This is a genomic window from Actinomadura sp. 6K520, assembly GCF_004349245.1.
Lineage (GTDB): Bacteria > Actinomycetota > Actinomycetes > Streptosporangiales > Streptosporangiaceae > Spirillospora.
This window is the reverse complement of record NZ_SMLC01000012.1, coordinates 1-56293: the sequence shown is the minus strand read 5'-3', so window position 1 is coordinate 56293 and position 56293 is coordinate 1. Positions and strand designations below refer to the sequence as shown.

56 protein-coding genes and 1 pseudogene (1 of these 57 cut by a window edge) are annotated in these 56293 nt (G+C 72.1%); 31 read left to right on the top strand and 26 right to left on the bottom strand.

Features of this window, described 5'->3' with window-relative positions; translation table 11 throughout:
* Positions 1-346: the 3' end of an ABC transporter permease gene (locus E1289_RS05790; RefSeq protein ID WP_131976051.1), read on the top strand. Its footprint begins 1307 nt before the window's first position; 346 of the gene's 1653 nt are visible here — the last part of the coding sequence; the start codon falls outside the window, past its left edge; its stop codon occupies positions 344-346.
* An 88-nt stretch (positions 347-434) separates the two neighbouring features.
* Positions 435-1457, top strand: a complete 1023-nt coding sequence (locus E1289_RS05785) for an LLM class flavin-dependent oxidoreductase (protein WP_131976049.1) — start codon at positions 435-437, stop codon at positions 1455-1457.
* A gap of 71 nt (positions 1458-1528) precedes the next feature.
* Here E1289_RS05785 and E1289_RS05780 read toward each other — a convergent pair whose 3' ends face one another.
* Together E1289_RS05780 and E1289_RS05775 are read right to left on the bottom strand one after the other, a co-directional pair.
* Positions 1529-2104: a hypothetical protein gene (locus E1289_RS05780; RefSeq protein ID WP_131976047.1), complete on the bottom strand. Its 576-nt coding sequence runs from the start codon at positions 2102-2104 to the stop codon at positions 1529-1531.
* On the bottom strand, positions 2101-2559 hold the full coding sequence (locus E1289_RS05775) for a hypothetical protein (RefSeq protein WP_131976045.1): 459 nt from the start codon (positions 2557-2559) through the stop codon (positions 2101-2103). The genes E1289_RS05780 and E1289_RS05775 overlap by 4 nt, the downstream gene beginning before the upstream one ends.
* Before the next feature lie 167 nt (positions 2560-2726).
* On the opposite strand from E1289_RS05775, the gene E1289_RS05770 reads away from it, so the two are divergent.
* From E1289_RS05770 to E1289_RS05750, 5 genes are all read left to right on the top strand, one after another.
* Positions 2727-3971: a histidine kinase gene (locus E1289_RS05770; RefSeq protein ID WP_131976043.1), complete on the top strand. Its 1245-nt coding sequence runs from the start codon at positions 2727-2729 to the stop codon at positions 3969-3971.
* Complete coding sequence (locus tag E1289_RS05765) at positions 3968-4570, top strand: response regulator transcription factor (protein ID WP_131976041.1); 603 nt, start codon at positions 3968-3970, stop codon at positions 4568-4570. Before E1289_RS05770 ends, E1289_RS05765 begins: the two co-directional genes overlap by 4 nt.
* A gap of 127 nt (positions 4571-4697) precedes the next feature.
* Complete coding sequence (locus tag E1289_RS05760; RefSeq protein WP_131976039.1) at positions 4698-5159, top strand: SRPBCC family protein; 462 nt, start codon at positions 4698-4700, stop codon at positions 5157-5159.
* Complete coding sequence (locus E1289_RS05755; protein ID WP_131976037.1) at positions 5156-5524, top strand: metalloregulator ArsR/SmtB family transcription factor; 369 nt, start codon at positions 5156-5158, stop codon at positions 5522-5524. The genes E1289_RS05760 and E1289_RS05755 overlap by 4 nt, the downstream gene beginning before the upstream one ends.
* A gap of 12 nt (positions 5525-5536) precedes the next feature.
* Positions 5537-5983: an SRPBCC domain-containing protein gene (locus tag E1289_RS05750; RefSeq protein WP_131976036.1), complete on the top strand. Its 447-nt coding sequence runs from the start codon at positions 5537-5539 to the stop codon at positions 5981-5983.
* A 68-nt stretch (positions 5984-6051) separates the two neighbouring features.
* Here the strand turns inward: E1289_RS05750 and E1289_RS05745 are convergent, their stop codons facing one another.
* A complete protein-coding gene (locus E1289_RS05745) occupies positions 6052-7050 on the bottom strand; it encodes a helix-turn-helix domain-containing protein (RefSeq protein WP_165970359.1) in 999 nt (332 codons plus the stop codon).
* A gap of 151 nt (positions 7051-7201) precedes the next feature.
* On the opposite strand from E1289_RS05745, the gene E1289_RS05740 reads away from it, so the two are divergent.
* On the top strand, positions 7202-8761 hold the full coding sequence (locus tag E1289_RS05740; RefSeq protein ID WP_131976032.1) for a class I adenylate-forming enzyme family protein: 1560 nt from the start codon (positions 7202-7204) through the stop codon (positions 8759-8761).
* Positions 8758-10137, top strand: a complete 1380-nt coding sequence (locus E1289_RS05735) for an AMP-binding protein (RefSeq protein WP_165970358.1) — start codon at positions 8758-8760, stop codon at positions 10135-10137. The genes E1289_RS05740 and E1289_RS05735 overlap by 4 nt, the downstream gene beginning before the upstream one ends.
* Positions 10138-10158: 21 nt before the next feature.
* Here the strand turns inward: E1289_RS05735 and E1289_RS05730 are convergent, their stop codons facing one another.
* Complete coding sequence (locus E1289_RS05730) at positions 10159-13848, bottom strand: WD40 repeat domain-containing serine/threonine-protein kinase (protein ID WP_131976028.1); 3690 nt, start codon at positions 13846-13848, stop codon at positions 10159-10161.
* Between the two features lie 458 nt (positions 13849-14306).
* On the opposite strand from E1289_RS05730, the gene E1289_RS05725 reads away from it, so the two are divergent.
* The 4 genes from E1289_RS05725 to E1289_RS05710 are packed head-to-tail and all read left to right on the top strand — an operon-like array spanning position 14307 to position 20478.
* A complete protein-coding gene (locus E1289_RS05725) occupies positions 14307-14903 on the top strand; it encodes a hypothetical protein (protein WP_165970353.1) in 597 nt (198 codons plus the stop codon).
* Between the two features lie 55 nt (positions 14904-14958).
* Complete coding sequence (locus E1289_RS05720) at positions 14959-16473, top strand: DUF3375 domain-containing protein (protein ID WP_131976024.1); 1515 nt, start codon at positions 14959-14961, stop codon at positions 16471-16473.
* Positions 16466-17137: a DUF4194 domain-containing protein gene (locus tag E1289_RS05715; RefSeq protein ID WP_131976022.1), complete on the top strand. Its 672-nt coding sequence runs from the start codon at positions 16466-16468 to the stop codon at positions 17135-17137. The genes E1289_RS05720 and E1289_RS05715 overlap by 8 nt, the downstream gene beginning before the upstream one ends.
* Entirely contained in the window at positions 17134-20478 is a 3345-nt protein-coding gene (locus tag E1289_RS05710) for an SbcC/MukB-like Walker B domain-containing protein (protein WP_131976020.1), read from the top strand. The genes E1289_RS05715 and E1289_RS05710 overlap by 4 nt, the downstream gene beginning before the upstream one ends.
* A gap of 93 nt (positions 20479-20571) precedes the next feature.
* Here the strand turns inward: E1289_RS05710 and E1289_RS05705 are convergent, their stop codons facing one another.
* On the bottom strand, positions 20572-21675 hold the full coding sequence (locus E1289_RS05705; protein ID WP_279486847.1) for a HAMP domain-containing sensor histidine kinase: 1104 nt from the start codon (positions 21673-21675) through the stop codon (positions 20572-20574).
* Between the two features lie 58 nt (positions 21676-21733).
* A complete protein-coding gene (locus E1289_RS05700) occupies positions 21734-22429 on the bottom strand; it encodes a response regulator transcription factor (protein ID WP_131976016.1) in 696 nt (231 codons plus the stop codon).
* 309 nt (positions 22430-22738) lie between these two features.
* On the opposite strand from E1289_RS05700, the gene E1289_RS39430 reads away from it, so the two are divergent.
* The 3 genes from E1289_RS39430 to E1289_RS05685 all read left to right on the top strand — a co-directional run bounded on the left by E1289_RS39430 (position 22739) and on the right by E1289_RS05685 (position 25485).
* On the top strand, positions 22739-23194 hold the full coding sequence (locus E1289_RS39430) for a M15 family metallopeptidase (protein ID WP_243712632.1): 456 nt from the start codon (positions 22739-22741) through the stop codon (positions 23192-23194).
* Positions 23191-24195 carry an endonuclease/exonuclease/phosphatase family protein gene (locus tag E1289_RS05690; protein WP_243712631.1) on the top strand — a complete coding sequence of 335 codons (1005 nt, stop codon included), beginning with the start codon at positions 23191-23193 and terminating at the stop codon, positions 24193-24195. Before E1289_RS39430 ends, E1289_RS05690 begins: the two co-directional genes overlap by 4 nt.
* 114 nt (positions 24196-24309) lie before the next feature.
* Positions 24310-25485, top strand: a complete 1176-nt coding sequence (locus E1289_RS05685; RefSeq protein WP_243712630.1) for a hypothetical protein — start codon at positions 24310-24312, stop codon at positions 25483-25485.
* Here the strand turns inward: E1289_RS05685 and rox are convergent.
* The gene (gene rox / locus E1289_RS05680) at positions 25473-26906 is read right to left on the bottom strand and encodes a rifampin monooxygenase (protein ID WP_207928813.1); all 1434 of its coding nucleotides are present in this window, start codon (positions 26904-26906) and stop codon (positions 25473-25475) included. The two genes, E1289_RS05685 and rox, sit on opposite strands and share 13 nt — an antisense overlap.
* Positions 26907-27378: 472 nt before the next feature.
* On the opposite strand from rox, the gene E1289_RS05675 reads away from it, so the two are divergent.
* A complete protein-coding gene (locus E1289_RS05675; RefSeq protein ID WP_131976008.1) occupies positions 27379-28596 on the top strand; it encodes a cytochrome P450 in 1218 nt (405 codons plus the stop codon).
* On the opposite strand, the gene E1289_RS05670 is transcribed toward E1289_RS05675, so the two are convergent.
* The 6 genes from E1289_RS05670 to E1289_RS05645 all read right to left on the bottom strand — a co-directional run bounded on the left by E1289_RS05670 (position 28580) and on the right by E1289_RS05645 (position 34731).
* On the bottom strand, positions 28580-29860 hold the full coding sequence (locus E1289_RS05670) for a cytochrome P450 (RefSeq protein WP_131976006.1): 1281 nt from the start codon (positions 29858-29860) through the stop codon (positions 28580-28582). The genes E1289_RS05675 and E1289_RS05670 overlap by 17 nt on opposite strands.
* Complete coding sequence (locus tag E1289_RS05665) at positions 29857-30435, bottom strand: ATP/GTP-binding protein (protein ID WP_243712635.1); 579 nt, start codon at positions 30433-30435, stop codon at positions 29857-29859. The genes E1289_RS05670 and E1289_RS05665 overlap by 4 nt, the downstream gene beginning before the upstream one ends.
* A gap of 46 nt (positions 30436-30481) precedes the next feature.
* Positions 30482-30847, bottom strand: coding sequence for a DUF742 domain-containing protein (locus E1289_RS05660; RefSeq protein ID WP_131976002.1), 366 nt, complete (start codon positions 30845-30847; stop codon positions 30482-30484).
* Positions 30844-31257: a roadblock/LC7 domain-containing protein gene (locus E1289_RS05655; protein ID WP_131976000.1), complete on the bottom strand. Its 414-nt coding sequence runs from the start codon at positions 31255-31257 to the stop codon at positions 30844-30846. The genes E1289_RS05660 and E1289_RS05655 overlap by 4 nt, the downstream gene beginning before the upstream one ends.
* Before the next feature lie 92 nt (positions 31258-31349).
* On the bottom strand, positions 31350-33002 hold the full coding sequence (locus E1289_RS05650; protein WP_207928810.1) for an ATP-binding protein: 1653 nt from the start codon (positions 33000-33002) through the stop codon (positions 31350-31352).
* 337 nt (positions 33003-33339) lie between these two features.
* Positions 33340-34731: a glycoside hydrolase family 16 protein gene (locus tag E1289_RS05645; RefSeq protein WP_131975998.1), complete on the bottom strand. Its 1392-nt coding sequence runs from the start codon at positions 34729-34731 to the stop codon at positions 33340-33342.
* Between the two features lie 282 nt (positions 34732-35013).
* Between E1289_RS05645 and E1289_RS05640 the strand changes: the two genes are divergently transcribed.
* The 5 genes from E1289_RS05640 to E1289_RS05620 are packed head-to-tail and all read left to right on the top strand — an operon-like array spanning position 35014 to position 40589.
* Positions 35014-36315, top strand: coding sequence for an extracellular solute-binding protein (locus E1289_RS05640; RefSeq protein ID WP_131975996.1), 1302 nt, complete (start codon positions 35014-35016; stop codon positions 36313-36315).
* Positions 36312-37283, top strand: coding sequence for a sugar ABC transporter permease (locus E1289_RS05635; RefSeq protein ID WP_131975994.1), 972 nt, complete (start codon positions 36312-36314; stop codon positions 37281-37283). Before E1289_RS05640 ends, E1289_RS05635 begins: the two co-directional genes overlap by 4 nt.
* Positions 37280-38161, top strand: a complete 882-nt coding sequence (locus E1289_RS05630) for a carbohydrate ABC transporter permease (RefSeq protein ID WP_243712629.1) — start codon at positions 37280-37282, stop codon at positions 38159-38161. The genes E1289_RS05635 and E1289_RS05630 overlap by 4 nt, the downstream gene beginning before the upstream one ends.
* Before the next feature lie 38 nt (positions 38162-38199).
* Positions 38200-39600, top strand: coding sequence for a GH1 family beta-glucosidase (locus E1289_RS05625; RefSeq protein ID WP_131975992.1), 1401 nt, complete (start codon positions 38200-38202; stop codon positions 39598-39600).
* A complete protein-coding gene (locus tag E1289_RS05620; protein ID WP_131975990.1) occupies positions 39597-40589 on the top strand; it encodes a LacI family DNA-binding transcriptional regulator in 993 nt (330 codons plus the stop codon). The genes E1289_RS05625 and E1289_RS05620 overlap by 4 nt, the downstream gene beginning before the upstream one ends.
* 33 nt (positions 40590-40622) lie before the next feature.
* Here the strand turns inward: E1289_RS05620 and E1289_RS05615 are convergent, their stop codons facing one another.
* The 5 genes and pseudogenes from E1289_RS05615 to E1289_RS05600 all read right to left on the bottom strand — a co-directional run bounded on the left by E1289_RS05615 (position 40623) and on the right by E1289_RS05600 (position 43293).
* Positions 40623-41273, bottom strand: coding sequence for a class F sortase (locus E1289_RS05615; RefSeq protein ID WP_131975988.1), 651 nt, complete (start codon positions 41271-41273; stop codon positions 40623-40625).
* Between the two features lie 17 nt (positions 41274-41290).
* Positions 41291-42163 (bottom strand): DUF4397 domain-containing protein, encoded by an 873-nt coding sequence (locus E1289_RS05610; RefSeq protein WP_131975986.1) that lies wholly within the window; start codon positions 42161-42163, stop codon positions 41291-41293.
* Between the two features lie 164 nt (positions 42164-42327).
* Positions 42328-42486, bottom strand: a pseudogene (locus E1289_RS40305) (cation transporting ATPase C-terminal domain-containing protein); the annotation flags it as partial.
* 76 nt (positions 42487-42562) lie between these two features.
* The gene (locus E1289_RS05605) at positions 42563-42985 is read right to left on the bottom strand and encodes an SRPBCC family protein (RefSeq protein WP_165970357.1); all 423 of its coding nucleotides are present in this window, start codon (positions 42983-42985) and stop codon (positions 42563-42565) included.
* Entirely contained in the window at positions 42982-43293 is a 312-nt protein-coding gene (locus E1289_RS05600; protein WP_207928809.1) for a metalloregulator ArsR/SmtB family transcription factor, read from the bottom strand. The genes E1289_RS05605 and E1289_RS05600 overlap by 4 nt, the downstream gene beginning before the upstream one ends.
* Before the next feature lie 84 nt (positions 43294-43377).
* Here E1289_RS05600 and E1289_RS05595 point away from each other — a divergent pair, with 84 nt between their 5' ends.
* Both E1289_RS05595 and E1289_RS05590 read left to right on the top strand, forming a co-directional pair.
* A complete protein-coding gene (locus E1289_RS05595; protein WP_131975980.1) occupies positions 43378-43818 on the top strand; it encodes a DUF1579 family protein in 441 nt (146 codons plus the stop codon).
* On the top strand, positions 43815-44066 hold the full coding sequence (locus E1289_RS05590; protein WP_131975978.1) for a hypothetical protein: 252 nt from the start codon (positions 43815-43817) through the stop codon (positions 44064-44066). The genes E1289_RS05595 and E1289_RS05590 overlap by 4 nt, the downstream gene beginning before the upstream one ends.
* 61 nt (positions 44067-44127) lie before the next feature.
* Here E1289_RS05590 and E1289_RS05585 read toward each other — a convergent pair whose 3' ends face one another.
* Positions 44128-44802 carry a class I SAM-dependent methyltransferase gene (locus tag E1289_RS05585; protein WP_131975976.1) on the bottom strand — a complete coding sequence of 225 codons (675 nt, stop codon included), beginning with the start codon at positions 44800-44802 and terminating at the stop codon, positions 44128-44130.
* Positions 44803-44865: 63 nt separating this feature from the next.
* On the opposite strand from E1289_RS05585, the gene E1289_RS05580 reads away from it, so the two are divergent.
* The 5 genes from E1289_RS05580 to E1289_RS05560 all read left to right on the top strand — a co-directional run bounded on the left by E1289_RS05580 (position 44866) and on the right by E1289_RS05560 (position 49676).
* Complete coding sequence (locus E1289_RS05580) at positions 44866-45336, top strand: MarR family transcriptional regulator (protein ID WP_207928808.1); 471 nt, start codon at positions 44866-44868, stop codon at positions 45334-45336.
* Between the two features lie 171 nt (positions 45337-45507).
* Complete coding sequence (locus tag E1289_RS05575) at positions 45508-46887, top strand: MBL fold metallo-hydrolase (RefSeq protein WP_207928807.1); 1380 nt, start codon at positions 45508-45510, stop codon at positions 46885-46887.
* Positions 46884-48188, top strand: coding sequence for an MFS transporter (locus tag E1289_RS05570; protein ID WP_131975972.1), 1305 nt, complete (start codon positions 46884-46886; stop codon positions 48186-48188). The genes E1289_RS05575 and E1289_RS05570 overlap by 4 nt, the downstream gene beginning before the upstream one ends.
* 115 nt (positions 48189-48303) lie before the next feature.
* On the top strand, positions 48304-48801 hold the full coding sequence (locus E1289_RS38880) for a hypothetical protein (RefSeq protein WP_207928806.1): 498 nt from the start codon (positions 48304-48306) through the stop codon (positions 48799-48801).
* Positions 48714-49676, top strand: coding sequence for a YihY/virulence factor BrkB family protein (locus tag E1289_RS05560; RefSeq protein WP_165970356.1), 963 nt, complete (start codon positions 48714-48716; stop codon positions 49674-49676). Before E1289_RS38880 ends, E1289_RS05560 begins: the two co-directional genes overlap by 88 nt.
* Positions 49677-49781: 105 nt before the next feature.
* Here E1289_RS05560 and E1289_RS05550 read toward each other — a convergent pair whose 3' ends face one another.
* From E1289_RS05550 to E1289_RS05535, 5 genes are all read right to left on the bottom strand, one after another.
* Positions 49782-50459, bottom strand: a complete 678-nt coding sequence (locus E1289_RS05550) for a hypothetical protein (protein ID WP_131975968.1) — start codon at positions 50457-50459, stop codon at positions 49782-49784.
* A gap of 320 nt (positions 50460-50779) precedes the next feature.
* Positions 50780-51058: a UBP-type zinc finger domain-containing protein gene (locus E1289_RS05545; protein WP_165970361.1), complete on the bottom strand. Its 279-nt coding sequence runs from the start codon at positions 51056-51058 to the stop codon at positions 50780-50782.
* A gap of 81 nt (positions 51059-51139) precedes the next feature.
* The gene (locus E1289_RS38000) at positions 51140-51280 is read right to left on the bottom strand and encodes a hypothetical protein (protein WP_165970355.1); all 141 of its coding nucleotides are present in this window, start codon (positions 51278-51280) and stop codon (positions 51140-51142) included.
* Between the two features lie 199 nt (positions 51281-51479).
* A complete protein-coding gene (locus tag E1289_RS05540) occupies positions 51480-52313 on the bottom strand; it encodes a serine/threonine-protein kinase (RefSeq protein WP_131975966.1) in 834 nt (277 codons plus the stop codon).
* Between the two features lie 161 nt (positions 52314-52474).
* Entirely contained in the window at positions 52475-52804 is a 330-nt protein-coding gene (locus tag E1289_RS05535; protein ID WP_131975964.1) for a GlsB/YeaQ/YmgE family stress response membrane protein, read from the bottom strand.
* Between the two features lie 294 nt (positions 52805-53098).
* On the opposite strand from E1289_RS05535, the gene E1289_RS05530 reads away from it, so the two are divergent.
* A complete protein-coding gene (locus tag E1289_RS05530) occupies positions 53099-53440 on the top strand; it encodes a hypothetical protein (protein ID WP_131975962.1) in 342 nt (113 codons plus the stop codon).
* Between the two features lie 132 nt (positions 53441-53572).
* The gene (locus E1289_RS05525) at positions 53573-54571 is read left to right on the top strand and encodes an NBR1-Ig-like domain-containing protein (RefSeq protein ID WP_243712634.1); all 999 of its coding nucleotides are present in this window, start codon (positions 53573-53575) and stop codon (positions 54569-54571) included.
* Positions 54572-54616: 45 nt separating this feature from the next.
* Here E1289_RS05525 and E1289_RS37995 read toward each other — a convergent pair whose 3' ends face one another.
* On the bottom strand, positions 54617-55558 hold the full coding sequence (locus E1289_RS37995) for a SpoIID/LytB domain-containing protein (RefSeq protein WP_165970354.1): 942 nt from the start codon (positions 55556-55558) through the stop codon (positions 54617-54619).
* A 34-nt stretch (positions 55559-55592) separates the two neighbouring features.
* Positions 55593-56293: peptidoglycan DD-metalloendopeptidase family protein (locus tag E1289_RS05515; protein WP_131975958.1), on the bottom strand; the 701-nt coding region annotated here is incomplete at its 5' end.

Here is a 56293-nt window from a genome sequence, read left to right as displayed (position 1 = left end):
CACCGGCGACGCCGCACTGCTGTGGAAGACCGCGCTCGGCCACGTCGCCCACACCCCGGCCGTGTGGCTGCTCCTCGCCGCCGCCGGCCTGCTGTACGGGGCGCTGCCGCGCCTGCTGCCGATCCTGTGGGCCGTCCTCGGCTACGGCGTCGTCGCCGGGCTCTTCGCCCCCGTCCTCGACCTCCCGGACGGCGCGGTCCGCGTCTCCCCGTTCGCGCACGTCGGCGACTATCCGGGCGAGGAGATCGCCACCACCGCCGTCGGCGTCCTGACCCTCCTGGCCGCCGCCCTGACCGCCCTGGCCCTGCGAACCTTCGCCCGCCGCGACCTCAACACCGGGGCCTGACACCGGAGCCGAGGCGGTCGGTGCTCGGAGGGTGGTCGGACCGAGTGGGCGCTGGAATGTCGCGGGTGCAGGGGTGGTTGGCACGGGTGTGAAGAGGATCGGGTTTCTGTCGTTCGGGCACTGGAGTGACGGCGCGGGGTCGCGGACGCGGTCGGCGGCGGACGCGCTGCTGCAGTCGATCGACCTCGCCGTGGCCGCGGAGGAGCTCGGGGCCGACGGCGCCTACTTCCGGGTGCACCACTTCGCCAGGCAGCTCGCGTCGCCGTTCGCGCTGCTGTCCGCGATCGGCGCGAAGACCTCGCGCATCGAGATCGGCACCGGTGTGATCGACATGCGGTACGAGAACCCGATGTACTTCGCCGAGGACGCGGGGGCCGCCGACCTGATCTCCGGTGGGCGGCTGCAGCTCGGCATCAGCCGGGGGTCACCGGAGCAGGTCATCGACGGGTGGCGGTACTTCGGGTACGAGCCGGCCGAGGGCGAGACCGACGCCGACATGGCGCGCAGGCACACCGAGGTGCTGCTCACGGTGCTGCAGGGCAAGGGCTTCGCCAAGCCCAACCCGCGGCCGATGTTCCCCAATCCGCCCGGGCTGCTGCGCGTCGAGCCGCATTCCGCGGGGCTGCGCGACCGCATCTGGTGGGGCTCGGGTTCCAACGCGACCGGCGTGTGGGCGGCCACGCTGGGGATGAACCTGCAGAGCTCCACGCTCAAGGACGACGAGACCGGCGAGCCGCTGCACGTCCAGCAGCGCAAGCAGATCGAGGCGTACCGGCGGGCGTGGCGGGAGGCCGGGCACGAGCGCGAGCCGCGCGTGTCGGTCAGCCGCAGCATCTTCGCGTTGACCAGCGACCTGGACCGCGTCTACTTCGGCCGGAACGGCGACGACGGCGACCACATCGGCATGATCGACGCGAAGACCAGGGCGATCTTCGGTCGCTCGTACGCGGCCGAACCGGACGTGCTGGTCAAGCAGCTCGCCGAGGACGAGGCCATCCAGGCGGCGGACACGCTGCTGCTCACCGTCCCCAACCAGCTGGGGGTGGACTACAACGCGCACGTCCTGGAGAGCATCCTGACCCACGTGGCCCCCGAACTGGGCTGGCGCTAGCGCTCTCGAATGAACCGTCGCCGGTGAACCGGGTCGCCACGGTGCTCCGCTCCGTGTGCGGCCCGGCGGGCTCACAGGAGGAAGAGGAGCATGGCGGCGACGGCCACATCTATGACGCCGCAGGCTTCGGCGTAGGTGCGGGACACCACCCTGCCGAGCTTCAGGTGCACGAAGTCCCAGATCCCGTGGAGGAGCCAGCCCGCCGCCACCAGGTAGCGGCCCAGGTCGGGGTCCACCGCCATGCCCACCAGTGCTAGCGCCGCGAAACCGAGCATTCCCGCGGCCTGGACCCCGAAAGCGCGCCGTCCGTTCGGCGTCCCCCTGACGGCGCCCCACACCAGCAGGACGAGCGCGACGGCGACGACGACGGTGGTCAGGTCGACGACGTCCAGCAGCTCGATCACGAAGACGGCCGCGACGATGCCGCCGATCACGGGCCACGACGCCGCGCGCCGGCCGATCTGGTTGAGGATCAGGTACTCCAGGGCCAGCAGGAGTATCACGGGCCCGAGCCCGGACACCGCGCCGGCCACGTCGCCGAGGCCGCCGCCCCAGATGAGCGCCGCGGCGGCCAGCGCCACCGCCGTCGGCCAGCGGCGCGCCGCCTTCCAGAGCGTTCCCCGGTGCTCCTGCGCTACTTCGGTCATCGCGAACCCTTCGGGGACCGGTGGGCGAACTCGTCGCGGCGGCGGAGCATGACCAGGAGCATGAGCGGGAGCATCAGCGCGTGTTCGAGCATCATCAGGGAGTCGGTGGTGATGACGTCCACCCACAGGAGGGGGAGCAGGACGGCGAGGGGCGCGAACATCGCCGCGCACATCTCCAGGGAGCCGGCCCAGGCGTGGCCGCGGACGCGCATCCAGATGAGCATCCCGGCCGACATGTCGAACGCCATCTCCAGGGACGCCAGTTCGGGGTGCCGCCCCATGGACAGCTCCCCTCCCGTGAGCGCCAGGACGCCCCGGACGGCCGCGCCGAAGACCAGCATTCCGGCGGCCATCGCCAGGAGCATCTCCACGTAGTGCTGCGCGAAATGCCCCCAGCCACCGTGCCGGCGGGTGCCCGCCCCGTGGGTGAGCGTGCTGTCGGGTTGAGGTCGCATGGCGGTCCTTCCTCGTTACGCGGTCGGTCCTTCCGACGTCCTCAGCCTGCGAGAACGTGCAGGCCCCCAGTAGTGACGGACCGATACCGATGCGAATGACATCTGTCATGCGCATTCATCACAAACGACATACGACGCGTATGGTGCGCTGCTGAAACAATGGCGGCGTGCGTGACCAGGCGAGAGAGGGCGGGACGGGCCTCGCGGGTTTCCGCCGCTACACCTGGTGGGCGGTCCCGGGGACCAACGTGGCCCTCCTGATCCTGTTCACCGGCGAGTGGATCCTGGACGGCGACGTGCCGATCCGGCCGCGGGTCCTCGGCGCCGCCGCGCTGGTCGTCGAGGTGGCCGCGATCGTGGCGCTCCTCAACCGGCGCCTGTCGGCCGGCGGGCACCCGTCCCGTCCCCGCCCGCCGGCGGGCTGGCCGGCCGCCGGGGCACTGGCCGCGCTCGTGCTCGCCGCCGGCCCGCTCGCGCTGCGCGACTACGGGCTGTGGCCCATCGCGCCCGCCATCATGACGGCGGTCGCGGCGACCTATCTCGCCGGGCGGCCCCGGCGGTGGCTGGTCGTCGGCGCGCTGCTCCTCGCGGCGCTGCCGGGCGGCGCCGTCAGCCTGGCGGCCGGGGACGGCCGGTTGGTGTACGCGGCGCTGTTCCCGCCCGGGATCACGGCCTTCATCGTCTGGGCGATGCTCGGCCCCCTGTGGGCCTGGGACATCACCGGACGGCTGGACGAGGCGCGGCGGCTGTCGGCGGAGCTGGCCGTCAAGGACGAGCGGCTGCGCTTCGCCGCCGACCTGCACGACATCCAGGGCCACCACCTGCAGGTCATCGCCCTGAAAAGCGAGCTGGCCGCCCGGCTCGCGGAAGCCGACCCGGAACGCGCCACGGCCGAGATGAGGGAGGTGCAGCGGCTGGCCACGGACGCACTCCGCGACACGCGCGCCGTGGTGCGGGGCTACCGCCGCACCAGCCTGGACGAGGAGATCGCCAACGCCACGCGCATCCTGGCCTCGGCGGGCATCGACGCCCGCACGACCGCGGACCCGGCCGCCGTCACCGCCGCCATCACCGAGGCCGCCCGCCATCTGCTGGGACTGGTGATGAGGGAGGCCACCACCAATCTCCTCCGGCACAGCCGGGCACGCCACGCGTCGATCGACTACCGCGTCACCGACGGCGTCGCGCGCCTCCGGGTGAGCAACGACGGCGTCCTCGACGCCACCGGCGGCGGCGCGTCCGGCACCGGTCTGCGCTCCCTCGCCGAACGGCTGGTCTCCGCGGGCGGCGACCTCGCCTGGACCCGCGACGGCGGCCGGTTCGAGGTCACGGCGTCGCTGCCCGCCGTCCCGCCGGGGGAACCGCGCGCCGACCGGGTGAGGGCGGCCGCCCCCGGGGAGGAGCGCCGATGATCCGGCTGCTGATCGCCGATGACGAGGAGATGCTCCGGAGCGCCCTGGCGGCCCTGCTCGCGCTCGAAGCGGACCTCGTCGTCGTCGCGGAGGCGGCCACGTCCACCGACGCGGTCCGCCTGGCCCGCGAGCACCGCCCGGACATCGCGGTCCTGGACCTGGAGATGCCGCCCGCCGACGGGCTGCGCGCCGCCGAGGAGATCCTGGCCGCGACGCCGGCGCAGATCGTCCTGGTCACCCGGCACGCGCGTCCCGCGGTGCTGCGCCGGGCCCTCGCCGCAGGGGTGCGCGGCTTCGTGCCCAAGACGACCCCCGCCGCCCGCCTCGCCGAGATCATCCGCGACATCGCCGCGGGCCGCCGCTACGTCGACCCCGACATCGCCGCGTCCGCCCTCACCGAGGACGAGTGCCCCCTCACCGACCGCGAGCTGGAGGTCCTTCGCGCGGCCCGCACCGGCGCGTCCGTCAACGAGATCGCCGCCCAGGTCCACCTGGCCCCGGGCACGGTCCGCAACTACCTCTCCGCCGCCATGACCAAGCTCCACGTCTCCACCCGCCACGCCGCCGCCCACCACGCCTGGCAGCAGGGCTGGATCTGACCTCGGCCAGGGTGACGCGGGCGACCGTGCCGCCGTCGGCGCCGGGATGAAATGCAACCGATGGTTGCGAGTTGGTGGCGCATGCGGCTAGGCTGACGTGCAATCAAAGGTTGCAGAAGGAGAGTTCATGGAGTTCGGGACGATTCAGCGGGAGATCTATGTCGAGGCGGCGCCCGAGGTCGTGTTCGAGGTGGTCAGCAGCCCCGAGCACGTCACGGAGTGGTGGCCGGACGAAGCCCGGTACGAGGCGGTCCCCGGGAGCACGGGAGAGATCGTCTTCGGCGAACGTGACGCCGGCGGAACGGTCATGGGGTTCACCGTCGTCGACGCACGGCCGCCGCGGACGTTCTCGTTCCGCTGGACGCACCCGGCCGGCGACACCGCGGTGGAGGGCAACTCGCTGCTGGTCACCTTCGACCTGGCCCCGTCCGGCGGCGGCACGCTGCTGAAGATGACCGAGACCGGTTTCCGCGAGATGGGCTGGGAGGCCGCGGTCCTCGAACAGCAGTACAAGGAGCACATCAGCGGGTGGGACCTCCACCTCCCGCAGCTGGCGCCCTACGCCGAGACGCTGGCGGCCGGGTCGTGAGCGTTCCGGCGGCCGAGCAGGTCGACGACGACCTGTGGTCGGCGATCGGTGATCCGACCCGGCGCCGGATGCTCGACCTCCTGCTCAGCGAGGGCGAGGGCACCGCGACCACGCTGAGCCGGCGGCTGCCGGTCACGCGCCAGGCGGTGGCCAAGCACCTCGTCGTCCTGGACCGCGCCGGTCTGGTGCGGGGCAGGCCGGAGGGACGCGAGAAGAGGTACCAGGTGGACGACGCCCAGCTCGCCCGCGCGGTGGCACAGCTCTCCTCGGTCGGGGCGGCCTGGGACGCCCGCCTGCAGCGGATCAAGCGGATCGCCGAGATGGTCCAGCGCACTCGGCACGACTCACAGCACGTACAGGATTAAGGAGACGGGCACATGGTGGACATCCTGCACAGGATCGGTATCGAGGACGCCTCGCCGGACGAGGTGTACCAGGCGCTGACGACCGTCGAGGGCCTCGCGGGCTGGTGGACGGACGACACCAAGGGAAGCGGCGACGCGGGCGGCGTCCTGGAGTTCCGGTTCCCCCCGATCGGCGGCTTCGACATGGAGGTCGTCGAAGTGAAGCCGTCCGAGCGGGTGGTGTGGCGCGTCGCCGAGGGCCCCGAGGAATGGCTGGGGACGACGGTCGACTGGGAGCTGCGCAAGAGCGGCGACTACACGATCGTGCTGTTCAAGCACCAGGGGTGGAAGGAGCCCGTGGAGTTCATGCACCACTGCAGCACCAAGTGGGCCACCTACCTGATGAGCCTGAAGTCCCTTCTGGAGACCGGCAAGGGCGCGCCGGCGCCGCGAGACGTGCGGATCAGCGACTGGCACTGAGGGAGCGGGTGCGGGCGGCGGCGGGCACCGGGGCGGCGGCCCCGGTGAACGGCCGCCGCCCGATCGCCCTAAGCGAGCACCTCCGGCCGCGCGGTGTGCGGTGCCGTGCCGGACATCGCGAGGGCGGCCCTCCGGTGCTCGCGGGGGCTCATGCCGTAGCGGGCGCGGAAGGCGCGGCTGAGGCCGGGCGCGTCGGGCATGCCCCAGCGGGCGCCGATCTCCGCGATGGACCGTGCGGCGAGCAGCGGGGAGGCCAGGTCGTCGAAGCAGCGGCGCAGCCGCTCCTCGCGCAGCCGGCGCCCGAACGTGGTCCCTTCGCGGGCGAACAGCCGGTGGAGCTGGCGCAGCGAGATGTTGTGCGCCGCGGCGACCTTGGGCGGGGACAGGCCCGGGTCGGACAGGTGCAGCTGCATGTAGAGCTCGACCCGGTGCAATAGTTCCTCCCCCGGCGCGGGGGGCGGGCGGTCGAGCCCGCCGAAGGGGGCGAGCGCGGTCGCGACGAGGTCCAGCGCCATCTCGGCGAGCCGCTCCCCGGTCTCCGGGCCGGCCGCGTCCGCCACCCGGGTGGCGTTGACGATGAAGGGGGAGACCAGGCGGCCGATCATGGAGTCCACCGCGATCCGCCGGGCCGTGGCGCCGTCCGCCTCGATGCCGCGCTCGCGGAGCGCGGCGCGGGGGAACTGCAGCACCAGGTGGTCGAACCGCGGGCCCTGGAAGTCCACCAGGTAGGGGCGCGTGCTGTCGAACAGCGCCAGGTCGCCCGGTGCGAGGACGGCCCGCCGCCCGTCCTGGTGGCCGATGGTCCGGCCGCGCAGCTGCAGCGCGAGCAGGCAGACGTCCTCCTCCGCCGCGCGCAGATGGCGGCGGGAACGCTCGGCGGTCATCGGATCGGTCACGATGCGGGTCGCCCGGATCGGCCCGACCTCGTGGTCGCGCACCATGCCGCGGAAGCTCCCGCCGCTGGTCTGGGCCACGTCCAGCTTGATGAAGGTCGAGCAGATGACCTCGTGCCAGTACGCGATCCGGTCCCGCGGCGCTACCTGTTCGGTGGAGAGCACCCGTCCCACGAAAACCAACGCTAGGACGGTGGATTCGGGGAGACAAGCCCGGAACTTGTCGATGCGTGCCAAATCGGTTGTCGGTCCGCGCAACGGCCGCCCACCGCCCGGAGCCGCCGCTTAGCGTCGTGGGCATCGCCGGACCTCACGAGGAGGAAAGATGCTGATCAGAGCGGGGATGCTGCCGGTCGACGCGGCGGCGCGGTTCGCCGGGAGGACCGCGCTCACCACGGCCCGCGGAACCCAGACGTTCACGGAACTCGACGCGTCGGCGAACCGGGTCGCCACGGGCCTCGCCGCCCTCGGGGCGGGCGTGGGTGAGCGGGTCGGCGTGCTCTCCCACAACCGGGCCGAGGTCGTGCACGCCTGGCTGGGATGCGAGCGGGCCGGCATCGTCCGGGTCGTCCTGCACAGCCACTTCGACATGGCCACCCACGTGGAGCTGCTGGAGCAGGTCGGCGCCCGCGGGCTGATCTTCGACACCCGGTTCGCCGGGGCCGTCGAGGCGCACCTGGACCGGCTCGGCGACCTCCTGCTGATCGCGGTGGGGGAGGGGACGCCCTCCTGGGCGACCCCGTGGGCGGACGTGCTGGCGGCCGGATCTCCCGTGGCCGAGCCCCTGGACGTGGACGAGGACTCACCCGCCTTCATCCAGCCCACGTCCGGCACCACGGGCCGCCCCAAGCCCTGGACGGTCAGCCACCGGTCGTGGGCGGCGGTGATCGACCAGAACCTCCACCACGTCGACACGTTCGCACCGGGACTCGAACCGGTCGGCCCCTCCGACGTCGTGCTGCACGCGCACGCGCTGCAGTGGGCCACGGGTTTCCAGCTGCTGTACCCGTACCTCGTCCGCGGGGCCCGGACGGTGCTGGTGGACGACTCCGACTTCGACCCCGCCCACGTCCTGGACGTCATCGTCTCCGAGGGCGTCACCGGCCTCCTGCTGCCGGCGCCGATGCTCGACCCGATCCTCGACCTCATCGAGCTGCACGGCGGCATCGACCACCACCTGCGCAGGCTGGTGGTGTTCTTCGCGACCCCCGAGATCCTGGAGCGCACGGCCGTCCTGCTGGGGCCGGTGTGGTGCCACGGGTTCGGCTCGACGGAACAGGGCGCGGTCACCACCCGCCTGCTCGCCTCGGACGTCGCCGAGAACCCGGAGCGGGTCAGCAGCGTGGGACGGCCCGCGTCCCCGTTCTTCGAGGTCGCCATCGTCGACGACGCCGGCCGGCGCGTCCCCACGGGCCGCCTGGGCGAGATCGTCGTCCGCAGCGCGATGTCGATCGGCCATTACTGGGGCATGCCCGATCGCACCGCGGACGCCTTCCTGCCCGGCGACTGGTTCCGGCCCGCCGACGTCGGCCATCTGGACGAGGACGGCTTCCTCTACTACGTCGACCGCGCCGCGGACTCGATCCCGACGTCGTCCGGGAGCGTGTACCCGCACGCCGTGGAGGCGGCCGTGCTGAAGCACCCGGCGGTCGCCAACTGCGGTGTCGTCGGGCTCGGGGACGACAGGGTCGTCGCCGCGGTCGTCCTCAAGGAGGGGTTCGCCGACAACCACGTCCTGCGGGAGGACATCGACCGCACGGCCGCGCCGGGGCTGTTCCCGCACGAGCGGCCCGAGATCCTCGTCGTCGACGAGCTGCCCTGCGTGCTCGGCGGGGCGAAGGTGCAGCGCGCCGTCCTGCGCGAGCGGCTGGCGGCGGGTTCGTGAACGCCGCCCGGGCCGCCCTCCTGGCCGCCGGATCCCGCGTGCTGCTCAGCGATGACGCGGGCCGGACGCGCACCGGCGAGGAGCTCGCCGGGCGGGTCGACCGGCTCGCCGGGGCCCTGGCCGGGCGCGGCCTGGCGGGCGGGCGGATCGGGCTGTGGCACAGCAACGCCATCGCGGCCGTCGAAGCGTCCCTCGCGGTGGAGTGGCTCGGCGCGACCAGGGTGCCCGTCGATCCCGGCGCGGCACCCGCCGAGGCCGCCTCGATCTGGGCGGCCGCCGGGACGGACGCCGTCCTGGCGGACCGCGAGCACGCCGGGCCCGGAGCGCTGGTGCACGACGACGACGAGCCGCTGGCCGGCCCGCCGGTGCCGCCCGTGCCGGAGGTCCCCGCGGACCGCACCCTGCTGCTCTACCCGCGGGCCGTCCGCAGCGGGGAACTGATGGCGGTGCCGATCTCGTACGGCAACTGGGAGGCCACGATGGCCGCCAACACCGCCCTCTACCGCGATGGCGGCTACGGCCCCGGCTTCGGGCCCGACGAGTGCTTCCTCACCGTCCAGCAGCTGATGCACGGCACCGGGCTCGTCGGGACCTTCCCGTTCCTGCGCATGGGGCTGCCGCAGGTGATCATGCGCGGGTTCGACGCGGACGCCGTCCTGGACCTGCTCCGGTCCGGCACGGTCACCTCGACGATGATGGTCACCGGCATGGTCACCCGGCTCGCCGCCGCGGTGCGGCGCCGGCCGGGCGGGCTGGGCCCGCTGCGCCGCCTGCTCTACGGCGGGGCGCCCCTGCCACCGGGGGACCTGCGGGACGTCGCGCTCCTGCTCGGGGACGTCCTCGTCCAGATCTACGGACGGCTGGAGGGCGGCTGGCCCCTCACCGTCCTCGACCAGGCCGACCACCGGGCGGTGGCCGGGGGCGACATGTCCCGGGCGGGCAGCTGCGGCCGTCCCGTCGCCGCGGCAGGCGAGCTGCGCGTCGCGCCGTCCGGGGAGGTCCGCGTCCGGTCGCCGATGGTGGTCGCCGAGTACGCCGACGCCGACGGCTGGTGCTCGCTGGGCGACCTCGGCCGCCTGGCGGACGGCTACCTCCATCTCCGCGGGCGGCTCGACCGGATGATCAACACCGGCTACCACGTCTACCCCCAGGAGATCGAGGACGCCATCCGCCGGATCCCCGGCGTGGCCGACGTCCTCGTCAGCGGCGAACCCGGCGGGCGGCACGGTGAGACCGTCGTCGCCCACATCGTCCCCAGCGGCGACGCGGCCCCGCGGGCGCTGGCCGCCCGCGTGGAGGACGAGCTGCGCTCGCGGTTCGCGCGGTACAAGGTGCCGCGCCGTTTCGTGGTCACCGGCGACCTGCCCGAGGAGTGATCGGCGTGCGGTCATCCGGGCTCAGCGGCCTTCGCCCAGGGACGGGCATACGTCGCGGTAGCCGATGCCGGGCGGGACGTACTGGGCCCATTCGGCGCGGGTGAGCGTGCGTCCGGCGATGGCGCAGGCGATCGCCACGGGGTCGGCGGGCCTGGCGACGTTCCACCGCCGCACGGTCGCCTCGTCGTCGCTGGTGGTCAGGGTCGTCATGTCCGCGTTGAAGACCAGCGAACGCACCGACCCGGTGTGGCCCACCAGGGGCGCGCCGATCCGGCTCTGGTCCGTGAGGTTCCAGAGGTTGACGGCGTGGTCGTCACCGCCCGTGGCCAGCGTCGTCCCGTCGCGGCTGAAGGCCAGGGCCGTCACCTGCCCGGAGTGGCCGGTGATCGGTGCGCCGATCTGGCGCCGGTCGCGGACGTCCCAGAGCACGGTCGTGTTGCCGGTGGCCATCGCGAGAGTGCGGTTGTCGGGGCCGAAGGCGAGCACCCCGGCCTGGCCGTTGATCCCGCCGATCGGCGGGGCGAGCTCCCTGCGGTCGGAGACGTTCCAGAGCCGGACCGTCCGGCCGATCCCGGCGGCCAGGGTCCTGCCGTCGCGGCTGAAGGCGAGCGCCGACACCTCCGTGCCGGAGGAGAAGAGCGGCCGCTCGGTGAGCAGCGTGCGCGTGCGGAGATCCCACAATTGCACCTTGCCGTCGACGGACGTGTCGGTCCCCTGGCTCCGCGCGCCTCCGCCGGTGGCCAGGAGGCGCCCGTCCGGGCTGATGGCCATCGCGCTGATACGGCCTCCCGGGCCGCCCTCCAGGCCGAACCCGCGCCGGGCCACCGGATCCCAGACCCTGAGCTGGCCGTACAAGTTGCCGGTGACGAACGTCCGCCCGTCCGGGGCCACCGCGATCCCGTCAGGAGGGGCGGCCAGCGGTGTACGCGCTGTGTCCGCCGACAGGGGGACGGCCGGCCCTGTCTCCTGCCGGGCTGTGACGTCCCACGTCCGGAGGGCGAGAGGCCCGTCGGACATGGTGTTGTCGGTGACGAGGGTCCGTCCGTCCGCGCTGAGGCCATGGACGACGTCCTCTTCGGCGCGTCCGACGCGGAGGGGCCGGTGATCGGGCTGGTGAATGCCGACGTCCCACAGCCGCACCGCGTTTCCGGAACCGTACTCGCCCAGGGAGGCCACGGTGTCCGCGCCGGCGAACGCGACTACGCTGATCGGGTCACCGACGTCCGCGCCGATCGAACCGACGTGGGTGCCGCCCACCTCCCACAGTTGCGTGCCGATGGCGACGACCCGCCCGTCGGGACTGAACGGCCCCACTTCGCCCGAGGGGGACGGGACGGCTCCGCCCTGCCGCCGGCCGGTCCGCGCATCCCACAGCCGGACGTTGTAGCGATCGGCCGATAGCGAGTGGTCCACCGTGACGACGGTCCGCCCGCCGGGGCCGAGCGCCACCACCTTGCCCTTCACGGGGAAGGAGGTCGTGCGCCGGCCGGTCGTGAGATCCCACAACTCCGTGTCGGACGGGCCGTCGCCCGTCTCCGCGCCGATGGCGACGGTCGTGGCGTGGGGGTCGATCACGGCGTAGGCGTCGGGGGTCTCGTTCTGCGAGTGGGCCACCGCGGGACCGCTCCGCCGCCGGGTCCGTACGTCCCACAGCGCGACCTCCGCACCGTTGTCGACGGCCAGGCTCTTCCCATCGGCGGTGAAGACCACCGAACCGGGCCGGCCCGGTACGGGCAGGTCGCCCAGCGGCCGGCGGGTGCGCACGTCCCAGAGCCGCACCGCCCGCTTCAGCACGGTCTCGCCGTCGTGGTCGACCTCGGTCCCCGCGGCGGCCAGCGTCCGGCCGTCCGGGCTCAGCGCCACCGACGTGGCCACGTAGGGCGTGGTGGGTCGGAACAAGCGGAGGAAGCCGCCGATCTGCCGCTGCCTCCGCACATCCCACAACGCGATGGTGTGGTCCTCGTTGCGGATGGCGAGCAGCCGTCCGTCGCGGTCGGCCGTGACCGAGAGGGGGTTGCCCCGGTAATCGCGCAGCACCCCGCGGGCCGGGTTGGCGGCGATGTTCAGCAGCGCGGCGCGGCTCTCGGGGGTCCGCCGGACGCCGTGGGCGGCGGCGGCCAGCAGGGCCGCCTTGTCCGGGGCGGTGCCGCCGAACTGCCGGCTCTGCGCGGCCAGCTGGCGGGAGGCCGCGATGTCGCGCTGCTCGACGCTGGTCCGCTGCGCCCGGATCGCCCACCCGGTGGCCGTCAGCGACACCACCGTGGTCACCGCGAGCACGGCGGCGGCGGCGCGGACGCGCCGGCTGCGCGCGGTCCGGGCGCGGGTGCTGGCGTCCAGCAGCCCGCGCTCCAGCCGGTTGAGGGACGGGCGGCGGCCGGCGAGGGTCGCCCAGTGCACGGCCTCGTCCAGGTGCGCGCCGGTCAGCACGTCGCCGCGGCGCCGCCCGTGGTCGTCCCAGGTGCGGGCGGCCTGCCGGACGCGGTGGTGCACCACCAGCCCCGCGCGCTCGTCCTCGGCCCAGCGCCGCAGCCGCGGCCAGGCCCGCAGCACCGCCGGTCGCGCCAGGACGATCTGCTCGTCCGGGGGCCCGCCGGTCACCGCGAGCAGCGGCCGGAACGCGTGCACCACCTGCTCCAGCGCCCGCGCCTCGGCGGGATCGTCCCGGTCCGACAGCTCCGCGGCCGGGACCGGGCGGGTGGCCAGGCTCCCGTCCTCACCGGGCACCACGCAGCGCAGGAACACCTCCGGGACCAGGCGCTGCGCATGCGGCGGCAGGCCGCCGTAGGCGTCCTCGGCGACCTTGCCCAGCGCCGGGTCGCCCGGTTCCCAGCGGGACCGCAGCCCCGCCTGCGCGGCCCCGGCGGCCACCAGGTCCGCCAGGTCGTCGGCCCCCTCCCGCGGGTCGCGGGTGAGCGCGGCCAGGACCGCCCGCGCGGACGGGCGGGCCAGCGGGTCCTTGGCCAGTGCCGCCGCCACCAGCGGGCGCAGCGCGTCCGGCAGCGCCGTCAGGTCCGGCTCGTGGGTGCGGATCGCATGGGCGATCTCGGGCAGCGCGCCGCCCTTGAAGGCGTGCTCGCCGGTGGCCGCGAACACCATGATCGCCCCCCAGGCGAACACGTCGGCCTCGGCCCCGGCGCGCTGCCCCGCGTACACCTCCGGCGCCGTGTACCGCAGCGTCCCGGCGAACCCGCCCTCGGTGGCCGAATGCGTGTCCAGCACCCGCGCGATCCCGAAGTCGATCAGCCGGGGACCGTCGGGGCCCAGCATCACGTTGCCGGGCTTGAGGTCGCGGTGCACCACCCTGGCCTGGTGGATCGCCGCCAGCGCGGTGGCGATGCCGATCCCGAGCCGGTGCAGGTCGTCCCCGGCGAACCGGCGGCCCGGCCGGTCGCCCGTGCCGTTGACGGTGTCCTGCAGGCTCAGCCCGTCGATGTACTCGCTGACGATGTAGGGCCGCGGCGGTTCCAGGTGCACCTGGAGGATCCGGGCGGTGCAGAACGAGGCGACCCGCTGGGCGGCCCGCGCCTCGGCGGCCATCCGCTCCAGTTCCCGGGGCGACTCCTGCGCCCCGTGCAGCACCTTGACCGCCACCCGGCTCCCGTCCGGCCCGTAGGCGTCGTACACCACGCCCTGGCCGCCCGCGCCCAGCCGGCCCGCAGGCCAGAACTCACCGATCTGCTGAGGATCTCCCGGCTCCAGCCGATCCGGCATTCCCGCCCCCGTTCGCTTCCCGCTCCTGATCAACTTGTGGACGTCTACTGGGACGGTGCAAAACGACGCCTGGTTCGGCAGAGTATTCAGGAGTCGCGGATCGAAAAACGAAATGCTCGGCGGGACGTCTGCTTATGGGGCCCCTACACGACAAATGGTACGCAGGTCATTGACATTCGGCTGCCGGCGCTTTCCGGCGCCGTGAAGTCACGGCACGGGCAGGCGAACACCGTGGGCTCCCCGCACGTCTACGGACATGAGGCATGACCACTCACGAGTAGGAGAACCGATGCGGATCCCCTGCGGCCGGAAAGAGGTCGGGTGCCATGGTTGAAGGACGAGTTCGGGCGGCGCGGTACGAGCGAACGGCCTTTCGCGTCGCGCGGCGTGCGAGTAAGCGCCGTGCACCGGCGCCCGCATCGGCCCTCGGCCGCGCCGCGGCCCCCATCGGGTTGGTGGTGTTGGTCCTGATCCTCTGGCTGCGGGAATATGTCGCGGAAGGCGCCTTCCCGAAGTGGGGGCTGGTGGCCGTCCCCGCCGCGGTGCTGATCATTATCGTGGTCGGCTACACGACCGCCCGCGAAATGCCCGCTCTCGTCGGTATCCGGCGGGCCTGGCGGCGGGCGGAGCATGGCGAGGTGGTGCGCGTCGTGCGGGGTGTGGCGCTGCGGCAAGTGCGGTCGGTGAGCGACGTCCCGGTGCGGACGGTCGTCGCTCCCGTGGACGGGCGGCTGCATTTCGTCCGGCTGGCGTTCGCACGCGTCGAGGACGCCGCGAGGCTGCCCGCGGGCCCGGTCCAGGTCGACCTGTTCGACGCCCCCGCGGTGCGGGGCCCGGCACGGCTGCGGCCGGTCCGCGGAGGCGGCCCCGGGGAGCCGGTCTGGGCGTTCGCGGTGCGGAAGGGCGACGCCGCCGAGGCGGAGGCCGCGCCATGGACGGTCGAGAACGAGCAGTCGGACGGCTGGCCGGACGAGGACGGCGCCGCGGACGGCGAAACGGGCTGGCCCGGCGACGGCGACGGCGACGGCGACGGGGACGGGGACGGCGGGGAGTAGCGGCCACCCGCGCGAAGGACGCTCCGCCGCCCGGACCGTCGTACGCTGTTCGGCGATGGCTACACGAGGCGTGGAGGGCGCGTATCAGGGTGCGCTTCGGGCGTTCCAGAACCCGATGCTCGATCTGCTCCACCGGACCTACGCGCCGTTCGTGGTGACGGTGCTGGCGATGATGTTCACGCCGGAGCGGCCGACGGTGGCGGTGGCGGACGCCCACGCGGAGCTCGCCGACGCCCTCGACCAGCTGCGGGCCGCGGGCTACGGCCACGAGGGCGACCAGCCGCTGCCGTCGGGGAACGCCCGTGACCTGTGCCGGCAGTGGGTGCAGGCGGGCTGGCTGGTGCGGCAGGTCTCCGACGACGTCGAGGTGTACCGGCTGTCCGCGCACGGTGTCGGGGCGCTGGAGGTGGCCGGCCGGGTCGGCGGCGCGCGGACCAGGGTGTCGGAGTCCCGGGTCCGGACGCTGCTGGAGGCGGTCGAGCGGCTCGCGCAGGACGCCGACCCGGACGTGATGGCCCGGATGGCGCGCCTCCAGACGGAGATCGACCAGCGCCGCCGGGAGCTGGAGCGGCTCGAACGGGGCGGCACCGTCGACTCCGTCGCCGACGACCAGCTCCTGGAGGCGGCGGAGAACGTGCTGCATCTGGCGCGGGAACTGCCCGCCGACTTCGCCCGCGTCGCCGAGTCGATCAAGGCGATGCAGCGGGACGTCGTCGCCGACCTGCGGCAGGACGTGCGGCCGACCGGGGAGGTGCTGCGCGAGTACCTGGAGCGCGGCCGGCAGATCATGGACGCGACACCGGAGGGCCGCGCGTTCGCCGGGGCGCTGCGCCTGATCGGCGACCCGGCGCGGATCGACGACCTGTGGGGGCTGCTGCGCACCGTGCTGCGGCACCGGTTCACCGAGCTGATGCCGGAGCAGCAGCGCCGGGAACTCGCCGAGATCGCGCGCCGGATCGAGCAGGGCGTCAAGGAGGTGCTGGCCGCGCAGCGGCAGGCGTCGCACGTCATCACCACCCAGGTGCGCAACCACGACCCGATGCGGGACCGGCAGGTGGACGAGTTGCTGCGGGACGTGATGTCCGGATTCCACAGCTGGGTGCCCGGGTCGCGCCGCGGCGCGCCCGTGGACCCGCTGCGCCGCCTGCCCGTGGCCGACGTCGGGCATCTGCGGCAGACCACGAGCGATCCGCGTCCGGCCCAGCCGCCCACGCCCCTGCAGGAGTGGGACGAGGCAGCGGACGTGCCGTCCGCGGACACCCGGGCGTGGGGCGGTCCCCAGTACGCCGAACTGCACGCGCATCTGGCGGCGTTCGCGGGCGACGAGGACGAGGTCGACATCGCGGCCGCGTTCCGCGCGGCGGCCGAGCGGATACGGCGGCCGGTGGATCTGCTCGGCCTGCTGGAGATCGCGCATGGCCTCGGCATGACCGACACGGCCGAGGTCGCGGTGGTCGACGCGGTCCGGCCGGACGGGACCGGGCGGCGGCTCGCGTTCGGCGGCGTGCTGGCGGCGAACCCGGCCCCGGCCCGCGCCAAGGACGGGACGGCGGGAAACGACGATGAGTGAAACGGAGAGTGTGGAGGAAGACCGGCCGGCCGGCACGGACGCCGGCTTCATCGAGCCGGTCGCGATGGAGGACGACCCGGCCGAACTGTTCGCCGGGGACACGGGAACGCTGGACGTCGACGTGCGGCGCGTGCTGGTACGGCTCCTGCAACGCAGGTTCCTGCTGGCCGAGAAGCATCCCGCGCAGTGGCGGACCCTGCTGGAGAACCAGCAGATCATCGAGTCGCGGCTGCACGACCTGTTCGTCCGGCTCGTGGTCGACCACGACCGGGGCATCGCCTACAAGCAGCAGGTGCGCTCGGCGGAGCTGGAGGTGCCGATCCTGCTGAGGGACGACCCCTACAACCGGGCCGAGACCCTGGTCCTGGTCCACCTGCGGACCGTGTTCCAGCGGGAACGCGGCGCCGGTGAGTCGTCCGCGCGGGTCGACATCGAGGAGCTGGAGCAGACCGTTCTGACCTACTTCGACCCGGACGACCACAACCTCGCCCGCAGCCAGCGCGAGATACAGAACGCCGTGCAGCGGCTGGTCAGCGAGGGGCTCCTCGCGGAGGAGTCCGCGGGACGGTACCGCATCACGCCGCTGGTCGAGGTCGTCCTGAGCATCGAGAGACTCACCGAGCTGAGCGGGTGGCTGCGGGAGCGGAACGGGGCCGCGCCATGAGCATGATCGACACCTTGTTCGGGCTGATCCCGGCGGCGTCGCGGGGGCAGCAGTGGGTGGCGCGGGACCTGCAGCTGGTCAACTGGGGTGGTTACGACGGATATCACCGCATCCGGTTCGCGCCCGGCGCGACCCTGTTCAGCGGCGGCTCCGGGTCGGGCAAGTCGACGCTGATGGACTCCTACATCGCGCTGCTGATGCCGCACACCACGCCGTTCAACGGGGCGTCCAACGGCGGGGTGGTCGGCCGGCCCCGGGGCAAGGACCAGCGCAACATCCTCTCCTACGCCCGCGGGAAGCTCGACGAGGCGCGGGCGGACGGCGAGACGAGGCTGCGGGTGCTGCGCGGGGACGGCCGCGACACCTGGTCGGCGATCGCGATGACCTGGGCCGACCAGGGCGGTGCGATGTTCACCGCGCTGCGGGCCTGGTACGTGCCGTCGTCCGCGCGCACCCTCGACGACGTCGTCCCGGTCCGCGCCACCCGCGACGACGCCTACGACCTGCGCGAGCTGGACGGCCCCGCGGGCGGCAGGCTGTCCCGTGCCGCGGTGACCGCGACCGGCCTGACCTGCTTCGACACCGACCGGGACTTCACCGCCCGGCTGCACACCGCGCTGGGCATCGGCGCCGCCGGCGACGGGCACAAGGCGGTCGGGCTGCTCGGCAGGATCCAGGCCGGGCAGCAGATCACCACGGTCGACGCGCTGTACAAGACGATGGTCCTGGAGGAGCCGTCGACCCTGGCCACCGCGGACGATGTGGTGCAGCAGTTCGACGAGCTGTCCGGTACCCGGGAGCGGATGATCACCGCCCGCCGGCAGGTGCGGGCGCTGGCCCCGATCCGCGACCACCGGGACGCCGCCGACCGCGCGGCGGCCCGGCTGCGGGTGATCGCGGACGTCGGATCGTTCGCCGACCCGGCGTCCCCCGCGGCGCTGTGGCGGCACGAAAGCCGGCTCGACCTGCTGCGCGCGGCCGAGGAGGACCTGACCGCGCGGCGCCGCCGCGCCGAGGCGGAGGTCCGGGAGACGGCCGCGCTGATCAAGGCGGCGGAGTCCCGGCGGGAGGCGGTCATCGACACCCTGCGCGCCTCCGGCGGCGACCGGCTGGACACCGCGCTCCGCGAGATCCGCAACGTGGAGCGGCGGCTGGCCGACGTCGAACGCGCACGGGAGCGGCTGGACCGGGTCCTCGGCACCATCGGCGCCTCCGTGTCGACCGGCGAGGACTTCGCCGCACTGGTCGACACCGCGCGCCGGGCGCTGGCCGACTCCCAGGCGCGCAGGACCGCCCAGCACGAGTTCGCCGAGGCGACCGCGGAGCTCAAGGCGGCCGAACGCGAACTGGCCGACCTGCGCGCCGAGCACAAGGCGGTCAAGGCCCGCCGCGGCAACATCCCCACCGACCTGCACGCCGCCCGCGACCGGCTGGCCGACGCCGCCGGCCTCACCCCCGACGACCTGCCGTTCGTCGGTGAGCTGATCGAGGTGCGCACGGAGTACGAGACGTGGCGGGAGGCGTTCAACCTGGCGCTCGGCGGGTTCGCCACCCGGATGCTGATCGACGCCGGCCGGCTGAACGCGTTCCGCGAGGCGATCAACGCGGTGCCGCTCGCCCGGCGCATCCATTTCGAGGGCGTCCGCACCGGCATGCGCGACGAGATCGGGCTGGACGACAAGAGGCTCCCGGGCCGGCTCGACTACCGGCCGTCGCCGTTCACCGCCTGGCTCAAGAGCGAACTCGTCCGCGGTTTCAACTTCGTCTGCGTCGAGACGCCCAGGCTGCTGGGGCAGCACGACAAGGCGCTCACGATCACCGGCCAGACGTCGCAGCGCGGCCGGGGCGCGCACGGCGGCCACGGCCGCGCCAACCTGCTGGGTTTCAGCAACACCCGGCTGCTCGCCGACCTCGCCCACCGGATCGGCCGCGCCCGCGAACGTCATGACGACGCCGTCACCCGCGCGATGGAGGCGGAGCAGGCCCTCAACTCGTTCGAGGAGAGACGCACCGCCTACCAGACCGTCACCGAACTGTCCTGGGACCAGGTGGACGTCGAATCGGTCGTCGCCGAGCGGAAACGCTGGGAGGAGGTCGTCACCGAGGTCCGCGCGGGGAACCCGGAGATCGACCGAATGCAGGTGGAGTCGGACGAGCTCAAGGAGGAGATCAGGAAGCTCACCGAGCGCGTGGGCGGACAGAAGCAGCAGGTGGAGCGCCTCGCCCAGGATTGGGAGTCGATCGTCGACGAGGTGGACGGCGCCCAGCGGGCACTGGACACCGCCGCGGCGACCGGCACCGAGGTGAGCCCGGAACATCGCGACTACCTCGCCGGGCTGTTCGGCGCCGCCCCGGACGGCACCGACCCCGCGACGGCGCTGGCGGACTTCGACGCCGCGCACCGGCGCGGCGTCGAACGGATGAACGACGACCGCAAGTCGGCGGAGGAGGAGATCGGCCGGTCCCGGAATGCGCTGCAGGCCACGTTCTCGACGTTCGTGGAGCGCTGGCCGAACCCGAACCTCGGCACCGACCCGGACGCCTCCTACCGCGACTTCGACCGCCTGCTCACCGACCTGGAGACCAGCGGCCTGCACGAGCTGGAGTCCGAGTGGCGCGACAGCCTGCTCAAGCTCTCCGGCAACGACCTGACCAGCCTGGACAGCGAGCTCGCGGCCGCGGTCCGGGAGATCCGCGACCGGATCGACCCGGTCAACCGCATCCTCGCGGAACTGCCGTTCGCGGACGACCACCACCGGCTGCGCATCGACCCGCAGGAAAGCCACTCCGCGGTGCGAGCCCGCTTCCGCAAGGAGCTGCGCGACGTCCGCGCCCTCATCGACAAGGCGGCCACGGACGCCGACCGGGAGCGCGCCTACCACCGGATGGCCAAGGTCATCGACCACATCCGCCGCGGCGCGCCCGACTTCGCCGACCTGATCGACGTGCGCAACCACGTCCGGATCAGCGCGGAGAAGTGCGACCTCGCGGGCGAGCACGTCGCGGTCTACGACCACATCGGGGAGAAGTCGGGCGGCGAGTCCCAGGAACTCGTCGCGTTCATCGTGGGCGCCGCGCTCCGCTACCAGCTCGGCGACGCGGGCGCCGAACGGCCGCGCTACGCCCCCGTCTTCCTCGACGAGGCGCTGATCAAGGCGGACGCGCACTTCACCGGCCGGGCCATCGGCGCCTGGCGGGGCCTGGGCTTCCAGCTGATCATCGGCGCCCCCAACGACAAGCACAGCGCGATCGAACCGCACGTGGACGCCGAATACCTGATCGTCAAGAACCCCGAGGGCCGCTCCTGGGCGAAACCCATCGTGGCCGTCCCCGACCCATGACCCCGGCTGGCACGACGCGGCCGGCCGCCTACGACGCCATCGCGACCGCGGGCCCGACCCCGTTCCGCCGGATCGAGCAGGAAGCGATCCCCCTCACCGAAGCCGCAACCCGCCTGCTGGACGTCCTCCCGAAATCTCCCCCGTAACCGGGAGATCTCCCCGCGTGGCGCCGGGGAACCGGATCGTGGCGCGGAGGCCGCCGGCGGGGCGGGGGGTGAGGTCGAGGGCGCCGTCGTGCGCGCGGACGATGCTGTGCACGATTGCCAGGCCGAGGCCGACGCCCGCGTGCTCGTCGGTGCGGATGCGCTGCGTCCCGCGTTGGAACGGTTCGGTGATCGTCGGCAGCAGGTCGGGCGGGACCGGCCGGCCGGTGTTCTCGACGCGCAGCACGCTCTCGTCGTCCCGCGACTCGGTGTGGACCGTCACGGTGCCGCCAGCCGGGAGGTTGTGGACGATGGCGTTCTGGACGAGATTGCTCACCATCCGCAGGACGAGTTCCGCTGACCCGAGGATCTGTGCCTTCCCGCCGGTGACGTCGAGCGTGATCCGGCGCTTCTCGGCATGGGGAAGCAGCGTTTCGGCGGCCTCCTCGGCGAGGAGGGACAGGTCGACCACCTCGCGGGTGAAGGTCTTGCGGTCGGCGCGGCCGAGCAGCAGGAGGGCCTCGGTCAGGTCGATCGCCCGCGTGTTGATCGTCTGGAGGCGCTCGACGAGTTCGCCCCGGTCCCCCGCGGGGTCGTCGCGGGCGGCGTCGAGGAGGGCCTTGGAGATGGCCAGCGGGGTGCGCAGTTCGTGGGAGGCGTTCGCGGCGAACCGCTGCTGTTCGGCGACGTGGGCTTCGAGCCGGTCGAGCATCGCGTCGAACACGTCGGCGAGCTCGCGGAACTCGTCCCCGCGGCCCGGCAGCCTGATCCGGTGGGACAGGGACCCGTTCGCGGCCGTCCGTGCGGCTTCCGCGATCCGGTTGAGCGGTGCGAGCATCCGGCCGGCGAGGATCCATCCGCCCACTAGGCCGAACACCAGGAGGAAGGCCAGCGCCGCGGCCGCGGCGGGGGCGAAGCCGCGCAGGAGGTCGGAGCGGTTCGGCCCGGTGATGATCACGACACCGGACCGCTGCTGAATGCGTCCGAGTTCCACGTCGGGGACCCAGCGCAGCACGAACACCCACACCACGGCCAGCAGGAGAGCACCGGCCACCAAAAGGAATCCGGCGTAGCTGAGGGTGAGTTTCAGCCGGGCGCTGAGCCCCGGGCGCCTATTCACCGGTGCCGCCGGGATGGCCGGGGTCCGTGCCGGTGTCGATCCGGTAGCCGACGCCGGGCACCGTGGCGATCAGCCAGGGTTCGCCCAGTCGTTTGCGCAACGCGGAGACGGTGATGCGGACGGCGTTGGTGAAGGGGTCGGCGTTGGCGTCCCAGGCCCGCTCCAGCAGTTCCTCGGCGCTGACGACACCGCCTTCGGCCGCGACGAGGACCTCCAGCACGGCGAACTGCTTGCGGGTGAGCGCGACATAGCGCCCGTCGCGGAACACCTCCCGGCGGAAGGGGTCGAGCCGCAGGCCCGCGACCTGGCTGACCGGGGGCCGGGCGTGCGCGCGCCGGCGGGCCAGGGCCCGCAGCCGCAGGACGAGCTCGCGCAGCTCGAACGGTTTGGTGAGGTAGTCGTCGGCCCCCAGCCGGAACCCCGTGGCCTTGTCGTCGATCCGGTCGGCGGCGGTGAGCATCAGGATCGGCATGCCGCTGCCGGTGGCGACGATGTGCTCGGCGATCTCGTCTCCGGAGGGTCCGGGGATGTCGCGGTCGAGGACGGCGATGTCGTAGGCGTTGACGTTCAGCAGTTCCAGTGCGGTGTCGCCGTCCCCCGCGAGGTCGGCCGCGATCGCTTCCAGGCGCAGGCCGTCGCGGACGGCTTCCGCCAGAAACGGTTCGTCCTCGACGATCAGCACGCGCATGCTCTCGATGCTAAGAGCCGGTGCATATCGTCGGCGTATCGAAATCCCCATACGTGCCGGCAACACCGCCCCGCCTTCACTGGCGGTATGACCGCAACCCCACCACCGCGCCCAAGGTCCCGCCGGATTCGCCGGTTCCTCGCCGTCGGCCTGGTACTCGGCATAGCGGCCATCGCCGCGGCTCTCGGCCACCGATCATGGAATGCCGCACCTTCCTCGCCCGAACCGCTGTGGTCCTCCTCGGTCGCGTCCCCCTTGCCGTCCTCGCCCGCACCACCCTCGAAGCCACCTCCCAAGCGCCGAGGTGCGGTGGGCGAGGCCGACGGTGTCGTCCCCTACGGCGTGACGGTCTTCGACGACGGGGTCCCGGCCGTGACCAACCTCGACCCAGACCTCCTCGCGGCCCTCCGCCGGGCCGCGGCCGAGGCCGCCGGCGACGGCGTCGAGTTCTACGTCAACAGCGGCTGGCGCTCCGCGGAGTACCAGGAGCGGCTGTTCCGCCGGGCGGTCTCCGAGTACGGGTCCGAAGCCGCCGCCGCCCGGTGGGTCGCCACCCCGGCGACCTCTCTGCACGTGTCGGGAGACGCGGTCGACATCGGGCACTCCGACGCCACGGCATGGCTGTCCGAGCACGGTGCCCGGTACGGGCTGTGCCAGATCTACCGGAACGAGCCCTGGCACTACGAGCTGCGTACCGATGCGGTCCATCGCGGTTGCCCGCGCATGTTCGCCGACCCCTCCCAGGACCCGAGGATGCGGCGGTGAACGGCGGCGCGGGCATCGGGGCCGCCTTCCGGCCGGAGCCCTGGAAGCGCGGCCTGGTCTTCGCGGCCCTGGCCCTGCTGCTGGGCCTGCTCATCGCGCTGCACGCGAGGATCCCGAACCGGATCGGGAACCTCGGCAGCCTGGTGGAGACCTTCCTGCCATGGTCCGGCCTGTTCGTCCCGGTGCTGCTGGCCGGGGCGCTGTGGCGCCGCTCCGCCTCCGCGACGGCCGCGCTGCTGCTGCCGGTCCTGGCGTGGCTGAGCCTCTTCGGCGGGCTGCTCGGCGACAAGTCCCGTTCGGGCAGCGACCTCACCGTGGCCAGCCACAACGTCGGCGCCGGCAACCCCGACCCGGCCGCCACCGCCCGCGCCCTGGCCGCCTCCCGGGTGGACGTGCTGGCCCTGGAGGAGCTGACCGAGCAGGCCAGGCGCACGTACGAGAAGGAACTGGCCCGGGCGTACCCGTACCACACGGTGCAGGGCACGGTCGGGCTGTGGAGCAGGCTGCCGCTGTCGGACACCCGGCCGGTGGACATCCAGATGGACTACGGGCCGCTGGCGGCCACCAAACCGGCCGACGTCAAGATGGGCTACAACCGGGCGCTGCGCACCACGGTCACCACCGACCGCGGCCCGCTGGCGGTGTACGTGGCCCACCTGGGATCCGCACGCGTGAACCCCAGGGCGGGCTTCTGGACGGTCCACCGCGACAGAGGCGCGAGGGCCCTCGGCGAGGCCGTCGCCGCCGAGCGGAACGAGCGGGTGGTGCTGCTCGGCGACCTGAACGGGAGCATGGACGACCGCGCGTTCGACGCCATCACCTCGCGGATGCGCTCGGCCCACGGCGAGGCCGGGGACGGCTTCGGCTTCACCTGGCCGGCGAGGTTCCCGGTGGTGCGGATCGACCAGATCCTGGTCCGCGGCGTGGCACCGAGAAGCGCGTGGGTCCTGCCGGCCACCGGCAGCGACCACCTGCCGGTCGCGGCCGGAATCAGCTGGTGACGTGCGGACCGGACGTCGTCGGCGGCCGGGTGTGAAAGCCGTGGAAGGCGGGTTGAGCATGCCGGAGCGCACCCGGTTGAATACGGATGAAAGCGCTTTCTAGACTCGGTCGAGGTGAGTGCCGTGCTGATCCGCTCCTTGGTGCCGCGCCGCTGGCGCGCTCGCGTCGTCGTGCTCGCGGCGGCTGTTCCGGTGGCTTCGGGGACGGTGGTGGGGGTGTCCGTGCCACCCGCGGCCGCCGCGTGCGGGGATCGTTCGTCCTACAACGCCGAGGCAGTGCAGAGCGGCGGGACGTGGACCACGCGCAACGGCGGCCGGACCGTGTACAGCGGTGGCGACATGCGGGCGGCCGTGCAGGCCGCGATCGACAGCCTCTCCCCGGGACGCACCTCCAAAGAGTGGGTGGTCGTGCGCGGCAACGGCTCGATGAGCGCGGGATCGCGGATCTCGATGCGGAGCCACACCGGGATCGATGTGTGCGGGACCATCAACGTGACCGGCTCGGGCTCCGGCGACCAGGCGCCGATCTACGCGCGCGGGGCACGCGACATCGAGGTGCGCTACCTGTACCTCACCGGAAGCCCCCTGTACGGCATCTTCATGCGGAACGTCGAGAACGTCGTCCTCGGTGACATCCAGATGCGCCTGTCGAGCGGGCTGGGCGTCCGCATCGACAACCACGGCGACCGCAGCGTGCGGTCCCGGAACATCGCCATCGACCAGGTGTACGTCTCGGGGAGCAGCACCCACGGCGTGGAGACCTACGGTGTCGATGGCCTCACCGTCAACCGGGTCACGGCGCGGAACACCGGCGGCTCCGGCCTGCTGCTGAACGACACCGTCAACGCCGCCGTGACCCGGGTCGACGCGGACGGCGCCGGCACCGGCACCGGCTACGCCGCGTTGCGGTTCGCCAACCGCAACGGCCGGGTGGGGGACGGCTATCCCACCAACATCCGCGTGGGAAGCGTCAAGGCCCGTGGCGGCGGCCGCGGCGTCTTCTGCGTCTCCGAGAGCGGCGGCGCCGTGATCGACCAGGTCGACATCGCGCACACCGGCAACAACGCCGTCCTGCTGGAGAACTGCTACAACATGACGATCTCGTCGGGCACGATCGACGGCGGCGGCGAGGTCCGGATCGCCGCGCGCTCCGAGTTCCCGCCGTCCCGCGACATCACCCTGCAGAACCTGCATGTGGCGAACACCGGCATCAGGTGGAGTCCCTGCTCCGGTAGCAACATCGTCCTCCGCAACGTGACCCGCACGAACTCGAACCTCTACTGGTGCTGACCAAGGGCGTCGCCGAACCAGCGGGAGAGGTGGTCGTCCAGGTCCCGCTGGTCGTCCCCGATCCAGGCGACGTGGCCGTCGGGGCGTAGCAGGACGCACGGGACGTCGAGTGCCGCGGTGGGGTCCGCGAGGTGGTCGACGCGGTCTGCCCAGCCGCCGACGGTCAGGCGCTCGGTGCGGTCGAGCAGCAGGCCGCGGCCGCGATGCAGCAGACCGTAGAGGCGGCCCTGTTTCACGTCGATGTCGCGCAGGCGGCGGCCGAGCAGGTCGGGGCCCTCCCCGAAGTCGTAGCGGATGCCGATCGCGGTGACCTTCTCGGTCAGATGGCGGTTCACCTCGTCGAAGTCCATCAGTTCGGTGAGCAGCCTGCGCACGGCCTGCGCGCCCGGTTCGGCGGACGTCAGTTCCGTCTGCGCGCGGGTGTTGTCCAGTACGTCCGCGGCGACGGGCCGGCGTTCGTCCTGGTAGGTGTCCAGCAGTGTTTCCGGCGCCCATCCGCGGATCCGCGCGGCCAGTTTCCAGCCTAGGTTGAACGCGTCCTGAACGCCCAGGTTGACGCCCTGACCGCCGATCGGCGGATGGATGTGCGCCGCGTCGCCGGCCAGCAGCACCCGCCCGACCCGATAGCGTTCGGCGAGCCGGGTGGCATCCCCGAAGCGGGACAGCCAGCGCGGGGAGTGGACGCCGAAATCGGTACCGGCGATGGCGCGCAACCGCCGCTGGAAATCCTCGAGTGTGGGCGGTTCCGCCCGGTCGCTGACGCCCGCGGCGGGAACGACGACGCTGTAGACCGTTTCCCCGAAGGGCCGGAGCCAGAACCGGCTGCCGGTCTCGCTGATCCCGGCCACTCTGGCGGCGATCTCCTCCTGCGGCACACCCACTTCCATCTCGCCCATCAGCGTCTCGTTCCGCGAGGGCTCGCCGGGGAATCCGACGCCGAGCAGTTTGCGCACGGTACTGCGGGCGCCGTCACAGCCGACGAGGTAGCGCGAACGCAGCCGTTCCCCGCCGGCCAGCTCGACGGTCACGCCTTCGTCGTCCTGCTCGAAACCGGCCACCGCGCAACCGCGCCGGACCTGCGCACCCCGCTCGATCGCGTGTTCTTCGAGCAGTTGAACGAGCACCCGCTGCTGGATGCCCAGCAGATAGGCGTGCGCGGAGTCCAGGCCCGTGGGCACGGGCTTGGTGATGGCGGCGAAGAATCCGGCGGCCGGACGCCGCCTTCCGTGCTGGAGAATCCGCTCCAGCAGTCCGCGCATGTCCATCAGTTCGAGAGTGCGAATGTGCAGCCCGACGATGCGGACGAACGACACGGGCTCGGTTTCCTTCTCCAGAACGAGTACCCGAACGTCGTGCAGCCGCAGTTCGGCCGCCAGCATCGCGCCGGCGGGCCCACACCCGGCGATGATGACGTCGAAGATGAGGGGCGCGGGATCGGGGCCGTCACCCGGCGGCCGGAGTTCGGGGACGTCGCGTCCGACCGCGTCGTCCGGCGCCGACTCGGTGGTGAAGTGCGAAGAGTGCATGGGTCTCGCCTTTCGGGAGTGCCTGTTGTCGAGGCGCTCCCGGCGACACCTACGTCAATCGCCGGCCGTGAAGGGAAGGGGGAGCACCCACATCGAAACAGCGTTCACGGTGCTCACCTCCTCGGGTCGTGTCACGGTCGACTGCAAACTACAAGCGCGAGCGTCGCCCCGTCCAACCCTTTTCCGGCCATGCGCCACGACTCCGAACGGGCCCGGGTCTTGCGCGCGTCCAGGCGGACGGTGTGCGCCGGGCGGAGGTTCGGTTTCGGTCAGTCGGGGGTGTGTCCGAAACCCCATTTAGCTGGACTTTCTTCCGGCGGGTTCCTAATCTCGGCAATGGTTACCGAACCACGTTCATGGGAGTAGAATGTCCACGAGTCCCGAGCTTCCCGATATCTTGTCGGAGGACTTTGCCGCCGACCCCTACAGCGCCTATGAAGTGCTGCGCGAGAAAGCGCCGCTCTTCTGGCATGAGGGGATGCAGAGCTACGTGATCTCGCGATACGAGGACGTGGCGCGGGCCTTCCGGGAGCCGGTGTTCACGACCGCGAATTACGACTGGCAGCTCGAACCCGTGCACGGGCGGACGATTCTGCAGCTCAGCGGTCGGGAGCACGCGGTACGGCGGGGCCTGGTGGCGCCCGCGTTCCGGGGTGACGAGCTGCGGGAGAAATTCCTCCCGGTGATCGAGCGGAACGCGCGCACCCTGATCGACGAGTTCCGCACCGCGGGAAAGGTGGAGCTGGTCGGGCAGTTCAGCACGCACTTCCCGATCAACGTCATCGTCGACATGCTCGGGCTCGATCAGGCGGATCACGCGCGGTTCCAGCGGTGGTACACCTCGATCATCGCTTTCCTGGGGAACCTCGCCCAGGATCCGGAGGTCGCGGAGGCCGGGCTCCGGACGCGGGAGGAACTCGCCGCCTACATGCTGCCGATCATCGCCCGCCGCCGCGAGGAGCCCGGGGACGACCTGCTGTCGCGGCTGTGCCTGGCGGAGATCGACGGGACGCGGATGAGCGACGAGGACATCAAGGCGTTCGTCAGCCTGCTCCTGGCCGCGGGCGGTGAGACGACCGACAAGGCCGTCTCCGCGCTGTTCGCGAACCTGCTCACGCATCCGGACCAGCTCGCGGCGGTGCAGCGGGACCGTGCGCTGATCCCGCGGGCCTTCGCCGAGACGCTGCGCTACTCGCCGCCCGTCCACATGATCATGCGGCAGCCGGCCGCGGACGTGCCGGTGGCCGGCGGGACGATTCCCGCCGGCAGCACGGTCACCTGCCTGATCGGCGCGGCCAACCGGGACCCCGAGCGCTACCGGGACCCCGGCCGTTTCGACATCTTCCGGGACGACCTGACGACCACGAGCGCGTTCTCCGCCGCGGCCGACCATCTGGCGTTCGCGCTCGGCCGGCACTTCTGCGTCGGCGCGCTGCTCGCCAAGACGGAGGTCGAGGTCGGGACGAACATGCTGCTGGACGCCATGCCCGACGTCCGGCTGGCGGAGGGGGCCGATCCGGTCGAGCGCGGTGTGTTCACCCGCGGCCCCGCGCTCCTGCCGCTGGAGTTCACGCCGGTGGGGTGAACGGCACCGCGCCGAGCCCGTGGGCGGCCGGACTGAAGGTGACGGGGAGCGTGTGCAGCCCCCGCATCCAGAAGGACGGCCGCCACTCCAGGTCGTCCGGCGGGACGGCCAGCTCGATGTCCGGCAGGCGGTCGAGCAGCACCTCGATGGCCGTCCGCGCGATCACCTCGGCGTGCTCCGGGGCCGGGAACGGGCAGCCGTGCTCGCCGTGCCCGAACGACAGGTGGGCGCGGTTGCCGGTGACGGCGCCGCTCTCGGGCCGCACCTGGGGATCGGCGTTCGCCGCGGCCAAGCCCATGACCAGCAGGTCACCGGCGCGGATGTCGCGTCCCCCGAGCCGGCAGCCGTGCACCGCCCAGCGGCCGATGAAGTTCTGGGTGGGGGTGTCCTCCCAGAGCACCTGGGTGAGCGCCTGGTCGACGCTGCTCCTGCCGCCCTGGAACGTCATGGAGAAATGGTCGTCGACCAGCATCAGCCGCAGGGCGTTGCCGATCCAGTTGCCGGTGGGCTGCTGCGCGGCGGCCATCACCACCAGCAGATCGATGATCACCTCTTCGTCGCCGAGCCCGGCCGGATGCGCCAGCAGCCGGGACGGGAAGTCCGGCCCCGGGCGCAGCCGCCGCTCGGCCACCAGGTCCGCCATGCGCTGCTGGATGCGCTGATGCGCCGCGACGGCCTTCTCGTCGGCGTCGAGGGACTCGGCGACGTCCTGGACGAGGGTGGGCACATCGGAGTCGGGCAGCCCGAAGAGGCGGGCGATGACCAGCAGCGGGATGCGGTGGGAGTACTGCGCGACGAGGTCGGCCTCCCCGTTCCCGGCGAACTCGTCGATGAGCCCGTCGGCGAGTTCCTCGCAGACGGCGGCGAGTTCGGTGCGGTGGACGGCGTCGAGAGCGTCCCCGATCGCGCCCGCCCGCCGCTGGTGCTCCTCCCCCTCGGCGAACATCACTGACGGCGTCCATCCGACATACGGCATGAGCGGCCAGTCGTCGGGGACCCGGTCCCAGGCGTTCCAGCGCCGGCAGTCGCGCGCGAACAGCATGGGGTTGCTGGTGATGTGGTTGACCTCCCGGTAGCCGACGACGAACCACGCGGGGACGTCGCCGTCCAGCAGGACCGGGACGACGGGGCCGTGGTCCCGGCGCAGTTCACGGTAGAACGCGGCGGGGTCCCGGGTGACGGCGGCCCCGTACAGCCGCACGGCGGTGTCGTCCCGCGGGGCGTCCCCGGCGGGTGCGGACGACGGGATGGATGATTCGGTCACGGTGCGACCCCCTGGACGGCGGATGGTTCGCGGAGGTGGGTGAGGTGCCGGACGAGCGTGATGAGCACGGACTTGGCGGAGTCCCGGGAGCGGGCGTCGCACTCGACCAGCGGGATGCCGTCGTCGAGGGAGAGCGCGTCCCGGACCCGGCCGAGTGACGGCCGCGGGCCGTCGAACCGGTTGACCGCCACCACGAACGGCATGGCGTGCGCCTCAAGGCGGTCGACGCTGTAGAAGCACTCCTCCAGCCGGCGCGTGTCCACCAGGACGATGGCGCCGAGGCTTCCGGCGAAGAGCTGGTCCCACAGGAACCAGAACCGCTCCTGCCCGGGCGCCCCGAACAGGTAGAGCACTCGCTGCTCGTCCAGCGAGATGCGGCCGAAGTCGAAGGCGACCGTGGTGGTGCGCTTGCTCTCGACCCGGCCGGGGTCGTCGATCCCGATCCCGGCCCGCGTCATGGTCTCCTCGGTGCTGAGCGGCTTGATCTCGCTCACCGAGCCGACCATGGTGGTCTTGCCCACGCCGAACCCGCCGACGATCACGATCTTCAACGCGTCCCGGGCGGTCTGCCGCAGCGGCGTCCCGGCGAGCCGCTCGCCGGGCTGCGCGCCCGGCGTCGGGTCAAATGCTTTCGAGTCCAACGAGCACCTGCTTCAGCGTTTCCAGGTCGGCCGCGTACGCGGCTGGGGCGGCGGCCGAGGACGGATGGCGGACGGTGATGCGGCCCATGTCGCGCAGGTCGAGCAGCAGGATCTTCAGCACGCTCACCGGCAGCCGCATCCGGGCGGACAGCTCGACGACCGCGACGGGGTTGCCGCGGCAGAGCCGCAGGATCGTGGCGTGCTCGGACTGCATGCCGGGCTCGGGCTCGTCCTCGGCGACGATCAGCGCCACCAGATCGAGCGTGTCGTCGCTCGCCTCGGAGCGTCCCCGGGTCACGGTGTAGAGCCGGTCGGGGTCCTCCCTGTCGAGAGGGCGCCGGTTCATGGGCGGACGTCGTGCTCGAGTCTGCGTGGCGCGGCCGTCAGGTACCCGCCGATCTGCTCGACCAGCTCGTTCATGCAGTGCCCCACCAGGCCGACGTCGGCGATCTCGTCCGCGACCACGGCCAGGTGCGCGCCCTGGCCCGCCGGGACGATGAGCAGGACGCCGCCGGCGAACTCCACCATGGACTGACCCGCTCCGAGACCCTCGCCGAACTCGGCGGACGCGCTCAGCGACAGGCTCTGGATGCCGGACGCGATGGCGGCGAGCTGGTCCGCCCTGTCCTCGTCGAGTCCGGCCGTGAAGCAGATCTTGAGGCCGTCGCTGGACAGCACCAGGACGTGCCGGGCACCCGGTGCGCGGTCCACGAGGCCCGCGAGCAACCAGTCAAGATCACGCTGATCGGTGTTCATCGGTTCCCAGGGCGGCCGGTGGTCCGGGACGCCCCTCCTCCCATCTGTAAGTCCTGCTGTCCGTCGTTCACGCGGGGGGCATGGCGCGGAGCTCACTCGTCCGCGGCGGGCCCGGTCCCGTCCGGCCCGGTCCCGTCCGGCTCGGTCCCGTCCGGCTCGGTCCCGTCCGGCTCGGCGGCGATGGCGGCCGGGGCGCCGGCCGCGGACTGGCGGAACGCGGCGAACCGGTTCCCCGTGTCGCGGGGACGGGGTTCGCGCGCCGCGGGCCGTCCCGCGGGCGCGCTCGCGAGGGCGGCGCCCCGCCTGCGTTTGGGCAGGACCAGATCATCGGATTCCGCGCCGTCCAGCTGGGGCACCGTGACCTCGCGCTCCGGCTCCGCCGGCCGGCGGGCGGCGGGGACGGCCTCGTCCGCCGCGTCCCCGGCGCCGGGCGGGGTGTAGACGACGAGCTTGGCGGGGATCAGCACGATCACGCCGATGCCGCCGCGCGAGGACGGGCGGAAGCTGACCCGCAGGCCGTGCTTGCGGGCGAGTCGCCCGACGACGGCCAGGCCGAGCCTGGTGCCGGGCAGCGAGCTGAGATCGGCGGCCTCGGAGACGAGCCGTTCGGCGCGCTGCCGTTCGCGCTGCCGCATGCCGAGGCCGGCGTCCTCGATCGTGACCAGGATTCCCGCGTCCTCTTCCTCGACGTACACGTGCACGGCGCTGCCCTGCGGGGAGAAGTTGGCGGCGTTGTCCATCAGCTCCGCCAGCGCGTGGATCACGCCCTCCGCGGCGAAGCCGGCGACCGCGGCGGTACTGGTCAGGTGGTACTGGATGCGCTGGTACGCACCGATCCGGCCCATGGCGCCGCGCAGCACGCTCTCCATCACGATCGGCTTGGTCCAGCGCCGCCCCGACCGGCCGCCGCTGAGCAGCGCGATGCTGTCGGCCAGCCGTCCCAGCTGGGAGACGTCGTGGTCGAGGCCGAGCAGGTCGCCGAAGACCTTGTCGTCGCCGTAGCGGTCCTCCAGGTCGCGCAGCTCACCGAGCATCCGGGTCGTCCGCGCCTGGATCCGCGCGGCGGCGCTCGCGCAGGCGGCCAGCGCGGCGGCGCTGGTCCGCTCGCCCGCGGCGAGGTCCTCGGCGACCCGGTGCAGGACGCGCCGTGTCGTGTCGTGGGCGGGGTCCGCGAGTTCGGCCAGGACGGCGGGGACACCGGCCCGGTCGTGCCTGATCCGGGTGGCCAGGGCGGGCAGCGCGGTGTCGGCGAGCCAGCCCACCTCCGCCTCCAGTGCGGCCGACTCCGCCCGCACCCGCGCCTCCGCGCGTTGACCGGCCGCGAGGCCGTCCACGACGATGCGCAGCAGCCGCCCGAGGGTCCGGTCGGTCACCGGCGGGAAGCCGACCAGCACCTCCTCCGGCCGGGCGCCGTCGGCCAGCCGGGCGACCAGGGTGGGCAGCGGCCCGTCGACCAGTTCCGCGAGCTGCCTCTCCAGCCGGTCGTCCTGGACGGCGACCTGCGCCAGCCGGCCTTGCAGCCGCCGGTTGTCCGCGGCGAGGTACGCGGCGACCCCGATGGCGGCGCTGAGGGCGAGGACCATGATTCCGCCGCCGCCCGCGACCAGGGAGCGGGACTGCGGGCCGACGGCGAAGAGAGTGGCCAGCCAGGCGCCGCCGCCGACGATGGCCACGATGAGCCATACCAGGAGTGCGCGTTCCAGTGGGGCGCGCTCGATGCGGAGTCGGCCTGCGTGTACCGGCATCCATCCTGTCCTTTGAGCGAGGGGCTGGCTGATGGGAACCGTGCGCAAGCCCGGCGGACAGTGGGCCTCAACCCGGATGTGGACCTCGAAACGCACGAACCCCCGAAATAGGGCGGAACCCATGATGCACGAAGACCCGGGAGTAAGGGGAGATGCTTCAGTAAATCACCGTCCCTTTTGATATAAAAAGACCAACTTCAGGCCCGATTCCCCTAATGGGAGGAATCACCTTCGTGCCGGCCGGGAAACGTCAGGCCACAGCACGCGTACCGGTCCGGAATGGCACCGGGACCGCCGCCGAGTCCTCGGCGGGCTCGGCGGCGGTCGGCGGCGGTCCTCAGCTGGAGAAGGTGAACCAGTTGAGGTTGACGAAGTCGGCCGGCTGGCCGCTGCTGAAGGTGACGTAGACGGTGCGGGTGCCGGTCACGCCGGAGATGTTGGCGGGCACCGTCCGCCAGCTCTGCCAGCCGCCGGTGTTACCGACCGCGAAGCTGCCGAGCACCTGGCCTGTCGGGCTGTCCAGCCGGACCTGCACCAGGCCGCTGACCCCTGCCGCCGCACCCGAGGCGACCCTGGCCTTGAACTGCGTCGCCGGGGTGCCGCCGAAGTCGACGTCGTCGTAGCGCAGCCAGTCGCCGTTGCCGACGTGGCTGACGTTCTGGCCGCCTCCGGAGTCGGTCGTCGTCTCCAGCTGCGTGCCCGACTGGGCCTGGCGGCTCTCGGCCTGGATGGTGGAGCGGGCGTCGACGGTGTCCCCCGGCGGGGGTGTGGTGCCGCCGCCGCTCTGCCAGACCGCGACGTAGTCGACGAGCATCGGGCGGCCCGAGACGGTGTCCGCGGTGGGCGTGCCGTGCCCGGCGACGCCGTTGGGGAACGCGCCGCCCATGGCCACGTTGAGCAGCAGGAAGTAGCCGGCGTGCCCGGTCATGTTCGCCCACGTGGTGGAGTCGAACTGGTTCTGGCTGACGCTGTGGTACTGCTGGCCGTCCACGTACCAGCGAAGCTGGTTGGGGCTGACGCTGCGGTCCCACTCGAAGCGGTAGGTGTGCATCGCCGACTGGCAGGACGCCCCGGGGCAGGTGCGGCTCGCGCCGATCCCGCTGCTCTCGTTGCACGGCCCGCCGGGATTGGTGCCGCAGTGCAGGACGCCCCAGACCGAGTTGATCCCGTTGACGTTCTCCATGATGTCGAACTCGCCGATCGCCGGCCAGTTCTGGTAGTTGCCCCGGTACGGGGAGCCGAGGGCCCAGAACGCCGGCCAGTAGCCGAGAGCCTGGTTGCCGGTGACATTGGGCATCTGCAGGCGTCCCTCGATGCGCAGGACGCGGCCGTCGGCGGGCTTGAAATTCGTGCGCTGGGTCTCGATGCGCGCCGACGTCCATTCTCCCGAGGCGGACTTGACCGGGGTGATCCGCAGGTTGCCGCCGCCGTCCAGGCCGAGGTTGGCGGGGTCGGCGGTGTAGCGCTGGATCTCGCCGGTGCCCCAGTTGGCGGGACCGCCCGGGTAGCCGTGGCCGGTATCGATGATCCAGTTCGCGGACGAGGGGGGCGCGCCGGCCGGGCCGTCGAAGTCGTCGCTCCAGACCAGGCTCCAGCCGTCCGGGGGCGGTGGGACGGACGCGCCGGCCGCCGGTGACAGGGCGGCGGTCGCGACCGCCGCCGGGAGCGCGGCGGCGGCCACGGCGAGAGCGCACCTGCGCCAGCGGCGTGGACGTCTCGATGGGGTCATGGCGGGGGCCTCCAGAGTTGGGGTGGAGCAGGCGCGGGGGTGCCTGCCCTCTGGTGGGGCCAATGTCGTTCGTTCTCGCGGACCCGTCAAGAGTCAGAGAGCGCTCTCTTTCATGCTTCCAGGCAGGAATCACCGTTGAACAGGAGTTATGTCTCTCCTGATTTTTCCCTGGTACAGACGAGAGAGCCGCTCTCTTGACAGTCCTGCCAGGTGAAGCCATCCTCTGCGAGAGCGCTCTCTCAACCGATCTGGTTGATCCCGAAACCACCCCCGAGGACAGCCATGCGCAGATCTCACCGCCGTCTCGCCTCCGGCCTCATCTCCGTCGCCGTCCTGGCGCTCGGCCTCTCCGCCTGCGGAGACGCGGGCTCCGACGCCGGCTCGGACGGTACGGTCACGCTGACCGTCGACACCTTCAGCACCTTCGGCTACGAGGAGCTGTTCAAGCGGTACGAGGCCGCCCACCCCGGCATCAAGATCAAGCACCGCAACGTGGTGCAGCTCGACGAGTACCTGCCCCGCCTGGAGCAGTGGATCGCCGCGGGCAGCGGCGCCGGCGACGTCGTCGCCATCGAGGAGGGCATCCTCACCAAGTTCATGGCCGGCCCCGACAAGTTCGTGAACCTGCTCGACCACGGGGCGGGCTCCCTCAAGGGCGGGTTCCTCGACTGGAAGTGGAAGCAGGCGCTCAGCTCCGACGGGAAGTACCTGGTCGGCCTGGGCACCGACATCGGCGGCCTCGCCATGTGCTACCGCACCGACCTGTTCGAGAAGGCGGGCCTGCCGACCGACCGCGACGAGGTCGGCGAGCTCTGGCCGACCTGGGACGCCTACATCGCCACCGGCCGGAAGTACGCCGCCGAGGTGCGGGACTCCAAGTTCGTCGACGGCTCGGTGAACCTCTTCAACACGATCCTCGCCCAGACCGCGAGCCAAAGCGCCGGCTACACGTTCTTCGACACCTCCGGCAAGCTCGTGGCCGGCAGCAACCCCCCGGTCAGGAGCGCGTGGGACACGACCCTGCGGATCCAGCAGGCCGGGCTGTCGGCCGGGCTGAAGTCGTTCGAGCCCAGCTGGGGCTCCGGCTTCAAGCAGGCCGGGTTCGCGACCATCGCGTGCCCGTCCTGGATGCTCGGCGTCATCAAGGAGAACGCCGGTGCGGAGGCGTCCGGCAAGTGGGACGTCGCGGCGATCCCGGGCGGCTCGGGCAGCCGCGGCGGCTCGTTCCTGGCGGTGCCCAAGCAGAGCCGGCACGCCAAGGAGGCGGCCGAGCTGGCGAAGTACCTCACCAGCGTCGAGAGCCAGATCGCCGCGTTCAAGGCGCGCAACAACCTGCCGTCGTCCCCGCAGGCGCTGGACGACCCCGCGGTGACGTCGTTCAAGAACGAGTACTTCAACGACGCCCCGGTCGGGCAGATCTACGCCCGCGGCGCGAAGGCGATCAAGCCGCTCTACCTGGGCGCCGACACCAACCCGGTGCAGCAGCGCTTCGAGGACGCGCTGCTCGCGCTGGAGCAGGGCAGGCTGGCACCCGACGCGGCATGGAAGAAGGCACTCGACGACGCCGAACGCGAGGCTCGATGACGGTCTCCATCGGCTCCCGCGCGGGATCCCGGGCGGTCCGGCCGCCCGGGGCCCCGCCCCCGCGCCGCGGGCCGCGCACCGTGCTCGCCCGGTGGGACGTGAAGTTCTCGCCCTACCTGTTCATCTCCCCGTACTTCCTGCTGTTCTTCCTCTTCGGGCTCTTCCCGATGGGCTACACGGTCTGGGTGGCCCTGCACGACTGGGAACTGCTCGGCACCCGCGAGTTCGTGGGCCTGGAGAACTTCCGGCTCGTCCTGACCGACCCGCAGTTCTGGAACGCGGTCCGCAACACCCTCGGCATGTTCGTCATCGCCACCGTCCCGCAACTGCTGCTCGCGCTGGTGCTGGCGAACGCGCTCAACCAGCGGATGCGCGCGCGGACGCTGGTGCGGATGGGCGTGCTCGTCCCGATGGTCACCTCGATCGCCGCGGTGGCCATCGTCTTCGGCCAGCTGTTCAGCCGGGACTTCGGCATGGTCAACTGGGTGCTCGGCTGGTTCGGGGTGGAGAACCTCGACTGGACCGCGCGGCGCTGGACGTCCTGGCTGGCGATCTCGGTGATGGTCGACTGGCGGTGGACGGGCTACAACGCGCTGATCTACCTGGCCGCGATGCAGTCCGTCCCGCGCGACCTGTACGAGGCCGCGGCGATCGACGGGGCCTCCCGCGTCCGCCAGTTCTGGTCGATCACGCTGCCGATGCTGCGGCCGACCATCATCTTCACCGCGATCGTCTCCACGATCGGCGGGTTCCAGCTGTTCACCGAACCGCTGCTGTTCGGCAACGGCGACATGGCCGGGGGATCGCTGCGGCAGTTCCAGACGGTCACCATGTACATGTTCGAGAACGCTTTCCGGCGGTTCGACTACGGCTACGCGTCCGCCGTCTCCTGGATGATCTTCATGCTCATCCTGCTCGGATCCCTCCTCAACTTCGTGTGGCTGCGCCGCATGGGAGGAACCAAATGATGATCCAGAAGACGCCCGGGAGGCCCCGGGCGAGGCGCGGCGGCGCCGTCGCGGGGCTGTGGCACGCCGGGCCCCTCACCCGGATCACGCTGCTGGCGACGATCGTGCTGTCGGTGTTCCCCATCTACTGGATGCTCGTCGTCGCGACCCGCACGAACGACGTCGTCGGCTCGACGCCGCCGCCGCTCGTCCCGGGCGGCGAGCTCGGCCGCAACCTGTCCCGGCTGTTCGGCAACGAGCAGGCGCACTTCACCCTCGGGCTGCTCAACTCCGCCATCGCCGCCAGCACGGTCACCGTCTCCACGCTGCTGTTCGCCTCGCTCGCCGGATTCGCCTTCGCCAAGCTGCGCTTCCGCGGCCGCGGCGCGCTGCTGCTGGTCATGCTGGCGACCATGATGGTGCCGGTGCAGATGGGCATCATCCCGCTGTACATGCTGATGGCCGAGATCGGCTGGACGGGGAAGCTCCAGGCCGTCATCGTGCCGTTCCTGGTCACCGGGTTCGGCGTGTTCATGATGCGGCAGTACACGATGCAGGCCGTCCCCGACGAGCTCATCGAGGCCGCCCGCATCGACGGCTGCTCGACCTTCCGCATCTACTGGAACGTGGTCCTGCCCGTCCTGCGGCCCGCCATGGCCGTCCTCGGCCTGTTCACCTTCATGCAGACCTGGAACGAGTTCATCTGGCCGCTGGCCGTGCTCGACCCCGACAACCCCACCGTCCAGTACTCCCTCAACCTGCTGAACGGCGCCTACTACACCGACTACTCGCTGATGTTCACCGGCACCGCGGTGGCCACGCTGCCGCTGCTCGCCGTCTTCGTCCTGTTCGGGCGGCAGATCATCAGCGGGATCATGGACGGCGCCCTCAAAGCATGACGAGCCACCCCACACCACCGGAGAGACCAGCCAGAACGATGACGGCCACCACGCCCCGGACCGACGACCGGCCCCTCACCTTCCCACCCGGTTTCGTCTGGGGAGCCGCCACCGCGGCGTACCAGATCGAGGGCGCGGCACGGGAGGACGGACGCGGCCCCTCGATCTGGGACACCTTCAGCCGTGTCCCGGGCAAGGTCGCGGGCGGGCACACCGGCGACGTGGCATGCGACCACTACCACCGGTACCGCGACGACATCGGCCTGATGGCCGGCCTGGGGCTGCCCGCCTACCGCTTCTCGGTGGCCTGGCCGCGGGTGCAGCCCGACGGCTCCGGCCCGGTCAACCCCCGCGGCATCGGCTTCTACGACCGGCTGGCCGACGAGCTGCTCCAGGCCGGGATCACGCCGTACGCCACCCTCTACCACTGGGACCTGCCGCAGGCACTGGAGGACCGCGGCGGCTGGACGGCCCGCGACACCGCGCTGCGGTTCGCGGACTACGCCGGCATCGTGCACGCCCGCCTCGCCGACCGCGTCGACACCTGGACGACGGTCAACGAGCCTTGGGTGGCCGCGTACCTCGGCTACGGAGCGGGCGTGCACGCCCCCGGCCGGACCAGCGCCGCCGACGCGTTCCGCGCCGCGCACCACCTGCTCGTGGCGCACGGCCTGGCCGCGCGGCGGCTGCGGGACGGCGGGGCCGGCCGCGTCTCGCTGACCCTCAACCTCGCCCCGATCGTCGCCGGCGGCACCTCCGAGCGGGACACGGCCGCCGCCGACCTGGTGGACGCGATGCTGAACCGGCAGTTCCTCGACCCGGTGCTGCGCGGCGCGTACGCCGAGCCGGTGCTGGCGGTGGCGGCCCGGAACGGGGGACTCGACCACATCCGCGGCGACGACCTGGCCGTGATCGCCGAGCCGATCGACTCGCTCGGCATCAACTACTACAACCCGACCTACGTGGCGGCCGTCCCCGGCGCCCCGCCGAACCCCGCCTACCCCGGCTCCGCGGGCATCGCGTTCCCGCCGGCCGGGCCGCCGCTCACCGCGATGGGCTGGCCCATCGTCCCGGACGGCCTGGGCGACCTGCTGATCCGGCTCAGCCGCGACCACCCGGGCGTGCCCCTCGTCGTCACCGAGAACGGCGCCGCGTTCCACGACGTCCCCGACGCGGACGGGCGGGTGCGCGACGACGCCCGCATCCGGTACCTCGACGGGCACCTGCGCGCCGCGCACGCCGCGGTCGCCGCCGGTGCGGACCTGCGCGGGTATCTCGTATGGTCGCTTCTGGACAATTTCGAGTGGGCCGAGGGCTACGGCAAGAGGTTCGGCATCGTCTACGTCGACTACGCCGACGGACGCCGCCAGCCCAAGGACAGCGCGCGGTGGTTCCGCGACGTCATCGCCCGCAACGGACTCGGGGGAAAGCCGGCATGAAACGTCCCACGCTGGAGGCCGTGGCGGCCAGGGCAGGGGTGTCCCGCGCCACGGTGTCACGCGTGGTCAACGGATCGGACACCGTGAACCCCGAGATCCGCACGGCCGTACTGCGCGCGGTGGAGGAACTCGGCTACGTCCCGAACTCGGCGGCCCGCAGCCTGGTCACCCAGCGGACGGGATCGATCGGGCTGGTGGTCTCCGAGCCGCCCGCCCGCGTCTTCTCCGACGACCCCTTCTTCTCCCAGGTCATCCGTACGGTGAGCCAGGAGCTGGAGGCCGCCGACAGACAGGTCGTGCTCATGATGCCGTCCTCGCCGCGCGGGCAGGCGAGGGTCGAGCGGTACGTCGCGGGCGGCCACGTGGACGGCGTCATCCTGCTGTCCCTGCACGGCGCGGACCCCCTGCCCGCGGCGCTCCTGCGGACGGGCGTCCCCGTGGTGTCGCACGGCCGGCCGGTGTCCACGGCCAGCCCCCCGTACTGCGACGCCGACAACGTCGGGGGCGCGCGGGCCGCCGTGCAGCACCTCCTGTCCAGGGGCCGGCGGCGCATCGCCACCATCAGCGGCCCGCCCGACATGTCCGCGGCGCTGGACCGGCTGGCCGGCTACCGCGAGCTCCTGTCCGACAGCGGCCGCCGGTCGCTGGCCGCCATCGGGGACTTCACCCGCGAGTCGGGGGCGGCCGCGATGAGCCAGCTCCTGGAGGACGATCCCGGCCTCGACGCGGTGTTCGCCGCGAGCGACCTGATGGCGATCGGGGCCCTGTACACCCTGCGCAAGGCGGGCCGCCGCGTCCCCGACGACGTCGCCGTCGTCGGCTTCGACGACATCGACGCCGCCCGCTTCACCGATCCGCCGCTGACCACCGTCCGGCAGCCGATAGCCGAGGTCGCCGGCACGATCGTCCAGATGCTCGTGCACGGAGTGGACGCCAAGGCCGACCCGGTGATCTTCCCCACCGAACTCATCGTCCGCGACTCCACCTGACCCGGTCCCCGGGACGGGCACCGTCGGCCCGGCTCACCCCCCGACCGGGACGGCCGTGATCACGAGGTTGTCGCGGTAGCGCCCCGTCCGGGAGTCGAAGGGGCCGCCGCAGGTGATGACGGTGAGGCGGGGGCCGCCGTCGCGGGAGAACAGCTCCTCCAGCGGCATCGCCCCCTTGCCGATGACCTCCCGGGCGACCGCGCGGTACCTGACGGTGCGGCCGTCGGCGAGGCGGACGGCCAGCCGGTCGCCGGGCGAGACCCGGCGCAGGGCGGCCAGGGCGCCGAGCCCGCGGCGCCGGGAGTCGACGTGCCCGGCGAGAACCGCCGACCCGGCACGCGAGCCGGGGCGGGTCCCGTACCGGTACCAGCCGACGCGGGACACGTCGCCGGGAAGCGCCATGGCGCCGCGCCGGTCGACGCCCATCGGCACTACCGCCGTGTGAAGCCCGACGGACGGCACCGTGAGTTCCACCGGCCGGGCGGGTGCCGCGGGCCCCCGCCCGGCCGTACCGGCCGCGGCCGGGTCCCCACCCGTCGCGGCGGTGCGGTCGAACGGGGGCCGCTGACCGGTCTCGGTGAGCCCGTCCCCGGTGGCCGCATCCCACAGCGCGGCCCCGCCGGCGCCGGTCCCGAGCAGACCGGCGCCGGCGAGGACGAGCAGCAGGCGCGCTGATCCGGTCATCGGCCGGCGCCGGCCGTTCAGCGCGGGTCGCCGCGCAGGGCACCGCGCCGGCGCAGGACGAGCAGCCGCGCGCCCGCGCCGACCATCACCAGGAACGCCAGCCCGGTCGCGCCGGCCAGCCAGCCGGGAGCACCGCCGTCGAGGCCGGCCGCCTGACCGCCGGTTCCGCCGGGGACCCCGCCGGGAGCGGACTGCAGGCCGGTGATGGTCTGCACGGCGAGCCTGAGGTTCTCCTCCTCCGCGCTGCCCCACGCGTAGACGATGGTGTTGGCGCCCTCGGCGACGGTCAGCGGGGTCGGCCCGATCACGACGGTGTCGGTTCCCGCGAGGGTGACGTCCGCGCTGACCGTTCCCGCCGGTACCTCGGTGACGGCCTCGTCGGGATTGGTCAGGTTCCGCACGATCGCGGAGCCGTCGGCCCGCACGTCCACGGCGGGGGCGGCGGCGACGTGCCGGACGGTCAGCCTGCCCTGGCCCGCCGGAACCCTGGAGACGTCGTTGACGTAGGCGTTGAGCGCCGGGCTCCCGCTTTCGTCGAGGTTGGCCGTCAGCGTGACGTCCGTTCCCCCGGTCACCTCGACGGTCCGCTCGACGGCCGGTGTGCCGCCGGGCCCCTGGCCCGCCTGGAACACCGCGATGTCGTAGCTGCCCGCGGGAAGTTGCAGCGGGTCGCTGAGCGAGCCGGGCGTGAAGTCCGCCAGCACTTCCTCGCCGTTCGCGAAGACGTCCACGGTCAGGCCGGGAATTCCGTGCAGGACCCGGACGGTCGCCGTCGCCTGCGCGGCCGCATGCGGTTGGCGGGGGGCCTGTGCGGTCGTCGCGAAGGCGGCGGTCGCCGTTGCCGCGGCGAAGGCGGTCGCGGCCAGGACGGCCGTCACCAGTCTGCGCATTCGGGACTCCCTTCGTAAGGACCGATCATGAGAGAGGCTTTCGCGCCATTCCTTTTCGGTCTCGGCTCGTTGTTTCCGGCGGGTAGTCGAGTAACCGCGCGAAAAGCAAAGACTGCTTTAGCGAAAAAAGAGGGACGTCGCGTCAACGGCGAGAACCGCGGTGTTCATGCGGGCCGCGACAGCCGCTTGTGCGCGGCGACCACGAGACCGGCCACCGCGGCGATGGCCCGGATGCGCAGCCACACCTGCCCGCCGATGGGGGCGGTGCCGAACACGGTGTTCATGGCCGGCAGGCAGGTGACGGCGAGCTGGGCGGCGGCCTGCGCGGTGACACCCGCGCATCCACCGCTACGTCCCCGGGTTCTTCGGAAGCGGCATCGGCGCTTCTCGCAAGCACCTTCACGAACCGACCGGACCCGCCCGTTCCCTCAGCCGCCGCAGCAGGCCCGTCCACCCGTCGCCGGTCTCGTCTTCCAGGGGGAGCGGGAGGCCGCTGTGCCGGAGCGTGAGGCTCGTCCCGCCGTCCGCGGGCGCCAGGGTCACCTCTACCCGTGACCCTCCGGGCGGGATGGCGGGCGCCTCCGGCGCCGGCTCCCAGCCGAAGGTGAAGACGATCCGCTCGTGCGGGAGGATCTCCACGAACTCCCCGCGCATCACCGGGCGCGGCCCGTCCGGCATGGAAACCGTCAGGACGCCGCCGGGCCGGGCGTCGACCTCGGCCCGTCCCCACCACTGCGCCAGCCGCGCGGGGTCGGTGAAGAACCGCCAGACCGTCTCCGGCGGCGCATCGATCCACACGGTCCGCTCGATCGTCGCGTTCACGATCGTCCCCCCTCTTCCTGTTCGGCCGCCTGCTTCAGGCGCGCGAGCGGACCGGACCAGAACGTGTCGAAGAACTCCGCCGCCTCGGCGAGGCCCGCCGTCCTCAGCCGGTAGAGGCGGCGGTTGCCCGCGCGCCGGACGTCCAGCAGGCCGGCCGTGACCAGCACCCGCAGGTGCTGGGAAACGGCCGGGCGGCTGATGCCGGGGCAGTGCGCGGCGATCTCGCCCGCCGGCATCTCCCCGTCGCGCACCAGCATCAGGATCGTGCGGCGGGTCGGATCGGCGACCGCCCGCAACACCTCGTCCACCGGTGGGCCTCCTCGGTTGCCTGCCCGAAAGCCAGCATGTAAGTATTTAAGCAACATCTTACATAGATCCAGGAGAAGAGGACCATGACCCCCGAGAACGCGCGCCTGGACCCCCTGGTAGGGAGCTGGCGCACGGCGGGACGGACGGTGTCCGGCCCGGCGGTGGAGATCAGCGGAACCGACACCTACGAGTGGATGACCGGCGGAGCGTTCCTGCTCCACCGCGCCGATGTGCGCATGGGCGACGAAGAGCTCGAGGTCATCGAGATGATCGGCCCCTACGACCCGGTGACCGGGACGTGGCCCATGCGTTCGTTCGACAGCCGGGGCGCGTTCGGCACCATGCACGCCACCGTGGACGACGACGTCTGGACGTTCGCGAGCGCGACCGAGCGCGCGACGCTCACGGTCACCGGCTCCACCATGGCGGCCAGATGGGAACGCGCGGAGAACGGCTCGGACTGGACCGACTGGATGGACATGACCTTCACCCGCATCCCGCCGACGCCGACGACCCCGGCGTGACGTCGTTCATGGACGAGCGCCGCCCGTGCGATGGACCCCGGGCGGCCGCCGAGCCGGAGGTCCGGGGCCGCACGGAGGCGGTCAGCGGTTGTCTGCGCATCAGCCGGGCGATCGAGAACGGTGACCATGTGGAGGCGGTGCGGCTCACCCGGGGCCATCTCCGGGCGGCCACGCCGTTCGTCGTCTCCAGGGGCGGCCAGGTGCGCGCCGTCGACCAGGGAGGCCGCCGCGGAAAGCCGCGCGGCTGAAAGGCCACCGGCACCGTCGATATTCGACCGTGGCCACGCGCAGCGCGGCGGTGCCGTGCTCCTAAGTGGCGGGGCGGGTGGCGGTGCCGAGGATGTGCGGGGCGAACGGAAGCGTCGGCCGGGTTCGGGGCCAGTTCACCTTCCGTGCCCGCACGTCGGTGAACCCGGCTCGCCCGATGGCGGCGGCGGTGTCGGTGGCGAGGTGGCAACCGCCGTTGAGCAGCGGCCACACGGTGGCGTCCAGGACGCGCTGGGTGCGGCGCAGTCCGGGCCCTTCGGCGCGGACGTGCTCGAAGAAGTGCAGCCGTCCGCCGGGCCGCAGCACGCGCAGCATCTCGGCGAGGGCGGCGTCGCGGTCGCGGACCGAGCACAGCATCAGGCAGGCGACCACGGCGTCGAAGCCGCGGTCGGGTGCGGCCAGGTGCTCGGCGACGCCGTCGGTGACGGTGACCGGGACCGGGGCGGTCGCGGCGGCGGTCTCGGCCAGGTGCCGTAGGTGCGGTTCGGGTTCAACGGCGATCACTTCGGTGACCCCGGGCGGGTAGTGGGGGAAGTTCGCACCGGTGCCGGCGCCGACTTCGAGGACGCGTCCGGTGGTGCCGGCGAGCAGGGCCCGGCGGTGCTCGGTGACGCCGCCGTCGTCCATGGCCGGGGCGACGCGGGCGTAGCACCGGGCGAACACCGGATGTCCCCGCCTCCTGATCTTGCGGCTCACCCGGCCGGTCGTGTGGTTCATCGTTGCCGTCTCCTTCGGTTCGCGGGGGGCGGGCGCTACGCTCTCTACGGAGGTTACGACATAGTGAAGCGACTTCACAATGATGATGGTTCCGCATTTTCGGACGCGGCGGCGGGCGCGGCGCTGGAGAAGCTGTTCTCGCTGGCGGTGGTGACGCACCAGTACATGGAGGAGGGCATGGCCGCGCGGGGGCTGTCGCGGGCCCGCGCGACGGTGCTGTGGAACCTGAACGAGCGGGGGCCGATGACGCAGCGGGCGCTGGCCGACGCGATCGGCGTGTCGCCGCGGAACGTGACCGGCCTGGTGGACGCGCTGGAGGCCGACGGGTTCGTGGCGCGCGGCCGTCATCCGAACGACCGCCGGGCGACGCTGGTCGCGCTCACCGACAAGGGCACCGCGACCATGAGCGGTCTGCGGGACGAGTACGACCAGGGCGCCGCCCGGCTGTTCGAGGGGGTCGCGGCGTCCGACCTGGAGGGGTTCGTCGCCACGGTGGATCACCTGCTGGTGCGACTCGGCCAGGAGTCCTGCTGATCAGCCGGACGGCGTCGTAGGCCGGTACGCGGTACTCGCCGCGGCGGCACACCACGATCTCGGCGCCCTCGGGCAGTTCGCTGGTGCATCCTCCATAGATCCATGGAATATTGTGGTCAGGTGCCACCGCGCGCCACCCGAACCGCACCACCCGGATCGGAGGGACCACCCGTGGGCTTCGCCGAGGACCACCTGATTCCGCTGGTCGATGAGGGCCTGGGCAACAGCGCCTACCTTCTCGACCTCGGCGACGGCCGCGCCCTGGCCGTCGACGCCGCGCGTGACCTGCGCGCCCTGCACGCCGCGGCCGGGCGGCGCGGGCTGCTGGTCGCGTACGCGGCCGATACCCATCTGCACGCCGACTTCGTGTCCGGCGCCGTGCAGCTCGCGCATGACACCGGCGCCACCGTGCTCGCCTCGGCCGCCGGGCGCCGCGCCTTCCCGCACCGCGGGCTGGCCGACGGCGACGAGGTCGAGCTGGGCGGGCTGGTGCTGCGGGCGCTCGCCACCCCCGGGCACACCGACGAGCACCTGTCCTTTCTGCTGCTGGACGGGACACGGGAACTGGGGGTGTTCACCGGCGGGTCACTGATCGTGGACTCCGCCGCGCGCACCGACCTGCTGGGCGCCGACCGCACCGAGGCGCTGACCCGCGCCCAGTACCGGTCGCTGCGCCGCCTGGCGACGCTGCCCGACGAGGTCGCCGTCTGGCCCACCCACGGCGCGGGCTCGTTCTGCTCGGCCCCGCCCGGCGCCGAGCGCACCAGCACCATCGGCGCCCAGAAGCGCACCAACCCGCTGCTGGCCGCACCCGGCGAGGACGCCTTCGTCCGCGACCTGGTGGCGAGCCTGGGCTCCTATCCGGCCTACTTCGCCCGCCTGACCGAGGTCAACCGGCGCGGCCCGGCCGTGCCGGCGGGCACGCCGCGCCTGCCGGAGCTGGACGCCCGGCAGGTCGAGGCGCTGCCGGCGGCCGGCGGCCACGTCGTCGACGTGCGACCCGCCGCCGACTACGCCGCCGGGCACGTGCCCGGCGCGATCTCGATCCCGCTGCGCGACCAGTTCGCCACCTGGCTGGGATGGCTGCTGCCCGACGACGCGCCGCTGGCGTTCGTCACCGCGCCGGGCCAGGACACCGCCGATATCGTCTGGCCCGCCTACAAGATCGGCTACGAGCGGCTCGCCGGGCACCTGTCCGGAGGCATGCCCGCCTGGACCGCCGCCGGGCGTCTCGTGGCCACCACCGCGTTCGTCCCCGCCGACCGGGCCCCCGGCGGCCCCTACATCGATGTGCGCCAGCAGGCCGAATTCGCCACCGGGCACGTGCCCGGCGCCTTCGGTGTCGAACTCGGCGACCTGACCGGCCGCGCGGCCGCGGTCCCCGCGGGCGCGGTGGTGGCCTGCGGGCACGGCGAACGCGCCATGACCGCCGCAAGCCTCCTGGAACGGGCCGGACGCACCGACGTGACCGTCCTGGACGGCGGCCCCGCCGACTACGCCGCCGCCCACGGCCTGCGGCTGGACCAAGGACCCGGAGGGAACACGGCGTGAGCGCTCCCGGCTCGACGCCGCCAGGCCGCCCGGTCCGGCTGGGGCTGGCCGAGAACTGGCCGCAGTTCACCCTGCTGGTCATCGTCAACGTCTGCGTCGGCGCCCTGGTCGGCCTCGAACGCACGACCGTCCCGCTCATCGGCACCGAGGTCTTCGGGCTCACCAGCGACCTGGCGGTGTTCTCCTTCATCATCGCCTTCGGCGTCACCAAGGCGCTGACCAACCTCGCCGCCGGAGCGCTGACCGCCCGGTTCCGCCGCAAGCAGCTCCTGGTCGCCGGCTGGCTGATCGGCGTCCCCGTGCCGTTCGTCCTGGCGTGGGCGCCGTCCTGGGGCTGGATCGTGGCCGCCAACGTCCTGCTGGGCGTCAACCAGGGCCTGGCCTGGTCGATGACGGTCAACATGAAGATCGACCTGGTCGGCCCCGCCCGCCGCGGCCTGGCCACCGGCCTGAACGAGGCCGCCGGATACGTCGCCGTCGGCGCCACCGCCCTGGCCACCGGCTACCTCGCCACCGCCTACGGCCTGCGCCCCGCACCCGAACTCATCGGTGTCGTCTTCGTGGCCGCCGGCCTGGCCCTGTCGCTGATCGTGCGGGACACCGCCGCGCACGTCGCCCTCGAACTCGCCCAGCACCCCGAATCCGCACTGGGCGGAGACGCGGCCGGGAAACCGGCCGGGCTCACCGCCACGTTCGTCCTCACCTCCTGGCGCCACCGCTCCCTGCGCGGCGCCAGCCAAGCCGGACTGGTCAACAACCTCAACGACGGCCTCACCTGGGGCGTCTTCCCCCTGCTGTTCACCGACCACGGCCTCGGCCTGGCCGCCGTCGGCCTCATCAAGGGCCTCTACCCGCTGCTGTGGGGCCTCGGGCAGATCCCCACCGGCCACCTCGCCGACCGCATCGGCCGCAAACCCCTCATCGTCACCGGCATGCTCGTCCAGGCCGCCGGATTCGTCCTCGCCCTGGCCCTGCTGGACCGGCCACTGCTGGCGGGAATCCTGTCGGCCGTCGCGCTCGGCATCGGCACCGCCATGGTGTACCCCGCTCTCATCGCCTCGGTGTCCGACCACGCCCACCCCACCTGGCGCGCCAACGCGCTCGGCGCCTACCGGTTCTGGCGCGACATCGGCTACGCCGCCGGCGCCCTGGTCGCCGGCGTCCTCGCCGACACCCTCGGCCTCAACGCCACCGTCATCGCCGCCGCCGTCCTCACCGCCGGCTCCGGGCTGCTCGCCGCCCGCTGGATCACCGAACACCACGCCGGCACACCCTCGAACGCGGCCGCGAACCGCCCGTGACGCTCGTCGATGACCGGCGCCGCGCAGGTCAGCCGGTCCCGTCCGGGCGCGTGGAGTTGCGTTATGCGGGTCCTTGGTGTGCGCTCAACGCGTGCCACAGGAGACATTTGATGTTGTGGCCACCGGGCGCAGGCCGGCCACCGACGAGCTCGGGATGGAGACGCTCGGGCTGCTCCCCGGCGATCCGCTCGACGTGGACGACTCCGGGCTGGTGCACGCCGTCCCCGGCGGCTGGCTCTACGCGGCCGGCGATGTCACCGGGCGCGCACCGCTGACCCATCAGGGCAAGTACGCCGCCCGCGTGGTCGGCGACGTGATCGCCGCCCGCGCGGCCGGCGCCGATGTCCGGGCACGGCCGTGGACCGCGTATGCGGCCACCGCCGACCACCATGCCGTACCGCAGGTGGTTTTCACCGCCGGGGGCCGCTCGCCGATGCCATCGTCCGCCGCTTCATGCGAGCCGGACGAGGGCGACTGGGCGAGCGCTGTTGGGGGAAGGGGTGCCATGTGGGAGTGGTCGGCCGCGTGGACGCCTATCAGCGGCGGCATCGTTGGGCGGGTCTGCCGCTGGCGGTGGTGTACAAGTTCGCGGACGACCAGGGCCCGTACCTGACGGCGTTGATCACCTTCTACGGGTTCCTGTCGCTGTTTCCGCTGCTGCTGTTGCTGGTCACCGGGCTGGGGTTCGCGTTGGAGGGCAGCCCCGGGCTGCAGCAGCGCGTACTGGATTCGGCACTTGCGCAGTTCCCGGTCATCGGTGACCAGATCGGCGCGAACATCGGATCCTTCCGCGGCAGCAACCTGGCCCTGGCCGCGGGAGTCGTGAGCGGTCTGTACGGCGGCCTGGGCGTCGTACAGGCCGCGCAGAACGCCCTGAACAAAATGTGGGGAGTTCCGCGCAACTCCCGGCCGAACCCCGTCGCCGCCAGGGTGCGCAGCCTGGTGCTGCTGGCGGTCGGCGGCGCGGCGATCCTGGCGACCACGCTGCTGTCGGCGGTGACCGCGTCCGGTGGTGTCTTCGGCGCCGGTGTGCGGGCGGTGGCCATCGTGGTGGCCGTTGCCCTCAACGTCGTGCTGTTCACGGTGGCGTTCCGGGTGCTGACCGCCCGGCGGCTCACCATCGCGCAGGTCCGGGCAGGGGCGATCGGCGCGGCGCTCGTCTGGCAGGTCATCCAGTGGGCCGGGACGTTCCTGCTCGGCCACATGCTCAAGGGCGCCAGCGCCACCTACGGCATGTTCGGCATCGTGCTCGGCCTGCTGACGTGGATCTATCTGGGCGCGCTCACCTTCGTGCTGAGCGCCGAGTTCAACGTCGTCCGGGAGCGGAGGCTGTGGCCCCGCAGCCTGCTGACGCCCTTCACCGACAACGTTGAGCTGACCTCCGCGGACCGCCGTGCCTACACCTCCTACGCCGAGACCGAACGCCACAAAGGCTTCGAGAACGTCGACGTCGACTTCGACCCACCCGCACGCGCCGACCCGGACTGACCTCGCGGCCGTCCACGCAGACCGGCTCCAGTGTGCCGATCTTGTGTCCGCCGGAGTCGAGGACGGCGTGGGCACGCCATTCCCGGATATCGGCCAGCCGGATCATCATGGCCAGTTCCGGTGGGCACGACGGGGCCAGGGTTCCGCGTCTTCGTCGTCCAACTCGTCCCAGGTCGGCTGATCCCTTGCCGGTCTGCGCGGCCGGCGGGTGACCGGGTCTCGTGGCGGTGCGGCCGGGGGCGGTGGGGACGGTCTCGCGGTGGGTTCGTCCAGGCGGGGTTTGAGTCGCCGGTAGCGTTCCTCGGCATCCTCGACGCTGAGGTCGAGGACGGCGGCGATCTGCTCGAAGCCCAGGCCCGAGGCTTGCGCGGCCTTCAGTAGGCGAACCTCGGTCTGGTCCAGGTTCAGGCGGGCGGCGCTCAGCACCACCAGTGCTGCCACGACCTCCGCCGACGCGAGGCTCTCGCCGGTGCCGTACTGGGCTTGGTCGCCTGCGGTGATGACCGCATCGATCGCGGCGCGGTCGGGCATCGGCCGTTCTCCGGCCTCCCAGAGGAACTCCTCCACGCCGGTCGCGTAACGGGAAGTCAGGTATGCCCGCGCCTGGAGGACGCTTTGGGGTGCCGGAGCGGGCAGGCCGACGGACATCACCGCCGGTGAACGGCGGACGGCGTCCGCGGTCGAGGGGATGTGCTGCGGGGCGTGGACGGCTCGGTCCGGCGTGGTGGGAGCGTTGCGGCTTGTCGGGACCTGGACCGCGGAGGCGTGCCTTGTGGTGGTCATGAAGCTCATTTCTGGTTTCACCCGCGTCGATCTGCGATCGCGATGTCCTCGTCCACGGGTGGGCTGCTGGTCCAGGGCCGTCCGGCTCGGGGAGGAGCGGACTGCCCTGGACCACGCCGGCGCAGCCCCTGCAGTGACCGGCCGTTTCCAGCTTGACTCCTGCGGCCTGATTGCGGACACAGGCGATCCGTGCACACTTCATCACTTGTGCTGATGGCCGTTTGCCCGGCAGGAAAATGGAACAGTTTCGCGCTCCAGTGCATCTCTCCAGAAATCATTTCTGAATATTCCGGATATCCACGCGGGCGGCATGGGTCGAGTCAGACCAGGCGTTCGTGGACGTAGCACCATCTCCAGGTGGATCCCGGGTCCATCTTGGCGGCGAGCGGATGGTCGGTCTCCTGGTAATGCGCCTGGGCGTGCCGGTGCGGCGAGTCGTCGGAGCACGCTACCCAACCGCAGGTCAGGCAGATCCGGAGGGCCGTCCACGTGGTTCCTCGCGCCTCGCACACCGTGCAGCCGCGCGATCGTGGAGTGACGGGAATCAGCCCGTCCCCATGTTCGCAACGTGGTGCCGATCCGTTCGGGCTGGTGGGCATGCTCAGGGTCATGGCTTGGACTCTCATCTTGTGGTTCATCGAGAGCCCCCTTTCCGGGCACCGCGGCGCGCTGCCGTTGGATTAGTACTCCAGTTCGCAACGTGCGGGGCCGACGGTGTGCGGGTAAAGCGGCGTCCGGCGATGCGGGAAGTTGGATTCGTGGTCTTTGGCGATGATTGGCACGCCCGTGTGGGTGTTGTATCCGGGCACGATCGTGGTCACGGTCTTCAACTCCAAGGGAGGCTCTTTGACGGGTAAGGGACCGGCCTCAACGCGGTCGGCCGAGTTCGGGCGCGTGGATGGCGCCTATTACCAGTTGACCTCGCCTTCCAGCGGGCCGTAACGAGCGATGCGAGCAAGCTCGATCAGCGGGAGCGATAACCGCCGGTAGAGATTTTGCGACCTGCGAAGGCAGGGACCGTCAGCGGCTCTTCCCGGCGCGAGCGCGTGCCGTGAGCCGGCACGCGGCCGAGGGCAGGTCGCGCATCACCTGGCCGGCGTCGGGCCGCAGGGCCGGATCCTTCGCCAGGCACGCCGCCGTCAAGGTGCGCAGCCGTCCCGACAGGCGTCCGAGTTCGGGATCCTCGTTGAGGATCCGCTGCATCACAGCCGGAATCGTGTCATCACCGAACGCGGGTGATCCGTTCGCCGCGTAGGCCATCGTGGTGGCCCAGGCGAACATGTCGGCTGCCGGTCCGGCGCGTTCCCCGAAGAACTGCTCAGGGGCCATGTAAGAGGGTGTGCCGATCACCTGGCTGGTGGCGCTCGTGCTCGTGTCCAGGGCCCGTGCGATCCCGAAGTCGATCACCCGGGGGCCGTCCGGGCCGAGCAGCACGTTGGCCGGCTTGAAGTCGCGGTGCACGATGCCGGCATGATGAATGGCCGCCAGGGCGGTGGCCGCGCCCAGCGCCAGCCGGTCCAGCTCACCACCGCGGCGCGGACCCTGCCGGCGGATCAGGTCCCGCAGCGAGGGCCCGGCGACGTACTCGCACACGATGAAGGGACGCTCCCCCTCCACCTCGGCGGCCAGCACGGCGGCGGTGCAGGAACTCGCCACGCGCCGTGCGGTGGCCGCCTCGCGGACGAACCTTGCCCGCGCCCGCTCGTCATCGCCGCGGTGCATCACCTTGACCGCGACCGGCTCCCCACCGCCGGTCTCGGCGAGATAGACCACGGCCTGACCGCCCGTGCCCAGCCGCCCGAGGATCCGAAGACCACCGAGCCATGCCGGGTCGCCGGGTCGCAGCGGCTCCATGATGTCCCAACTCCCTGCCCCGCCGCGTGTCGCTGAACGCCTCGGACGGCGCCGAGGACGGCGATTCTGCCGGCGGCGGCGCCAGGAGCCGTACTTCGGGGAGCCGCGGTGCCGGCTCGCGGGGGACTCCGTTGGAGATCCGCCACCGCTCCTGGGCCGTGTTATCTGCGGCCTGCCCAACTGCCGGGACGCCGGCCGGAACCGCGACCGTTCCCGCGTCCGCCACCCCGGCCGCCGCGCGAGGTGACGAGGTGGTAGGCGACCAGTAGGACCGCCGCTCCGGCGATGGCGGTGATCCAGGTGGAGAGGTCGAAGAATCCCTGGACGCCGTCGACGTCGAACAGCCGGGTGGCCAGGAAGCCTCCCAGCAGTGCTCCGGCGACACCGATCAGGGTGGTGATGATCAGTCCTTGGGGGTCCCTGCCGGGGACCAGTGCTTTGGCGATCGCCCCGGCTATCAGGCCGAGGATGATCCAGGCGATGATGCCCATGACCGCACTCCTAGACGAGCCTTGAATCGATGACTGCCAGGCAACGGTCTTCCGAACCGGTCGAGGCAGGGGCCCGTGTGGTTCCGCAGGGGCGCGGGCACCGGGCTGTCGTGCTCGTTCGTCCCTCAGCCAATCCGGCCCGCGTCGGGACAGAAACAGCCGATCCGCAAAGAGGTCATCACCGCGACCGATGACCTCTGCGCGGATCGCCCGATTCCCGGGACCGGCCGGTGGTCTTGGCTGAGGGACGGTCAGTCGTCTGCCGGGCCCGCGCCGATATTCCGGGGCCGCCCGATGGGCGTCCTGGCGGCGCGCCGACGCCCAGGACGGGCGGTCGACGCCGACCGCTGCTCCAGCGCCTACCCCGACTATCACCGGCCCGACGAGGCCCGTGTGCGGCGGCACCGGGTGGTGATCGGTGCGCATCCCGTGATCACCAAGACGGCCGAGCAGGCGGCCGCCGAGGCCGCCGCGGAGGACGCCATGACGCGCGAGCACCACCACGAGATAGAGATCGACGCCACCGCCGACCAGGTGTGGCGGTCCATCACCGACGGCGACGAACTACCCGCTGGTTGCGTGATCAGGGACCCGTCCGGAGCCGTCCTGGCTCTCATGCAGAACCCGGAGCCCTGACCCCAATTCCGCCGTGCCCGTCGCTGAACAAGTGAAGTCTCCCCGGGAATCAAGTGGTTACAGATGATCACTGATAGGCCGTTCGAGGTTGAGGGGAGGCCGGAGCGCTGTTAGCTTCACCCGGTGGACGACATGCGTGCACAGGCGGAGGCGATCGAGGACTTCGCGGCGGCGCTGCGGGAACTGCGCAATTCGGTCGGCAATCCACCCTTCCGGGAGATGTCCGGGAGATCCGGGGCGATCTCGCACACGACGTTGCACGAGGCCACGAAGGGAAACCGGCTCCCGAGCTGGGGGACCACCGTAGAGTTCGTCAAGGCGTGCGGCGCGGATCCGGACGCGTTCCGCGAGCGCTGGGAGGCGGCGAACCAGGCGGTCAGGTCGGTGAGCGCACGCAAGGCGGAGGTCGCTCGTCCGGCCGGTGAGCTCGCGGCCGCAAGCGCCGTGGAACCGCGTGCCGTGGACGTCGACATCGGCTCCCCGGCGCCCTCGGCCACCTCGGTGTCCGTGCCCATGCCTCCGGAAGAGGCCGCCGACGATGGGCAGCCGAACCTCGCCGCCGCGCGGGGGCGGTTTCGGGTCGGGCGGCTGGGCATGTTGGCCGCGGTGGTCGTCGGCGCGGGGACGGTGATCGTCGTCGCGGTCGCCGTCGATCGCGGTCCCGAGGCCGGCGGGGACGGGCTGAAGCCGGTCGACAGCCGGTCGAAGGCCGCGCTGTCGCCGGCCGACTGCCCGGTCAAGGCGACCAATCCGCCGCCGGCGCCGCCCACGCACAAGGGCGACGCGGCCGCTTTCATAGCGGACATCACCCTGCCCGACTGCACGCGCGTCGGCGGAGGCAGGACCGTGACCAAGGTGTGGCGGCTCAAGAACGCCGGGAAAGTGCCGTGGGAGGGGTATTCGCTGCGTCGCCTCGACGTCCCGCAGCAGGCCGATCAATGCCAGACCATCTCCGACGTGCCGATCAATGACACGCAGCCGGGAAAGATGGTCGACATCCGGACCCAGATCACCACGCCGAAGAAGCCGGGCCTCTGCTATGTGCGGTTCAAGATGGTGGACGCCTCGGGAAAGGTCGCGTTTCCCGGAAACCGGCCCGTCAACTTCCAGGTCATCGTCGAGGAACGGTAGTTCCCCGCCGCGGCGGGGCGCGGCGGGGAACCGGGGAGCGCGGGATCAGGAGAGGGCGATCCCGCTGTAGTAGGCCCTGAGGATCCTGGGGTAGGCCCAGCCCGCGTTGGCCTTGTCGCGGGAGCCGTACTGCGACATCCAGTCTCCGGTGACCCATCCGCCGCACGCCGTCGTCGTGGAGCAGTAGTGGGCCTGGAGGATCTTTCCGCCGCGGGTCATCCGGGTGCCCCACGTCGCGTCCACCGCGGAGCTGGTCGACGCCTTCGCGGAGCCGGGCCGGTACACCTGGCTCGACGTGGTGTCGTAGACGTCGAAGCACCGGCCGTCCGACGTCTTGCGCGTCGAGTGCAGCGCCCAGTACCAGCCGTAGCTCTTGACGGCCATCGCCCCGGCCTTGAGAGACTCCCGCGGCCAGCTCGACACCCACTCGTTGGGCAGGACGTTCTTGACGTAGGTCTTGAACGCCACCCGGTCCACCCGGTCGAGGGAGACCCGGTACACGAGGATCGTCGTGGGCAGTCTGCTGTGGGTGCCGTCGGTCTTGCAGCCGGTCGATCCGGAGCTCAAGAACCGGTGCGAGGCGTTCTGGTTCTTCAGGTTGGAGTTGAGGTTGCCCTTGGCGCCGGCTTTGAAGTCCTGGTAGGTGCCGCCGTAGTTGCTGTTGTAGTAGACGCGGACGGTTTTGCCGCTGCGGTTCCAGACCGAGGCGGCCTCGTTCTTGATGCACTGGCCCTTGCCGTTGCCCGGGCCTTTGAAGTCGTAGCAGGACGGCTGCTCGGTGCCGTAGTCGGCGATCGATCCCGTGAAGTCGGAGACCGACCCCGCGTTGTTGCTGTTGTAGTAGTAGCAGAACTCGCCGCTCTCACAGACACCGTTGCGGCTCGCCGCGGAGGCGGACGTCGCCGGGACGAGCACCGTCCCGCCGAGCGCCACCGCGGCGGTCGCCGCGGTGAGCCGCGGGATCAGTCGCGCTGTTCGTGTCGACACAGTCGTCTTCCTGTTCTGGTGGGGACGCGGCGCGCTAGGCGATGTTGTAGCCCCGGGCGTGCCAGAACGAGGTCGGGTTCGGGTTGTCCAGGTGCGGGTCGTTGACGCTCTTGGCCGCGCGGGTCTGCCGTCCGAGGCGCATCTCGACGTGGGTGTGCGCGGCCGAACTGGACGACACCCCGCGCCACGCCTCGTCCGCGATGATCTGGCCGCGCCTGATCGACTGGCCCACCGCCAGCGAGGAGCGCGGGGCGGAGTGCAGGTAGATCACGGTCTTGTTCAGCGAGGCGTTGTAGATGGAGATCGTGGAGAGCCCCCCGCTGCCGTTGGCCCCGCGCGCGATGTAGATGACCTTGCCGGCCACCAGGGCGTGCACGTCCGAGCCGACGCCGCGGGCGATGTCGATGCCCTCGTGCCGGCCGGGGGTGGAGGTATAGCCGTCGAAGCCGCAGGTGATCCGGCCGCCGCTCGCCTTGTACAGGCCGGTCGTCATCCTCGTGCGCGACGAGGGCGAGAACTGGTGGGAGGCGTTCTGGTTCTTCAGGCTGGAGTTGAGGTTGCCCTTGGCGCCGGCCTTGAAGTCCTGGTAGGTGCCGCCGTAGTTGCTGTTGTAGTAGACGCGGACGGTTTTGCCGCTGCGGTTCCAGACCGAGGCGGCCTCGTTCTTGATGCACTGGCCCTTGCCGTTGCCCGGGCCTTTGAAGTCGTAGCAGGACGGCTGCTCGGTGCCGTAGT

What these genes read in the sequence shown, in the direction of transcription:
- E1289_RS05780 (WP_131976047.1), bottom strand. Translation starts at nt 2,104, where the DNA reads ATGACCGAAGTAGCGCAGGAGCACCGGGGAACGCTCTGGAAGGCGGCG.
- E1289_RS05775 (WP_131976045.1), bottom strand. Translation starts at nt 2,559, where the DNA reads ATGCGACCTCAACCCGACAGCACGCTCACCCACGGGGCGGGCACCCGC.
- E1289_RS05765 (WP_131976041.1), top strand. Translation starts at nt 3,968, where the DNA reads ATGATCCGGCTGCTGATCGCCGATGACGAGGAGATGCTCCGGAGCGCC.
- E1289_RS05760 (WP_131976039.1), top strand. Translation starts at nt 4,698, where the DNA reads ATGGAGTTCGGGACGATTCAGCGGGAGATCTATGTCGAGGCGGCGCCC.
- E1289_RS05750 (WP_131976036.1), top strand. Translation starts at nt 5,537, where the DNA reads ATGGTGGACATCCTGCACAGGATCGGTATCGAGGACGCCTCGCCGGAC.
- E1289_RS05740 (WP_131976032.1), top strand. Translation starts at nt 7,202, where the DNA reads ATGCTGATCAGAGCGGGGATGCTGCCGGTCGACGCGGCGGCGCGGTTC.
- E1289_RS05730 (WP_131976028.1), bottom strand. Translation starts at nt 13,848, where the DNA reads ATGCCGGATCGGCTGGAGCCGGGAGATCCTCAGCAGATCGGTGAGTTC.
- E1289_RS05720 (WP_131976024.1), top strand. Translation starts at nt 14,959, where the DNA reads ATGGCTACACGAGGCGTGGAGGGCGCGTATCAGGGTGCGCTTCGGGCG.
- E1289_RS05715 (WP_131976022.1), top strand. Translation starts at nt 16,466, where the DNA reads ATGAGTGAAACGGAGAGTGTGGAGGAAGACCGGCCGGCCGGCACGGAC.
- E1289_RS05710 (WP_131976020.1), top strand. Translation starts at nt 17,134, where the DNA reads ATGAGCATGATCGACACCTTGTTCGGGCTGATCCCGGCGGCGTCGCGG.
- E1289_RS05700 (WP_131976016.1), bottom strand. Translation starts at nt 22,429, where the DNA reads ATGCGCGTGCTGATCGTCGAGGACGAACCGTTTCTGGCGGAAGCCGTC.
- E1289_RS05675 (WP_131976008.1), top strand. Translation starts at nt 27,379, where the DNA reads ATGTCCACGAGTCCCGAGCTTCCCGATATCTTGTCGGAGGACTTTGCC.
- E1289_RS05660 (WP_131976002.1), bottom strand. Translation starts at nt 30,847, where the DNA reads ATGAACCGGCGCCCTCTCGACAGGGAGGACCCCGACCGGCTCTACACC.
- E1289_RS05655 (WP_131976000.1), bottom strand. Translation starts at nt 31,257, where the DNA reads ATGAACACCGATCAGCGTGATCTTGACTGGTTGCTCGCGGGCCTCGTG.
- E1289_RS05650 (WP_207928810.1), bottom strand. Translation starts at nt 33,002, where the DNA reads ATGCCGGTACACGCAGGCCGACTCCGCATCGAGCGCGCCCCACTGGAA.
- E1289_RS05645 (WP_131975998.1), bottom strand. Translation starts at nt 34,731, where the DNA reads ATGACCCCATCGAGACGTCCACGCCGCTGGCGCAGGTGCGCTCTCGCC.
- E1289_RS05640 (WP_131975996.1), top strand. Translation starts at nt 35,014, where the DNA reads ATGCGCAGATCTCACCGCCGTCTCGCCTCCGGCCTCATCTCCGTCGCC.
- E1289_RS05635 (WP_131975994.1), top strand. Translation starts at nt 36,312, where the DNA reads ATGACGGTCTCCATCGGCTCCCGCGCGGGATCCCGGGCGGTCCGGCCG.
- E1289_RS05630 (WP_243712629.1), top strand. Translation starts at nt 37,280, where the DNA reads ATGATGATCCAGAAGACGCCCGGGAGGCCCCGGGCGAGGCGCGGCGGC.
- E1289_RS05625 (WP_131975992.1), top strand. Translation starts at nt 38,200, where the DNA reads ATGACGGCCACCACGCCCCGGACCGACGACCGGCCCCTCACCTTCCCA.
- E1289_RS05620 (WP_131975990.1), top strand. Translation starts at nt 39,597, where the DNA reads ATGAAACGTCCCACGCTGGAGGCCGTGGCGGCCAGGGCAGGGGTGTCC.
- E1289_RS05615 (WP_131975988.1), bottom strand. Translation starts at nt 41,273, where the DNA reads ATGACCGGATCAGCGCGCCTGCTGCTCGTCCTCGCCGGCGCCGGTCTG.
- E1289_RS05610 (WP_131975986.1), bottom strand. Translation starts at nt 42,163, where the DNA reads ATGCGCAGACTGGTGACGGCCGTCCTGGCCGCGACCGCCTTCGCCGCG.
- E1289_RS05595 (WP_131975980.1), top strand. Translation starts at nt 43,378, where the DNA reads ATGACCCCCGAGAACGCGCGCCTGGACCCCCTGGTAGGGAGCTGGCGC.
- E1289_RS05585 (WP_131975976.1), bottom strand. Translation starts at nt 44,802, where the DNA reads ATGAACCACACGACCGGCCGGGTGAGCCGCAAGATCAGGAGGCGGGGA.
- E1289_RS05550 (WP_131975968.1), bottom strand. Translation starts at nt 50,459, where the DNA reads ATGACCACCACAAGGCACGCCTCCGCGGTCCAGGTCCCGACAAGCCGC.
- E1289_RS05545 (WP_165970361.1), bottom strand. Translation starts at nt 51,058, where the DNA reads ATGCCCACCAGCCCGAACGGATCGGCACCACGTTGCGAACATGGGGAC.
- E1289_RS05540 (WP_131975966.1), bottom strand. Translation starts at nt 52,313, where the DNA reads ATGGAGCCGCTGCGACCCGGCGACCCGGCATGGCTCGGTGGTCTTCGG.
- E1289_RS05535 (WP_131975964.1), bottom strand. Translation starts at nt 52,804, where the DNA reads ATGGGCATCATCGCCTGGATCATCCTCGGCCTGATAGCCGGGGCGATC.
- E1289_RS05530 (WP_131975962.1), top strand. Translation starts at nt 53,099, where the DNA reads ATGGGCGTCCTGGCGGCGCGCCGACGCCCAGGACGGGCGGTCGACGCC.
- E1289_RS05525 (WP_243712634.1), top strand. Translation starts at nt 53,573, where the DNA reads ATGCGTGCACAGGCGGAGGCGATCGAGGACTTCGCGGCGGCGCTGCGG.